Raw genomic sequence first — 57,671 nt, 5'->3', positions numbered from 1 at the left:
CGCGGTGGCCGTGTAGTTCACGGTGCGTCCGCCGATGCGCACGCTGTGCTTGGTGACGGACTTGCGTTCGGGCGGAATGGGTTGTTCGTCGGCGCTCTTGTCTTTGTCGCCCTGTTCGGACTTGGACGCGTCTTTGGGCGTGTCGGCGGCGTGCAAGGGCAGGGCGCCCAGCGCGAGAATCGTGGCGAGGGTGAGCGTGGCGATGGAAAGCTGGCGCATGTCAGTGAATTCCTTGGTGCCCTTTCATGGGTGCTGCAGGCATGTTGCTTCCTCAACGTCATCCCCGCGAAGGCGGGGATCCAGTGCCTTTGTGGCGGTGCAAAAGTCACTGGATGACCAGCCATTCGGCTGTTGTGAAGCGCTTCCCGCCTGCGCGGGAATGACGGTGAGGGGCGATGGAGGTCGACTCTTGGCATCAAGAGTGCGACGTAGTGTCGTAATAGCGCGCCAGATCGCCCTTGAGCTTTTGCAGCGCTTCCGTGTTCAGATAGATCATGTGCCCCGATGGGTAATACAGAAACTGCACGTTGCCGCGCAGCGACGGTTCGAGATTCATGTGCGACAGGTCGTATTCGGTGATGAAGAACGGCGTGGCGAAATCGTAGTAGCCATTGACCGATAGCACCTGCAGATGCGGGTTGGTGCGGATCGCGTGCGCGAGGTCACCTGCCACGTAAGCCGTTTGCAACGGCCGCTTGATGCCCGCTGCCTGATGCTTCCAATCCCAATCCTTGCCGATGTCGGCAAAGGTGGGGCGGTACTCCAGGTCGCTGTGGTAGTTGAGCTGGCCACTGATGTAGTCGTGGAACGCGGTAATGAAAGCGCCGCTGATGCCGGCATCGGAGGCATCGTAATCGGGCACTTCGCCGGCGGAGTCTTCATCCATGCCTTCAAAGCGGGCGTCGAAGCGGCCAATGGTGCGGCGTTCGCTGCGCAGCAATTCCTTGCGGAAACGCGCGGGATCCACGCGCAGGTTGGCCTGCTTGATGTAATCGGCAGACAGGCCGGTGTAACTGGCCAGCTGCCGCGCTACCTCATCGGCCTCGGCCGGCGGCACATTCTGTCCCTTCGCCAGTGCCGCCGCGTAAGGGCCGCGGGCGAATGCACGCACCTGCTGCAGATAGGCCGTAAGGTCGGCCGACTTGTTGGCGAGCTTGTTGTGATACCACGCCGCGGCGGCATAACTCGGCACGTAGCCGATGTACATCTCGTCGTAGCCCGGGGTACGCACGCCGTAGTTGAGGATCGACGACATCAGGATCACGCCGTTGAACGCCATGCCCTTGTCCTGCAGCGCATCTACCAACGCGCCCGAGCGCGTGGTGCCGTAGCTTTCGCCGAACAGGAACTTGGGCGAGTTCCAGCGATTGTTGATGGTCACGTAGCGCTGGATAGCGCGGCTGAACGCAGAGACGTCCTGATCCACGCCCCAGAAATCCTTGCCTTCGGCCTTGCCCACCGGGCGCGAGTACCCGGCGCCGACCGCGTCGATGAATACGAGATCGGTCTTGTCGAGCAGGCTGTCGTTGTTGGCCACCAGCTTGTACGGTGCCGGCGCGGTGGCAGTCGGGCTGTCGGTCTGGATGCGCACCGGGCCGAACGAACCCATGTGCAACCACATGCTGGAAGAACCCGGGCCACCGTTGTAGAGAAACGTGACCGGCCGCTTTTCCGGCTTGCCGTTGTCCACCGTGTACGCCACGTAGAACACGCTGGCCTGTGGCTGGCCCTTGTCGTCGCGAATGATCAGCGTGCCCGCGGTGGCGGTATAGGCGACGGAGTGGCCGCCGATGCTGACGCTGTGTTTGCTGCGTACCGCCGTTTCGCTGGTGGGCGCCTGGGCGTCTTCTTCCTTGCTCGTGGCCTTTTTGTCGGTGGGCGCATCCTTGGCCAGCGTGATGGAACAGGGCGACAACACGAGACTGCCAGCCAGCAGCAGGTACAGAAGACGACGCATGCAACTTCCCCGGGACATGATTGGATCGATGTAAGTCCGGAGTATGCGTATGCTTCGCGCAAGGCGACCGTGACAAAAGTACTAGACGGCCACGAAGGGTGGCGGAGGGTCTTGAGCGGCAAATGGACCTTCCCTGAGGCGCAGGCCATCCATTGATCCGGATGCTATCCACTGAGGCAGCATCGGGCGGCCATCGACCCATAACACAGCCGCTCGATGAGCGGCTGTGTTTTTTATGCGGCCTGATTCGCCAGGTTGCGAGTACTCAGGATGCCGGTGTGTTGAGGTAGTCGAGCGTGGCTTGCAGCATCGACTCCATGCCGATCTTCAGCGCGCCTTCGTCCATGAAGAACTTCGGCGAGTGGTTGGCGGGAGCCTTCAGCGCATCCTGTCCAGCGGGTGTGGCGCCTACGAAGAAGTAGACGCTGGGCACTTCTTTGGCGAAATACGCGAAGTCTTCCGAGGCCATCCACGGCTTGGCTTCGATCACATGATCGCCGCCGATGGCCGTGGCGATGCTGGTACGCACGCGGGCTTCCAGGGCAGGGTTGTTGACCAGCACGGGGTTGCTGTCGCCCACGGGGATTTCCGCATCCACTGTGGCGCCATTCGCAGCCGCGATGTGGTCCGCGATGCTCTTGAGGTTGTCGAACGCCTGCTGGCGCATGCCCGGATCAAAGGTGCGCAGAGTACCTTGCATTTCTACCTTGTCCGGCACGATGTTGTTGCGCGAGCCGCCTTCGATGATGCCAAAGCTGAGCACGGCCGGCAGGTCGCCAATATTGAGCTTGCGGCTGACGATGGTTTGCGCGGCGGTGATGATTTCCGCCGAAGTGACGATGGGATCCACGCCGCCCCACGGCATGGCGCCGTGCGTCTGGCGGCCGTGCACCACCAGCTTGAACCAGTCCGAGCCGGCCATGGTCGGGCCCGGCCGCAAGGCAACGGTGCCGACGTTGAGCGAGCTGACCACGTGCATGCCGAACATCGCATCCGGCTTGAAGTCGCGGAACACGCCTTCCTTCAGCATCAGCGACGCACCGCCTTGCTCGCCGGCTGGCGCGCCTTCCTCGGCGGGCTGGAAGACGAACATCACTTCACCAGGCAGATCGTTCTTCATGCCGGCCAGCGTAGTGGCCAGACCAAGCAGCATGGCGGTGTGTGCGTCGTGGCCGCAGGCGTGCATGACGCCGGTGGGTTTGCCGCGATATTCGCCCTTGGCTTTGGAGGCGAATGGCAGATCCAATTCTTCGGTCACCGGCAGCGCGTCCATGTCCGCGCGTATGGCTAATTTGGGACCGGGCTTGCCACCCTTGAGTATGCCGACCACGCCGGTATGGGCGATGCCGGTATGGACTTCCAGACCTAGCTTCTTCAACTGCGCGGCCACCAGCGCCGATGTGCGCGTTTCGCGGTTGCTCAATTCCGGATGCTGATGGATATCGCGGCGCCAGGCGGTGACCTGCGGAAGCTCGTTTTGCACGAGTTGCGTGGTGTCGGCGGCATGGGCCGTGCCGGCCATAACGGTGGCGGCGGCCAGGGCAAGTGAGGTCAGGCGCATGAGGTGTCTCCGCGAGTGGTGCCCCGATCCTATCAAGCCTTCCCTGTGGGAGCGCACTCAGTGCGCGACGGTGGTGCGGAAATGTCATTCAACCCAACGCACGGCTTGCCGCGACGGCATGCCGCGATGCGCGGCGAGCCACGCCAGCATGTCGGACGCTGGCAGCGGATGCGAGATATGGAAACCCTGTGCCTCGTCGCACGCCATGCCGAGCACGCTTTCGTAAAGCTGCGAGGTCTCCACGCCTTCCACCACCACGCGAAAGCCCATGCTTCGCGCGAGCTCGGCCACGGAGCGCACGATGGCTTCGTCGTGGCGGCTGGTACCCATGCCGCGTACGAAGGACTGATCGATCTTCAGGCTGGTCGCAGGCATCTGCCGCAGTGCGGCGAGGTTGCTGTAACCGGTGCCGAAATCATCGATGGCGATGCCGGCGCCGAGCTGCCGGATCGCGGTGAGATGCCGCCGAGTGGTGGCGCTGTGCTCCATCAGCGTGCTTTCGGTGAACTCCAGTTCCAGCGCATCCAGCCCTACTTTGTGTTGTTCGGCGACATCGCGCAGCCGCCCGACCAGATCGGCGGTGAGGTCGCTGCTGGAGACATTGACCGACAGCTTGATGTCATGACCGTCGCGCCGCCACATGGCCAGTTGTGCCACGCCATGCTCGAGTACCCACTGCGTTAGCAGTTGCATCAAGCCCGCGCGTTCGGCCAAGCCGATGAACTGGTTGGGCGATATCAGCCCCAGGGTGGGATGGTGCCACCGTGCCAACGCTTCCACGCCCACGCAACGGCCGCTGTCCAGATCCACGCGAGGCTGGTAATGCAGATCCAGCTCGGTGCGTTCGGTGAGCGCAGCGGCCAGTTCGGTTACCAGGAAAAATTCCTGCCGCTGATGTTCGTCCTGCAGGCGGTTGTATACCGCCCAGCCGCGCACGCTGTGTTGGGCGGCATACGAGGCATTCATCACCAGGCGCAACGGATCGCCGCCACGTAGTTCGCTCGCATTGATCTTCAGCAGACCCACGCCGGGCTGGATGGTCAGCGGAATGCCCAGGCAGTCAAACGGCTGGCGCAGTCGTGCGACGAGATCATCCAGCCGGCTGGTGTCGTCGAGTATGTGGTGGTCGGGCAGCACGGCGGCGAATCGCGTTGTGCCTATCTGATACAGGCGTGTCCTGGCCGGTATCCAGCCTTGCAGCCGCTGTGCCACGGCGCGCATCAGCTCGTCCGCATAGGCATGTCCCATCGCGCGGATGAAGGCGTTGAAGCGCTGCACCGGAGCGACGTCGATGGCCATCACCCACGCATGCGCGACGTCATTGTGCAGGTGACTGCGCAAGTCATCGAAAAACGCATAGCGATGCGGCAGCTGGGTAATCGGATCGGTGCGGCCCAGATAACTGCGCAACACGACGCCAGCGCCGATCAGGGAGGCGGCATCGCGCAGTGCCGTGTGCTCGTTCTCGCTCAAGCCATCGCGCGGTTGCAGATCCATCACGCATAGCGCGCCGATCTGCTGCCCGGTGAGCGTGTAAACCGGTTCGCTGGCGAAAAAACGGATGGGGCCTGGCGTGGCGGCGAGTTCAAGTGCGGCTTCGCGGAAGCGCTCGTCGAGCAGCGTGTCGGGCACGACACTCGGCATGGTGCTGCGTGCCGCTTCCAGATAGCGGGGGTGGAGCGCGCGCGGATCATGAACCGGCAAAGCGTTGCCGTCGGCAAACCAGTACGCGGTGCCACCCTGGAGGATCAGCGATACCAGCGGCACGCCGAGCGAACCGGTGACCAGGCGCACGACCGCGTCAAAACCGGGAACGGCGAATCCGTCCGCCGAACCATCGATAGATGGGGTGTGGTCGACGGCAGGGAGTGCTTCCTGATGCCCGGCCGCGCGCTGCCCCGGGTCGGATCCCGTGGTCGTACGCATCGCGATAGTCCCCTACGGAACCGCAGGTCCCGTTTCCTTCCCGCGAGACTACTGCGTCGGCGCAAGCGGCCGCAACGTGAAAAATGGAAGGCCAAAAGGGTACGTGGACAACGCAAGACCTTGCAGGCGAGATCGGCCGATCGGTTTACTTCTTGATGCTGAAATCGATCTCGATCGGATACGGCCTGGGCTGCTCCGGTGGTGCGGGCAACAGCCAGCTGGCGAACTGGCCGGCCATGCACTTGGCAACCGCCGTTTCGGGCTGCACTTCAATGCGGGCAAGACGTCCATCGGGCAGCACATCGGCCGCCAGCGTGAAGGGCGATTTGTCCGCCGGCGTGTTGCTGGCAAGGCACGACTTGTAGGCGTCGGTGGTCGCATTGCCGATGCGCTCCCACATCTGCTTCTGGTATCCCGGGCCCGCCGCCGCGCCTTCGGCCAGCTTGGCCTGGGTGATGCGCGTGTGGAAGTCGGCTCCGGCGCCGGGGCTTAGCTGCAGGGCAAGGGCGAGCAGGATGGGCATGGCGGTTCCACGGTGGAGGGTGGAATAACGTTAGCAGCTACAGGAGCAAACAGCGGGATGACGAGCAAAGGCGGGAGGCGGCGATCAGCCGTCACGGGTCATCCCACCCGTTACGACAAATGCTCGCTCGCCAGATACTCCTCGCTCTGCATCTCGATCAGTCGCGACTCCGTGCGCCCGAACTCCGCACGCAGGCGCTCGCCGTCATACAGCTCGGTGATCGGCGCAGCGGCAGAGAGAATCAGCTTGACGTGGCGGTCGTAGAACTCGTCCACCAGCAACACAAATCGGCGTGCGGCATCGTCGGTGTAGACGGTGAACTGTGGCACGTTGGAGACGATGATGGCGGGGCCGGCCTTGGCCAGCTCGATATAGTCCGCCACCGCACGCGGACCCTCGCACAATGCAGCGAATTCGAACCACAAGATGTTCTTGGCGCGCTTGCGCACCGGAATCGGTCGCTCATTGACGATGATGTCGCCACCATCCTGCACGCCACCTTCCGCCTGGCTGGTGAAAATGCGCAGCAGCGCGCGCTCCGCTTCGGGACCGGGGGGTGTCTGGTACACCGCCGCCTGGGTCAGCGCGCGCAGGCGCCAGTCGTGCGACGAGATCATCTGCACGACGCGGCAGTGCTTTTCGATCAGCGCAATGGCGGGCAGGAAGCGTGCACGCTGCAGGCCGTCCTTGTAGAGATTTACCGGCGCAGTATTGGAGGTGGTCACGAGTGCCACGCCGCGCTCGAACAGCGCCTGCAGCAACGTGCCGAGAATCATCGCGTCGCCGATGTCGTTGACCAGAAACTCGTCCAGGCACACCACGCGGCAGCGCGACGCAATGTTGGAGGCCACTTCCACCAGCGGATCCTGCCGCTCGCCCAGTGCGCGAAGCTGTTCGTGCACTTCGCCCATGAAGCGGTGGTAGTGGCGGCGCAGCGCCATGCCCTGCGGCAGGCTGGCCACGAACAGATCCATCAGAAAGGTCTTGCCGCGGCCCACGCTGCCCCACAGGTACAGACCCTGCACACCCTCGCGGGTGTCATTGCCGAGCAGCGATTTCAGACGTCCAAACAGGCCGCCGTTGCCATTGGACATCGAGGCAATCAGCGCCGCATGCATGCGGTCGAACTCGGGCAACAGCGCCTGCTGGGCCGGGTCGGCCTCCCAGCGGTGCGCGGCGACGCCTTCGTGGTAACGCGCGCTGGGCGCGAGCAAGGGGGTATCACTCATGGGTACGGCAAGCTCTGCTGCATCCCGCCGGGGGCGCGGGACATCGAACGGATGGGGGAGGGTAAAGCGACATCAATCCTGACGGAGCGGCGGGAGCCAGGGCTGCACTTCGTGCTTGATGGCGCCGCGCAGGTCCATCAGGCGGCGGTGAAAGAAGTGGCTGGTTTCCGGCATGCGCACCAGTACCGGCTTCTTGCGCATGCCATCGATCCAGCTGTAGACCGCTTGCGGGTCGACCACTTCGTCCTCCTCGCCCTGCACCACCAGCCACGGGATCGTGGGCAGCTCGAATCCTTCGAATGGCCAGCGGCCGGCCGGGGGCGCGATGCTGATCAGCGTGTCGGCATGCAGGCGAACGGCGTTACGAATGGAGACATAGCTGCCGAACGAGAAGCCGGCCAGCCACAGGGCATCGTCGGGACGCACGCGGCGCACCCAGGCGACGACGGCGGCCAGGTCGTCGCCTTCGCCGTTGCCATGGTCATAGGTGCCTTCCGACTCGCCGGTGCCGCGGAAGTTGAAGCGCACCGTATCCAGCCCCGACTCGCGCAACGCCCGCTCGACCATCGTGACCACTTTGTTGTGCATGGTGCCGCCCTGCAGCGGATGCGGGTGGCAGATGATGGCGGTACCGCGGCGGGCCTCTTCGGGCACGGCCACGTCGCTGACGGCCTCGAGCTTGCCGGCGGGCCCTTCCAGCGCGAAGCTGGCAGCCTGGGCCGGAAAATGATCGGGTTGGGTCGGGAGAAGGGCGGGGTTCATGCCTAAGATGATAACCGGCACGTGTGTCCGGCGTTTGGAAAGCAGGCTATGAACCACCTCGCACACACCTTTTTGGCAGGCGACGACGAGCTGCTGCGGTTGGGCGGCCTGATGGGCGACTTTGTGCATGGCCAGCCCGATCCGGCCTTGCCGGAGGGTGTTATCGCCGGCATCCGGCTGCATCGCGCCATTGACGTCTATACCGACAGCCACCCGGTGGTGGCGGCAGCGCGATCGCTGCTGCCCGCACCGTATCGCCGGTATGGCGGCATCCTGCTGGATATGTGGTTCGATCATCTGCTGGCGCGTGAATTCCCGCGCTGGAGCGAGCAGGGACTGGAGCCGTACTCCACGGGTGTGCGGGAGCTGTTGCGCCGCTACGAGCCGTTGCTGCCACCGGCACTGCTGCGGTTTCGTCACTACATGGACGCCCATGCCTTGCCGGGCGGCTACGCGAGACCGGAGGAGCTGGCGGCGGCGCTGGATGGCATCTCGCACCGGCTGCGCCGGGAGAATCCGGTGGGTGAGGCGATGCCGGTGCTGGTCGGGCTGGACGCCGAGCTCCGGGGGCGGTTTGAGGTGTTTTTCCCGCAGTTGCAGGGGTTTGCGCGGGAATGGATCGAAGCCCATGGCTCCCTCTCCCCTTCGGGGAGAGGGCTGGGGTGAGGGGCGGGTGCTCGCGGTAGCACTTATTCCCCTCACCGTCATCCCAGCGAAGGCTGGGATCCAGTGACTTTCGCTCTTGAACTGGCTCTTCCGCCAGCGTGCCGCCTACGCACCGCGATATCGGGATTGCCATCGCCTGCTATGAAGGACCCAAACAAAAACGCCGCCCAAGGGCGGCGTTTTCAGGACACAAGAAGGGACCAGCCTTACTTCGCCTGATCCACAATCCAATGCACGGCGTTCTTCACCTGTTCGTCGGTCAGCGCCGGGTTGCCGCCCTTGGCCGGCATCATGTTGCCGTCCGGGCCCTTGTAACCATCAATAGCGTGCTTCACCAGCGTATCGAGGCCCTGGGCAATGCGCGGACCCCAGTTGCCCTTGTCGCCCAGCTTCGGTGCGCCCGCCACGCCAGCGGTGTGGCAGCTGTGGCACAGGTTGTCGTAGATGGTCTTGCCGTCGGTGCTGCCGCCGTAGGCGACCTGCGAGGCAGCGGCCTTGGTGGCGGCTTCCTGCGCGGCCTGCATGGCTGCACGACCGGTGTCGCCGGCGTACACGGCGCCAGCCGGCGCGATGCGTTCAGCGACCTGTGCGGACGTTTGCGGATTCACTTCCTTCGGCTCGTGGTCGTAGATAAACCACGCGCCGCCGATCAGCAGCAGGGTCAACACGCACAGGCCGGCGATCAGCAAAGAGAAGCTGCGCATGAAGCTCTGGTCGGACTTCGTCAGGGAACCGCTCACTCAATGACTCCATATCTATGGACGGCCGCGGGGCCGGGTTGGCAAAGGTTCAGACAACAGTGCGCGAGTATAGACGAACGCCGGGATAAGTTTCAGTCGGTCAGAAGCGGCGTCCTGTCGCGCTTTGGACCGGTTGATTTCATGCAAATTACTTCATTTTGAAGCGATACGCTGGCAAAACCCTGCCATCGGTCATAGGGCACCCATGTCAACTGGCATTGTCTATTGCCGTTGAACTGACCCTATCCTTTCACTCGACGTACAAGTCAGGCGCAGGGCCTTCAATACCCGCGGGCGCCGGTGGGGTCGGGTGGCCTGCCGTCAATTCTGGGAGTTTTTCATGTCGCGTTTTTGGAAGATCGCGCTGATCGTTTTGGCCGTGATCGTGGTGGGAGCCGTGGGCTTCCGTCTGCTGCACAAGCCGGGTGCCGAGGATGGCGCGCAGGCGCAGCAGGGCGGTCAGGAAAAAGGAAAGGGCCAGGGGAAGGACGGGCAGGACAAGGACACGCCGGTGCCTGTCACCGTCGAGCCCGTGGTGAAGCAGGACGTGCCGGTCTACCTGACCGCACTCGGCACCGTGCAGGCGCTCAATACCGTCACCATCAATCCGCAGATCAGCGGACAGATGCTGAGCATCAATTTCAAGGAAGGCCAGGAAGTGAAGAAGGGCGACCTGCTGGCGCAGATCGACCCGCGCCCGTTCCAGGCCGCCTATGACCAGGCCGAAGCCAAGCAGCAGATGGACGAGGCCCAGCTCGCCACCGCGCAGAGCACGCTCAAGCGTAACGATGCGCTGGTGGCCAAGGGCTACGTGGCGCAGCTGGACATGGACACCTTCCGCAACAATGTGGCCAACCTCACCGCCAGCGTGGCAGCCGACCGGGCAGCGGTGCGTTCGGCCAAGGTCAACCTGGACTACACCCGCATCCTCTCGCCCATCGATGGCGTGGCCGGCATCCGCAATGTCGACCCGGGCAACGTGGTGACCACCACCTCGCAGATCGTCACGCTGACGCAGATCCATCCGATCTACGTCACCTTCAACCTGCCCGAGCAGAACCTGGACATGGTGCGCAAGGCGTCGGGCGGCGACGACCCGCTGGACGTGCTGGCGCTGGATCGTACCGATGCGCACACCATCGCCGACGACGGTCAGCTCAACGTGGTGGACAACCAGATCGACACCACCACCGGCACCTTCAAGCTGCGTTCGGTGTTTCAGAACACCAAGGGTGATCTGTGGCCGGGCCAGTTCGTGAACGTGCGCCTGAAGGTGCGTACGGTGAACGGCGGCCTGGTGATCCCGGCGCAGGCGGTGCAGCGCGGTCCGGACGGCGACTACGTTTACCTCGTGCAGCCGCAGGAACAGACGGTCAAGATGAATCCGGTCAAGGTGGCCGGTGAAGTGGGCGACAGCCACGTGATGATCGGTTCGGGCCTGGCGCTGAACGATCAGGTGGTGACTGAAGGTCAGTTCCGCCTGAAGCCCGGCAGCAAGGTCAAGGCACTGAAGCCCGGCGAAGTGCCGGCAGCGCCGACGGCTGCCGAAGTGGACCAGGCCAAGAAGCGGACACAGCAGGGCGGCGGCCGCCGCGGCGGCTGACGGTAGAGGGATGGGAGGCGAGGGTCGAGGGGCACGCATGCCCGCTCTCGCTTGCCGCCTCCCGCCCCTTTAGCAACGACACGGGGCGCCGCACGGATGGGCGCCCGTCACTAAACGCGACGGCATACCCATGGGCTTCTCCACACTCTTCATTCGCCGACCGATCGCCACCTCGCTGTTGATGGTGGCGGTGCTGCTGCTCGGCATTCTCGGCTATCGCCAGTTGCCGGTATCGGCGCTGCCCGAGATCGACGCGCCCAGCCTCGTGGTGACCACGCAGTATCCGGGCGCCAGCGCATCGACCATGGCTTCGCTGGTCACGACGCCGCTGGAGCGCAACTTCGGCCAGATCTCCGGCCTGACCATGATGACCTCCGACTCGTCGGCGGGTCTGTCCACCATCGTGTTGCAGTTCGCGATGGATCGCGACATCGATATCGCGGCTCAGGACGTGCAAGCGGCCATCAACCAGGCCCGCGGCACGCTGCCCAGCACGCTGCCGTATCCGCCGGTGTACAACCGCGTGAACCCGGCCGACGCGCCCATCCTCACGCTCAAGCTCACCTCCGACAGCCTGCCGCTGCGCGATGTGAACAACTACGCCGACTCGATCCTGGCGCAGAAGCTTTCGCAGGTGCAGGGCGTGGGCCTGGTGTCGATCGCCGGCAACGTGCGCCCCGCGGTGCGCGTGCAGGTCAATCCGTCGCAGCTGGCGAACCTCGGCCTCACCATGGAGGACGTGCGCAGCGCGCTCACCGAGGCCAACGTCAACGCGCCCAAGGGCACGCTCAACGGCGCCACCCAGTCCTACAGCATCGGCACCAACGACCAGCTCGCCAATGCCGCCGAGTACAAGAGCACCATCATCGCGTACAAAAACAACGCGCCGGTGCGCCTGTCCGACGTGGCCAACGTGATCGATGGCGTCGAGAACGATCAGCTCGCCGCGTGGGCCAATGGCAAGCCTGCCGTGCTGCTCGACATCCGTCGCCAGCCGGGCGCCAACATCGTGCAGACGGTGGAGCAGATCCGCAACATCCTGCCGCAGCTGCGCGCCGTGTTGCCGGCGGACGTCCACCTGGATGTGTTCGCCGACCGCACCATCACCATCCGTGCCTCGGTGGAGGACGTGCAATTCACGCTGATCCTCACCATCTGTCTGGTGGTGGCGGTGATCTTTGTGTTCCTGCGCCGCCTGTGGGCCACGATCATTCCGTCGGTCGCGGTGCCGCTCTCGCTGATGGGCACGTTCGGCGTGATGGCCTTCACCGGCATGTCGCTGGATAACCTGTCGCTGATGGCGCTGACGGTCGCCACCGGTTTCGTGGTGGACGATGCGATCGTGATGATCGAAAACATCGTGCGCTACATCGAGCAGGGCAAGGAGGGCAAGGAGGCGGCCGAAATCGGCGCGAAGGAAATCGGCTTCACCGTGCTGTCGCTGACCGTGTCGCTGATCGCGGTGTTCCTGCCGCTGCTGCTGATGCCCGGTGTTACCGGCCGTCTTTTCCACGAATTCGCCTGGGTGCTGACCATTGCGGTGGCCATCTCGATGCTGGTGTCGTTGACGCTGACGCCGATGATGTGCGCCTACCTGCTCAAGCCCGACGCGTTGCCGGAAGGCGACGACGCGCACGAGCGTCACGCCGCCGCGGGCAAGAAGACCTGGTGGGCCCGTCTGGTCAATGTGTACGAAAGTTCGCTCGACTGGGTGCTCGACCATCAGCGTTTCACCATGCTGGTCGCGGGCGCCACCATCGTGGTCACCATCTTCCTGTACATCGTCATTCCCAAGGGCCTGCTGCCTGAGCAGGACACCGGTCTCGTCACCGGCGTGGTGCAGGCCGACCAGAATGTTGCCTTCCCGCAGATGGAACAGCGCACCAAGGCGGTGGCCGAAGCGTTGCGTCGCGACAAGGCCGTGACGGGTGTGGCCGCCTTCATCGGCGCGGGCTCCATCAACCCCACGCTCAACCAGGGTCAGCTCAGCATCGTGCTGAAGGATCGCGGCGACCGCGATGGCCTCGACGAGGTACTGGCGCGTTTGCAGAAGGAAGCGGCCGATATTCCGGGCGTGGCGCTGTATCTCAAGCCGGTGCAGGACGTGACGCTGGATACCCGCGTCTCCGCCACCGAGTACCAGTACTCGATGTCCGATGTGAACTCCGCTGAGCTGTCCGGCTACGCCACCCAGATGACCCAGGCCCTGCGCGAGCGCAAGGAACTGGCCGATGTGGACAACAACCTTGCCGATCAGGGCACCTCGCTCAAGCTCACCATCGACCGCGAAAAAGCCAGCCGCCTTGGCGTGCCGGTGCAGACGATCGACGACACGCTGTACGACTCGTTCGGCCAGCGTCAGATCTCGACCATCTTCACCCAGCTCAACCAGTACCGCGTGGTGCTGGAGGTGGCGCCGCAGTTCCGCTCCAGCACCGCGCTGCTCAATCAGCTCACGGTGAAGAGCAATGGCAGCGGCGCGCTGACCGGCAGCAATGCCACCAGCTTTGGTCAGGTGGCGTCGAGCAACTCGTCCACCAGCACGGGGCTGGGTGTGGCCAACACGGGCGTGATCATCGGCGCGGGCGGCACCATTCCGCTGGCGTCGCTGGCGACGGCCGAAGTGACCAATGCGCCGCTGGTGGTGAGCCATCAGCAGCAGCTGCCGGCGGTGACCATCTCGTTCAATCTCGCGCCGGGCTATTCGTTGTCCGAGGCGGTGAAGGCCATCCACGAAGTGGAGCAACAGGTCAACTTCCCGCCGCAGGTGCGTGGTCAGTTCATCGGCAAGGCGGCGGAGTTCTCCACCTCGTTGACCAACGAAGTGTTGCTGCTGGTCGCGTCCATCGTGGTGATCTACATCGTGCTGGGCGTGCTGTACGAGAGCTATATCCACCCGCTGACCATCATCTCCACGCTGCCGCCGGCCGGTGTCGGTGCGTTGCTGGCGCTGATCATGTGCGGCATGAGCCTGTCGGTGGACGGCATCGTGGGTATCGTGCTGCTGATCGGTATCGTGAAAAAGAACGCGATCATGATGATCGACTTCGCCATCGAGGCGCAGCGCGAAGGCATGAAGCCGCGTGAAGCGATCCGCCGCGCCTGTCTGCTGCGCTTCCGCCCGATCATGATGACCACCGCGGCGGCCATGCTGGGTGCGTTGCCGCTGGCACTGGGCAACGGCATCGGCGCCGAGCTGCGTCGTCCGCTCGGTGTCTCCATCGTCGGCGGTCTGCTGCTGTCGCAGCTGGTGACGCTGTACACCACGCCCGTGATCTACCTCTACATGGAACGCTTCTCCGACTGGCTGCGCGAGCGGCGGGAGCAGCGCGAAATCGATCGCGCGCAGGCGCGCGGAGTGATGTGACAGGTTCCACGGCGGCCCGGCATGCGCCGGGGCGCCGGCAAGGCCATGAAAGGGGTGCGTCCGCGATGGCGCGCCCCTTTCGGCGTTTTCGAAGCCGGTGCCCTCGCGAAACACCCATTCCCCTCACTGTCATTCCCGCGGAAGGGGGAATGAAGGTGAGGCAAATCCGTGCACCGCACAGGTGCCCGCGGCTTCAACCAAACCTGCCGTCATGCGTTTAGCAGTCAATGTGCGGTATATACGGTTACTCGTGCGTGCGCCCTGACATGGTGTGCGGCTTCTCTGAACACCCCCACGCCTCGCGCGTTGTTCCTGGCTTCTTGACGGCATGAATATCTCCGGCCCTTTCATCCGCCGCCCGATCGGCACCTCTCTGCTGGCGATCGGCGTGTTTGTGGTCGGCATGATCTGCTACCTGCTGCTTGGCGTGGCCGCGCTGCCCAACATGCAGTTCCCGGTGATTTTCGTGCAGGCCCAGCAGGCGGGCGCCAGCGCCAGCACCATGGCCTCCACCGTGGCCGCGCCGCTGGAGCGTCATCTGGGCCAGGTGCCGGGCATCGACACTTTGCGGTCTTCCAGCTCGCTGGGCAGCACGCAGGTGTTCATGATGTTTCAGGCTGGCCGCAATCTTGATTCGGCGGCCCGCGACGTGCAGGCGGCCATCAACGCGGCGCAGTCGGATCTGCCCAGCGGCCTCAATGCGCCGCCGAGCTACCAGAAGGCCAACCCCAACGACGACCCGATCATCGCGTTCGCGTTGACCTCGGATACCCAATCCGCCCGCGATCTCTACGACGTGGCCGACTCGTTGCTGGCGCAGCGCCTTCGTCAGCTCGATGGCGTATCGGAAGTGGACATCCTCGGCGCGGCGACGCCGGCAATTCGCGTCGACGTGAATCTTCGCCTGCTCAATGCGCTGGGTCTGTCGCCCGACCAGCTGCGCAATGCGCTGACCGCCGCCAACGTCACCTCGCCCGTGGGGTTCCTGTCCAACGGGCAGACCACCATGTCGGTTACAGCGAATGATTCGCTGCATTCGGCGGCCGACTTCGCCAGCCTGGTGATCGCATCGCACAAAGGTGTTCCGGTGCGGCTGTCCGATGTGGCGAAGGTGTACGACGGTCAGCAGGACGCGTATCAGGCGGCGTGGTTTCAGGGCAAGCCGGCGATCCTGATGTACGTGTATCGCCAGTCCAATGCCAACATCATCGGCACCGTGGATCGTGTGAAGGACGCCGTGCCGCTGTTGCGCAGCTATCTGCAGCCGGGCACCACGCTGACGCCGTATTTCGACGGCACGCCGACCATTCGCGCATCGCTGCATGAAGTGCAGGCCACACTGCTGATCAGCCTGGCCATGGTGATGCTCACCATGGCGCTGTTCCTGCGTCGCCTCGCGCCTACGCTGATCGCCACCGCCGCGGTGCCGCTGTCGCTGGCTGGCGCGGCGACGGTGATGTACATCCTCGGCTTCACGCTCAACAACCTCACGCTGCTGGCGCTGGTGATTGCGATTGGTTTCGTGGTGGACGACGCGATCGTGGTGATCGAGAACATCGTGCGCCACATCGATCAGGGCATGACGCGCATGCAGGCGGCGCTGGCCGGTGCCAGGGAGATCGGCTTCACCATCGTCTCGATCACCGCCTCGCTGGTGGCAGTGTTTATCCCGTTGTTGTTCATGAGCGGCATCACCGGTCTGTTCTTCAAGGAATTCACCATCACGCTGGTGGCGGCGATCATCGTCTCTTCCATCGTGTCGTTGACGCTCACGACATCGCTGTGCGGCCAGTTCCTGAGCGGCCATGACGAAGACAAGCCGACCACGCGCATCGGTATCGCGCTGGAAGCTTTCCAGACCGGCATGCAGAACGTGTATTCCAAAGCGCTGAAGTTCTCCATCAAGCATGCGTTGGCCTTCTCGCTGACGCCGCTGGCGCTTATCGTGGCGACCGTTTTCCTGTTCGGCGTGGTCAAGACGGGCCTGTTCCCGCCGCAGGACACGGGCCTGATTCGCGGCCGCGCGACCTCGGGCGCCACGGTGTCGTTCCAGGACGCGGTGGCGCGGCAGCAGCGGCTGATCGATATGTTGCTCAAGGATCACGATGTCGCGCGCGTCGGCTCGCGCCTGGGCACCAGCCGCCAGGGCTCGTCCGGTACGTTCGACATCGAACTCAAGACGCATGCGCAAGGCCGCAAGGACGACACCTTTGCCGTGCTGGCGCGCCTGAGTGCCAAGGCGGCGCGCTATCCCGATCTCAATGTGCGTCTGCGGCCCATCCAGGATCTGCCCAGCTTCGGTGGCGGTGGCACCAGTCAGGGCGCCCAGTACCAGGTATCGCTGCAAGGTGATTCGCCGGAAGAGCTCGCGACCTGGTTACCCAAGCTCGTGGCCGAGCTGAAGAAAAATCCCAAGCTCAAAGATGTTGGCAGCGATATCGATGACGCCGGCCTGCAGCAGAACATCGTGATCGATCGCGACAAGGCCGCTCGCCTTGGCGTGGGCATCGGCACCATCGACGGTGCCTTGTACAACGCGTTCGGTCAGCGCCAGATCAGCACGATCTACTCCGACCTCAATCAGTACAAAGTGGTGGTCAACGCGCTGCCCAATCAGGTCGCCACGCCTGCGGCTATCGATGCCATCTATGTCTCGAGCAGCCATGGCGCCATGGTGCCGCTCACTGCGTTTGCACGTCAGGAGCCAGGTCTGGCGCCGACGCAGATTACGCACGAAAACCAGTACACCACGATGAGCATGAGCTTCAATCTCGCGCCGGGCGTGAGCATGGGCGAAGCCTTGCAGATCATCCAGCAGACCGGCTCGCAGATGCGCCTGCCCGGCGACATCCGCATCAACATCGGTGGCGATTTCCGCCGCTTCCAGCAGTCGCAGAGCGGCATGTTGTGGCTGTTGCTCGGCGCGGTGGTCACGGTCTACATCGTGCTCGGCATGCTGTACGAAAGCCTGATTCATCCGGTGACCATTCTTTCCACCTTGCCAGCTGCGGGTGTGGGTGCACTGATGGCGCTGTGGATGACAGGTACCGAGCTGTCGGTGATCGCGCAGATCGCGCTGGTGTTGCTGATCGGCATCGTGAAAAAGAACGCGATCATGATGATCGATTTCGCGCTGGTGTCGCGCCGCGAGCGCGGGCTGAGTGCACCAGAGGCTGCCTATGAGGCGAGCATGGTGCGCTTCCGCCCGATCATGATGACCACGATGGTGGCGATTCTTGCCGCCGTGCCGATCGCCGTCGGCCTGGGCGAGGGTTCGGATCTGCGCCGGCCGCTGGGTATCGCGCTGATTGGTGGCTTGATCATCTCGCAAAGCCTGACGCTGCTCAGCACGCCGGCGCTGTACGTGATCTTCTCCTGCCTGGCCGACCGCTTTGCCGCATGGCGCGGACGTCGTCGTCAGCCGCAGGCCCTGCCGGTGGGTGAGCGCGCCTGACCGGCGGGTCATTCGATCCCTGTAAGAGCGCACTCTGTGCGCGACGGTGACACGGCAACGTCAGCGCTTCGCTGGCTTGTCGCCCACAGGGTGGGCCCCCCACAAAAAAAGTCCCGCCGAACCATACCCTTGCGCATAGTCCGCGCCCGCGCTTTCGCCGCCCGCCCGAAATCGTGACAATGAGGGGCTTTCGTCCGCCCGTTTCGCCCCCATGTCGATCGGCTCCGGACGATTCGTGCGTCCGCGCATGGCGCTGCCTGCGGGCGCGCCTGTCCATTTGGTAAAGCCGTAGCCAGTGAGGTCATAGCAGACAATGTCGAACACGCCGAAGATCATTTACACGCTCACGGACGAAGCGCCGTACCTCGCCACGCACTCGCTGCTGCCGATCGTCAAAGCCTTCACCGCCACCGCCGGTATCGCCGTCGAGACGCGTGACATTTCGCTGGCGGGCCGCATCATCGCCCAGTTCCCGGACATCCTGCCGGACAGCCAGAAGATCGCCGACGACCTCACCGAGCTCGGCCAGCTGGCGACCACGCCCGATGCCAACATCATCAAGCTCCCCAACATCAGCGCCTCGATGCCGCAGCTCAAAAGCGCGATCAAGGAACTGCAGTCGCAGGGCTACGCGCTGCCGGATTACCCGGAAGACCCGAAGGATGTCAGCGAGTGGAACATCAAGGCGCGCTATGACAAGACGAAGGGCAGCGCAGTGAATCCGGTGCTGCGCGAAGGCAACTCCGACCGCCGCGCACCGCTCTCGGTGAAGAACTACGCGCGCAAGCACCCGCACAAGATGGGCGCGTGGTCGAAGGATTCGAAGACCCACGTGTCGCATATGGACGGCGGCGACTTCTACGGCAGCGAGAAGTCCACCGTGGTGTCCAAGGCCGGCAACGTGAAGATCGAGTGGTTCGGCAAGGACGGCAGCCACGCCGTGCTCAAGGAAAAGACTGCGCTGAAGGATGGCGAGATCATCGACGCCGCCGTGATGAGCAAGAAGGCGCTGGCCAGCTTCATCGACGCGCAGATCGAGGACGCGAAGAAACAGGGCGTGCTGTTCTCCGTGCATCTGAAGGCCACCATGATGAAGGTGTCCGACCCCATCATGTTCGGCCAGGTGGTCAACGAGTTTTACAAGGACGTGCTGACCAAGCACGCCGATACGCTCAAGAGCGTCGGCTTCGAACCGAACAACGGTATCGGCGACCTGTACGCGCGCCTCGGTCAGCTGCCGCAGGCCAAGCAGGATGAAATCCTCGCCGACATCAACGCCGAATACGCCAAGCGCCCGGCGCTGGCCATGGTCAACTCCGACAAGGGCATCACCAACCTGCACGTGCCGAGCGATGTCATCATCGACGCCTCGATGCCGGCGATGATCCGCGACTCCGGCAAGATGTGGAACACCGAAGGCAAGCTGCAGGACACCAAGGCGGTGATTCCGGATCGCAGTTACGCCGGTGTCTATCAGGCCGTGATCGAAGACTGCAAGGCGCACGGCGCGTTCGATCCGGCCACCATGGGTAGCGTGCCGAACGTGGGCCTGATGGCGCAGGCCGCCGAGGAATACGGCTCGCACGACAAGACCTTCAAGATCGCCGGCGACGGCGTGGTGAAGGTCACCGACGAAGCCGGCAACGTGCTGCTCGAGCAGCCGGTGGAAGCGGGCGACATCTGGCGCATGTGCCAGACCAAGGACGCGCCGATCCAGGATTGGGTGAAGCTGGCGGTGACGCGTGCGCGCCTGAGCAACACGCCGGCCGTGTTCTGGCTCGATTCGAACCGTGCGCATGACCGCCAGGTGATTGCCAAGGTTGAGCGTTACCTCAAGGATCACGATCTCAGTGGCCTGGACATCCGTATCCTGTCGCCGGTCGAAGCCACCACGTTCTCGCTGGAGCGCATCCGCAAGGGCCAGGACACCATTTCGGTGACCGGCAACGTGCTGCGCGACTACCTCACCGACCTGTTCCCCATCATGGAGCTGGGCACCAGCGCCAAGATGCTTTCGGTGGTGCCGCTGATGGCCGGTGGTGGTCTGTTCGAAACGGGTGCGGGCGGTTCGGCACCCAAGCACGTGCAGCAGTTCCTGGAAGAGGACTATCTGCGCTGGGATTCGCTGGGCGAATTCCTTGCCATTGCCGCATCGCTGGAACATCTCGCCAACCGTTACGACAGCGCCGATGCGCGCGTGCTGGCCAAGACGCTGGACGAAGCCAACGGCAAGATCCTCGACAACAACAAGTCGCCGGCCCGCAAAGTGGGTGAGCTCGACAACCGCGGTAGCCACTTCTATCTGGCCATGTACTGGGCACAGGCGCTGGCGGCGCAGAATGACGACGCCAAGCTCAAGGCCCGGTTCGCTCCGCTGGCGAAGGTGCTGACCGAGAACGAAGCCCAGATCGTTGGTGAGTTGAACGGTGCGCAGGGTAAGGCCGTGGATATCCAGGGTTACTACCACGCGAACGTCGAGTTGATCACCAAGGCCATGCGCCCGAGCAAGACGTTCAACGACGCGCTGGCGTCGCTGGGCTGATCGCCGGTTTAACGATGGATCGAAAGAAGGCCGCGCAAGCGGCCTTCTTTCATTCCCGCGCTCCCACAGAAAAGCATCCGCAAACACCTTGCGCTAGGCTGCGATGCATGAGCGCCTTGTCAGACAACGACGTGCCACCGACCGGCCGTGCCGGTGAGGTCTTCCTCGCTTTCCTTTCGCTAGGTCTTCGCTCATTCGGAGGCCCTATCGCTCATCTGGGCTACTTCCGCCGCGCCTTTGTCGAAGAACGTCGCTGGCTCGACGATGCCCGCTTCTCGCAACTGCTGGCGCTATGTCAGTTCCTTCCAGGGCCTGCGAGCAGTCAACTCGGTTTTGCCATCGGTCTGATGCGGGCGGGTTGGCGTGGCGCGCTGGCCGCCTTTATCGGTTTCACGTTGCCTTCCGCGTTACTGATGCTCGGCTTCGCATGGTGGGCACCTTACCTGCATGGCGCATCGGGGCAGGCGTTGCTGCACGGCCTGAAGCTGGTGGCAGTCGTGGTGGTCGCGCAGGGCGTGTGGGGCATGTGGCGTTCGCTGGCGCCCGACCTGCCGCGCCGCGCGCTGGCTATCGGCGCCGCCGCGGTTTTGCTGTGGCAGTCGCAAGCATGGATGCAGTTGCTGGTCATCGTGCTCGCTGCGGCGTTATCCCCCTGGGTGTGTCGCAGCGTGGCGGCGCATCCCGAGCAGGCGCCTTCGCCCGGCTATGGCCGCAGAACCGCCATGGTGCTGCTGTCGTGCTACGCCGTGCTCCTGATGCTTGCGCTGTCGCCCGATGTGCGAGGTGGCCTGCTGGCGCAAACGGCGGCAGCGTTCTATCGCGCGGGTGCGCTCGTTTTCGGCGGCGGTCATGTCGTGTTGCCGTGGTTGCGGCAAGCGCTGGTGACGCCCGGCTGGGTGGACGAGAACAGCTTCCTCGCGGGCTACGGCGCAGCACAGGCGTTGCCGGGGCCGATGTTCTCGCTCGCGGCGTATCTCGGCAGCCAGATGCACGGTGGACAGGGCGGCGGCGCTGGCGCGTTGGTGGCGCTGATCGCGATCTTCTTGCCCGGTTTTCTGTTGCTGAGCGGCGTGTTGCCATTCTGGCAGCGCCTTTCGACCAGTGCGCATGCGGTACGCATGGTGGCTGGCATCAATGCCGCCGTTGTCGGCTTGCTCGCCGCCGCGTTCTACAATCCGGTGTGGAAAGGCAGCATGCACGATGCGGCGGATGTGCTTATCGCCGCCTGCGGCTTCGTCATGCTGGCGGTGGCACGTCAGCCGGCGTGGGTCGCCGTGCTCTGGTGCGTAGCGGCTACGCTCACCGGCGCGTGGCTGGCTCACTGAACACACGATGCTGCGGAAGGAACTGCGCCGCCGCAGGTACGGTCATAACGCAGATCCCTCAAGGAACATGATGCGATGAAACGGATTCCCGCCAGACCACGGCAGCAGTATCTGCCCTTGCTCTTCGCCGCGAGCCTGCTCGCTCTGGCGGTGGCTGCGCCCTTGTCCGCGCAGAACGCGCCTGCATCCGCAGCCACGCCGCCGTCGCAGGTCACCAATCTCGAAGCGGTATCGGTCAGTGGGGTGCAGCCCGGCCCCGGACTGTGGAGGGTGAGCAAAGGCGATCATGTGATGTGGGTGCTGGGCACGCTGTCGCCGCTGCCGGATCGCATTCAGTGGAAAACCGATGAGGTGGAGCAGGCCATCGCCGAATCGCAGGAAGTGCTGGGCCCGCCCTCCGTGTCGCTCAAACCCAAGACCAACTTCTTCGGCAAGCTGTTCCTGCTGCCGTCGCTGGTCGGCGCGCGCAAGAATCCCGATGGACAGACGCTGCAACAGATGGTGCCCGCGCCCGACTATGCGCGTTGGCTGGTACTCAAGAAACAATACCTGGGCAACGATCGCGGCATTGAGGATTGGCGTCCCATCTTCGCGGCGGTGGAGTTGTACGACAAGGCGATCAAGCGCCACGGTCTGACGGCGTCAGGTGGTGTGAAAGATACAGTGCGCGATCTCGCCACCAAGCACAAAGTGAAGTTCATCACCGCGCGCTACACCATGCTGGTGGATGAGCCGCGCAATGCAGTAAAGACCTTCAAGACCTCGCCGATGGACGACCGCGAGTGTTTCGGCCGCACGCTCGACACGGTGGAGCGCGATATGGGCCGCATCACCGAGCGCGCCAATGCATGGGCGACCGGTGACATCGACATGCTGCGCAGCCTGCCGATGAACGATCAGCGCGAGGCCTGCATATCCGCCATTACCGAAGCGGGTTTCGCCAAACAGCTGGGCTTCAATGATGTGAAGCAGAAGGCAGAGGCCATCTGGATCGACGCAGCCGTGCAGGCGCTGAGCACCAACGCGCAGACCTTTGCCATGTTGCCGATGGAGGATGTGCTGTCGCCGCGCGGGTTGATCGCTCGTCTGAAAGCCAGGGGCTATCAGGTAGAGGCGCCGGATGGCAGCGACGCGGAAGGCATGGCGCCGGCGCAGTAAGCATCTATCGGGCGACCTGTTCAACGCGTCATCCCAGCCAAAGCCGGAATGACGAGTTGAATGACCGAGGCAACTTAAGCGCTGGCCTGATCCAACGCAGCGATATCCGCCTTGCTCAACTGCAACGTCACCGCACTGAACAGCTCCTGGAGCTGAGACACGCTGGTGGCGCTGGCAATGGGGGCCGTCACGCTGGGGCGCGCCATCAGCCATGCCAGGGCGACCTGCGACGGCGTGGCGTTGTATTCGGCAGCTACCTTATCCAGTGCCGCCAGCACGCCGAGCCCGTGCGCATTGAGGTACTTCTGCACCGAGCCGCCACGCGCGGCGCTCTTGGCGAGGTCCGCTGCGCTACGGTACTTGCCGCTGAGGAAGCCGCTGGCGAGCGCGTAGTAATTGATCACGCCGATATTCTCGGAGATCACCAGTGGCTCGAGCTCCTTCTCGTAGAGCTTGCGGTTGATCAGGTTGTATTCCGGCTGCAGTGTTTCGTAGCGTGGCAAGCCAAGCTTGGCGGACACGGCCAGTGCTTCGCCGAAACGATCTGCGCCGTAATTCGACGCACCAATCACACGTACCTTGCCTTGCTCGATCAGCTTGCCGAACGCCTCCAGCGTTTCGTGCAGCGGCACGGTGGCGTCATCCTCATGCGCCTGATACAGGTCGATGACATCCGTCTGCAGGCGCTTGAGCGAGCCTTCTACCGCCTGATTGATGTTCATCGGCGACAGTCCCGGATGCTCGGTCCACTTGGCCACCTTGGTGGCGATGACAACCTTGTCGCGCTTGCCGCTGCGCTTGAGCCACTTGCCGATGATGGTTTCCGATTCGCCGCCGCGATTGCCCGGCACCCACGCCGAATACACGTCCGCCGTGTCGATCAGGTTGAAGCCGGCGTCAACGAAGGCGTCGAGCAGTTCGAACGAGCGCTGCTCATTGGCACTCCAGCCGAACACGTTGCCACCGAAGGCGAGCGGAGCCACCGAAAGCGAGGACCGGCCGAGGGGACGCAGATTCATTGGGGACTCCGTAGGCGATGTGGGGAGGGTGAAGGGATGCTCTGATCCATTCAACGATGGCGGCATGACGCCCAGCGAGCCCGCAGGGCGTGGAGCGTGGCGCAGCCCAGGCTGGCTGCCTGGGCAAGCCGCGCACCGCGTCCTGTGGGCTCGCTGGGCATCACCCGGAGGGCCACTCCTGCTTGCCCGCCGGTTGGCGCCGCACCGTCTCGACAGGCAACCAGCCTGCCTTCGCCGGCGCAACACCAACCGGCGGGCAAGCAGGAGCGGTGACGCCATCGTTGAATGGATCAGAGCATCCCTTGGTGCATACTCAACGGCCCGAGTATACGCGCGGCGTCTGTGATGCCGGGGCGAGCGCGTGGCGATGCGAACACCGGAGGAAGTCGGATGAAGCGCAAGACCGCAGTGGCACTGCAGTGCGTGGCTTTGACGGGCGCGATAGCGATGGGCTTGTCTGCATGGACGAGTACAGCATCGGCGCAGCCGCCCGCAGCGACACCATGGAGCGATACGGCGTTGTCGCCGGATGCGCGTGCGAAGTTACTGGTGGCGCAGTTGACGCAGGATGAAAAATTCCAGCTGATACGCAGCTACTACGCGGGCCCGGATCGCCCCGCCGACAAACCGTTTCCGAAAGGAGCCATCGCTTCCGCAGGCTATGTGCCACCGATTCCGCGGCTTGGTATTCCTGCGCTGGAGGAGAGCGATGCGGGCCTTGGTGTCGCGAGCTCCGACCGTATGCGTCCGGGCGACGACGCCACACCACTCCCGGCCGGGCCGGTCACCGCGGCCAGCTGGGATCCGCAGATCGCCTATCGTGGCGGCGCCATGATCGGTAGCGAAGCGCACAGCAAGGGGTTCAATGTGCTGTTGGCGGGTGGCATCAATCTGATGCGCGAACCCCGCAACGGCCGCAACTTTGAATATGCGGGAGAGGATCCGCTGCTGGCCGGCGCTATCGTCGGCGAAACCATTCGCGGCGTTCAAAGCCAGCACGTGATCTCCACCATCAAGCACTTTGCATTGAACGACCAGGAGACCGGGCGCAACACCATCAACGCGCAAATCGGCGAACAGGCGATGCGCGAGTCCGATCTGCTGGCCTTTGAACTGGCGATCGAGCGCGGCAAGCCTGGCTCGGTGATGTGTTCGTACAACAAGGTCAACGGCGACTGGGCGTGCGAGAACGACTACCTGATGAATCAGGTGCTCAAGCGCGACTGGAAGTATCCCGGCTTCGTGATGTCCGACTGGGGTGGCGCGCACAGCGCGGCCAAGGCCGTGAACGCGGGGTTGGATCAGGAATCGGCGGGCGAAATCTTCGATCAACAAGTGTTCTTCGATGCGCCGTTGCGCGATGCGCTGGCCAAGGGCGAAGTAACACAGGCGCGCGTGGACGACATGGTGCAGCGCATTTTGCGCAGCATGTTCGCTACAGGTGTGTTTGAGCACCCCGCGAAGAAAGCGCCGATTGACGGCAAGGCCAACCTCGCGGTGTCGCGCGAAACGCTGGAAGCGGGCGCTGTGCTGTTGCGCAACGAGCACGATCTGCTGCCGTTGGATGCCGCCACGCTCACGTCGGTCGCGGTAATCGGTGCGCATGCCGACAAGGGCGTGCTGGCAGGCGGCGGCTCATCATTGGTGACTGCCAAAGGCGGCAACGCCGTGCCGGGGCTCGAACCCACTAAGTGGCCCGGCCCCGTGATGTATCACCCCTATGCGCCGCTCAAGGCCCTTCGTGCAATGGCGCCGAAAGCGAACGTGCAGTTTGCCGAAGGCAGCGACGTGGCGGCCGCTGCCGCGCTGGCAGCGAAGTCGCAGGTGGCCGTGGTGTTTGTGCAGAAATGGGCCACCGAATCGCTTGATGCGCCGGATATCTCCCTGCCCGACGGACAGGATGCACTTGTGTCGGCCGTCGCCAAGGCCAACCCGCGAACCATCGTGGTGCTGGAGAACGGCGGTCCGGTGGCCATGCCGTGGCTCGATCAGGTGGGCGCCGTGTTGGAGACCTGGTATCCGGGCGGCGATGGTGGGGTGGCTATCGCCAACCTGCTGTCGGGCAAGGTCAATCCATCGGGCCGTCTGCCGCTGAGCTGGCCACGCGATCTGTCCCAGTTGCCGCGTCCGGAGCTTCCGGCTGCAGTTGGCGGCACGCCACCGGCCTCGGTCGACTACGCCATCGAAGGCGCGGATATCGGCTATCGCTGGTTTCAGTCGCGCGATATCAAGCCGTTGTTCCCGTTTGGCTACGGTCTTTCGTACACCCGTTTTGAACACGGTCCGCTGAAGGTGTCGTCGCGCGACGGACAGTTGATCGCCACCGTGGACGTGCGCAACACCGGCTCGCATGCGGGAGCCGAAGTGGCGCAGGTCTACGTGCAGCCGCCTGGTGCCAAAGCGAAACGCCTGGCGGGCTTCACCAAGGTATTCCTGCAGGCGGGCGAACATCGCGAGCTGGCCATTCCGCTCGAACGTCGCCTGCTGGCGGACTTCGACGTTGCCACCCACGGCTGGATGGTGCGCGGTGGCGACTATGGCGTGGCGGAAGGCAACTCGTCCGAAGACCTCGGCACGCCCGTCACACTGAAGCTACCCGCCGGTCATCTGTAAACGAAGCGGCGCCGTCACTCGGGCGGCGCCGCTGCACTACCGCGGGGACATGGGTTAACCGCAGCCGCCCTGGGCGAGCGCTGCCGGCGCGATGGGGATCTTCCTGGCGGCTCCGTCCGCTTTCGGCACGCGCTGGCGCTTGCCGGTGGGGCGGGGTGCGACCTGCGGCGTGTTCGCCAGACGGCGTGCCAGTTCAGGGTCGGTGATATGGCCGTGCATGAACAACAGGTTCGTGAAGAGCGAGCTCATGACATCCTCCCGTCGTGCCATCGTTTGAGTAGGCGTTCAAGATAGACGCCTTGCAGATGGCGAAAAAGCGATATATTCGCAAGCCAGCCTTGAAGGAAATTCAAATGGCACGTGTCTCGCTGGATCTACTCCAACAGTTCGTGCAGGTCGCCCGGCTGGGCAATCTTTCGCGTGCCGCCGAACAGGCCAACCTCACCGTCAGCGCGCTCAGCCACCAGGTGCGGCAGCTGGAACAGCGCCTCGAGTGCAAGTTGTTCGAACGTGGTCCGCGTGGCGTGCAGCTCACCGCCCAGGGGCGCCGCCTGATGGAGGCAGTGGGGCACCATGTCGAGGGCATCGATCGCGGCATGGCAGGCTTTCGCTGCCGCCGCGAGGACGCGTTGACCCTAAGCGCCATACCGGGCGTGATGTCCACGTGGCTGGTGCCGCGGCTGGCGCGTCTGGTGGCGGCCCATCCCGAGCTGGAACTCAACCTGCAGTCCAGCGTGGAGCTGGTGAATTTCGAGCGCGACCCGGTCGACGCGGCAGTGCGTTACGGCCGTGGCCCATGGCCCGGTCTGGTGACTGAGCGTTTGTTCGGCGAATGGATCGCTCCGGTGGCGTCGCCCGCCTTGCTGGAACGCATGGGTGATGCGGATCCAGCAGATCTCAGCCAGTGGCCTTTGCTGGGTGATCCTGGCGATCGCTGGGGCGACTGGTTCGCCGCCACCGGTGGCAAGCCGCCGCGCCGCTATGTAGCGCAGTTCGACAACACCGATGCGTTGCAGCGCGGCGCACTCGAAGGCATGGGCGTGGCGCTCGGGCGCATGGTGATGGCGCGGCCGATGATCGAAGCAGGCTTGCTCAAGGTATTGGGCGAACGCTATCAACAGATTCCCGAGGCGTACTTCCTGGTGTATCCGGAGCATGCGAAGGATCACGCCGGACTGCGCACCTTTCGCGAGTGGCTGCTGTGCGAGGCCGGCAAATATGCGGAAGCCATGTCCTACGCCACCGGCAACAACGGCCACGCTGCTGCGTAGTAGCAACGGCTCTTGCCTGTAGAAGCGCACTTGTGCGCGACTGCGGCGTGGCATCGTCACCGCTTCATCGCCTTGTCGCCCACAGGGTGGGCTCCCACAAAATAGAGTGTCGGCGTCATCGCAAAATCAGTTTCACTGAAAGCGAGATCGCGTCATCATTCCTCCTTTGCACCACCGTACGTCACAAGGAGAGATCACCATGAAGTCACGCGCCGCCGTCGCCTGGGAAGCAGGCAAACCCCTCTCGATCGAACAGGTCGACGTGGCTGGCCCCAAGGCAGGTGAAGTGCTGGTGCGCATCGTGGCCACGGGCGTGTGCCACACCGATGCATTCACGCTCTCCGGCGCTGATCCCGAAGGACAGTTTCCGGTGATCCTCGGTCATGAGGGTGGTGGCATCGTCGAAGAAGTCGGCGCAGGTGTCACCTCGCTCAAGCCGGGCGACCATGTCATTCCCCTGTACACGCCGGAATGCGGCGAGTGCAAGTTCTGCCTCTCGGGCAAGACCAATCTCTGCCAGAAGATTCGCGCCACGCAGGGCCGGGGCGTGATGCCCGATGGCACGTCGCGCTTCTCGCTCAACGGCAAGCCGCTGCTCCATTACATGGGCACCAGCACCTTCAGCGAATACACCGTGCTGCCGGAAATCTCGCTGGCCAAGATCAATAAGGCCGCGCCGCTGGAAAAGGTGTGCCTGCTCGGCTGCGGTATCACCACCGGTATCGGTGCCGTGCTCAACACCGCGAAAGTGGAGCCGGGCGCAAGCGTTGCGGTGTTTGGTCTCGGCGGCATCGGCCTGTCGGTGGTGCAGGGTGCGGTGATGGCGAAGGCCGGACGCATCGTGGTCATCGATACCAATCCCGACAAGTTCGAGATGGCGCGCGCGCTCGGCGCCACCGACTGCATCAACCCGAAGGATTACCCGGACACGCCGGTCCAGCAGGTGATCGTCGACCTCACCGATGGTGGCGTGGATTACTCGTTCGAGTGCATCGGCAACGTCCATGTGATGCGCTCGGCGCTGGAGTGCTGCCACAAGGGCTGGGGCGAGTCGATCATCATCGGCGTGGCTGGCGCGGGGCAGGAGATCAGCACGCGCCCGTTCCAGCTCGTCACTGGCCGCGTGTGGCGCGGCTCGGCGTTCGGTGGCGTCAAGGGCCGCTCGCAGCTTCCTGGCTATGTCGATCGCTATATGGCCGGCGAGATCAAGATCGACGAGATGATCACCAAGGTATTGCCGCTGGAGCGCATCAACGAGGCGTTCGACCTGATGCACGAGGGCAAGGTCATCCGCTCGGTGATTCACTACTGAGCGCGGCGGGCTGCCTTTCGCCATGAAAGGCAGCCTCAAGCCAGCCGTGGTTTCCTGAGGGCTGACAAGGGATCACCCTTGTCTATCCACCATTTGTATACGTAGTGGCCGGCAAGCTGGGGCCATTATGCTGTGCCTGTTGTCTCGCGTTTTTGCCAGGGGTCGTCGATGAAGAGCCGTTTGATTGTGGGGCTGGCAGCCGTGCTGCTGGCGTCGTGCAGTGGCAGTAACACGCCCGCCAATGCGCAGCCGCAGGATCAGCCCACCAGCGCGCTGGTGCCGCCCACCAGTGCCAGCGACTTCACTGCGTCCCAGCTGGACCAGGTGCTGGCCGGCGACTGGCGTTCGCCACAGAACAAGGCACGCGACGTCTACCGCCACCCCAAGGCCACGCTGCAGTTCTTTGGCGTCCGGCCGGATCTCACGGTGATTGAAATCACGCCGGGCACGGGTTGGTACAGCGAGATTCTTGCGCCGCTGCTGCACGACAACGGTCATTACATCGCCGCCGTGGCCAAGCCTGCCCGCGAGGGCGAGGCCAGCCGCAACCTGACCAGCCTGAAAGAGAAGTTCGCCGCTGATGCCGCTCACTACGGCAAGGCACAGATTCTGGAATTCGATCCGAAAGCACCGGTATTGAGTGCGCCCGGTTCGGCGGATCTGGTGCTCACCTTCCGCAACGTGCACAACTGGGTAGAAGCCGATACGGCCCCTGCCATGTTCAAGGCGTTCTACGCGGCACTGCGTCCGGGTGGCGTACTGGGTGTGGTCGATCATCGTGCGGCAGACAATGCCAATCTCGAGGCGATCAAGAGCAGTGGCTATCTGCCCACCAGCTACGTGGAGAAGCTGGCGACCGATGCCGGTTTCAAGCTCGAAGGTGAGAGCGAGATCAACGCCAACCCGAAGGACACCAAGGACTATCCCAAGGGCGTGTGGACCTTGCCGCCGACGTTGACGCTGGGCGACCAGGATCGCGAGAAGTATCTCGCCATCGGCGAGTCGGATCGCATGACGCTGCGCTTCGTAAAGCCTGCGTCGCCGGCAACCTCTTCCGCTCAATAAGCCATAGCCACGACGCGTCATCGATGCGTCGTGGCGACGCCTGCATGCTAGTTGCGCTCAATAAACCTTATGGCGTGCTGTGCCAGTTCAGCGACGCGGATGGCCGCCGCACGCTGGCGGAGTTCGTCAGGCAAAAAGACGTCTATCCGGCGGGAAGGCTCGATCACGACAGTGAGGGCCTGTTGCTGCTCACGGATGACGGGCGTCTGGCACACAAGCTCACCGATCCGCGCCACAAGCAGCCTAAAACCTATCTGGTGCAGGTCGATGGCCAGATCACCGACGACGCCATCGCCGCCTTGCGTCGAGGCGTGACGCTCAACGATGGGCCAACCCTGCCTGCGGGCGCAGAGCACGCCAGCGAGCCGGCATGGTTGTGGCCGCGCGATCCACCCGTGCGTGTTCGCAAGCTCATCCCCACGAGCTGGTTACGCATCACCTTGCGCGAGGGACGTAACCGGCAAGTGCGGCGCATGACGGCGGCCGTGGGCTTTCCTACGTTGCGCCTGATTCGCGAGCGCATCGGCCCGTACGCGCTGGATCAACTCGCCCCCGGAGAAACCCGGATCGTAGGCTGATGCGTACATCTAAATAGTCGGATTCCTTTGCGTTTTCGGCGCACACGCGCGGACGACCTTCGTTAAGGTGACCAGACACATGGAGGGCAGTCAGGTGGTCTGCCTTGACGCGTGTGGAAATGGGTCGTCAATCGAGGGAGTAAGTCATGAACACATTAAGGATCGCCGCACTGGCCGGTCTCATTGCCGTGGCATCCGGCTGCGTGTCCGAGGGCACGTACAAGAAGGAAGTGGCCCAGGCCAACCAGTATGCGTCGGAAGACGCTCAGCTCACTGCGTTGAACAAGCAGTTATCCGCCAGGTTGAGCACTGACGAAGCAACCATCAAGCAGCTGAAGGGCGAACTCCGGGTCACCATGGTCGATCAGGTGCTGTTCTCCGAAGGCGGCCACCTGCTCAATGCCAAGGGCAAGTCGACGCTGGATAAGGTTGCCCCCTCGCTAGCCTCGTTGAGCAAGCAGCGCATCGCGGTCGAGGCTTTTACCGATAACGTGCCGATCGGTGAGGCGCTGAAAGCGCGTTTCCCCACCAATGTCGATCTGTCGTCCGCTCGCGCCGATGAAGTGGTCAGCTATCTCGCGAAGCAGGGCGTTTCCGATCGCCTGATGTCTGCGCAAGGCTTTGGTGAGCGTCACCCGGTGGCGAGTAATGACACGCCTGAGGGCCGGGCCCAGAATCGGCGCGTGGAGATCGTCATTACCAACGCGCCATTGAAGTAAGTCGGCATCCCTTGCATAAGAACAAAGGCCCCGCTCAAGCGGGGCCTTTGCTTTCAATCAGAAGGCAATCCGAAGAAAGCCCGCGCTGCCGCCGTGCTGTGCATGGCTGTCTCCTGCGGGGATTCGCCTCGGTCCCGGGCGATCTCCTCGCAGATGTGCCGCAGATACATCGGCTCGTTGCGCCGGTGCGACGGCTGTGGGCGCACGGTTCGCGGCAGCAAGTACGGCGCATCCGTTTCGATCATCAGGCGGTTGGCGGGAATCTCCTTCACGAGCTCACGCAAGTGCGTTCCACGTCGCTCATCGCAGATCCAGCCGGTGATGCCGATATGGCAGTCCAGCGCCAGGTAATCGCGCAGCGCGTCGCCCGTATCGGTAAAGCAGTGCACTACCGCGCCCGGAATCTTGTCCCGATAGCGGCGCAACAAGGCGATGAAGTCGTGATGCGCATCGCGCTGATGGAGGAATAGCGGCTTCTGCACGTCCACCGCGATCTGCAATTGCCGCTCGAACACAGCGAGCTGCACATCGCGCGGCGAGTAATTGCGGTTGTAGTCGAGGCCGGTTTCGCCCACTGCCCTCACTTCCGGATGCGCCGCCAGCTCGCGCAGCAGCGCATCGGTGGCGTCGTCGTAATCGATCGCGTGATGCGGATGCACGCCCGCCGTGGCGTAGAGCACGCCCGGGTGTGCCTGAGCCAACGCCAGTGCATGCGTGCTGCCATCGCGTGAGGCGCCGGTGACCACCAGCTGCTCGACGCCATGCCCCTTCGCCCTCGCCAGCACCTCATCGAAGTCATGGCGGAACGATTCATGGGTGAGGTTGGCGCCAATGTCGATCAGTTGCATGGGGAGGGCGGCAGCGAGTCAAAGGGGGCATTCTCTCAGGAGCGCAGAGAACCGAAAACATCGGGAGGGTAGTTTCGCAAGATATCGCGGGCTAAGGCCCGGGCCCGATGCGCTGGAACGTCAGCCGCGGCCCGGCCGGTGCAGCAAGCGAACGGTCATGGGGCCTGACTACCCTCGATACTTGTTGAACGCATCGTTGGACACGCGGTCGATACCTGTGAGGCAGGGTGAGATACCGTGCTCGCGCGTCAACCGGCGGGTGTGTTAACAATGCGTCCTTGGTGCCGTTGGGGGCGGTATCTGCGAAACAGGACGTAACACTGGAGCGGGGTGAACGCATGTCGGCAGTCGCAAAGCCGGCGGCCAACGAGGAGGGAGCGGCGTCAGATAGCCGCGAGGCGGCGGTTTGCACGCTGCTGGTCTCCCGTGGCCGGCTGAAAGACACGGATCTGGCGCGTGCGCGCCGGCTGCATGAAGAATCGCCCGACGGCACGCTCACCGGGCTGATGGCGCGCCTGGGTCTGGTGTCCGAGCGCGATCTCGCGGAGGCCTGGTCGGAACTGCTCCATACACCGTTGCTGGCCGCCCGCGAGGCGCCCGAGCTGCCGCCGGCCGAGCTGGATGTCTCCGTGCGCTTCCTCAAGCAGCAGCACGTGGTGCCGGTGCGCGTGGGTGAGGACGGGCTGGGGTTGGTCGTGTCCGATCCGGCCGATTCGTATCCGCTGCAAGCCATGCAACTGGCCGCTGGCCGGCCGGTGGCGATGCGCATCGGGTTGCGTTCGGAGATCGACGATCTGATTGAGCGCTACTACGGCTCCGGCCGTTCCGCGATGGGCACCATCGTGGAGAACCTCGACGGTAGCGCCGCGGTGGAAGACGACGTGGAGCACCTGCGCGACCTCGCCTCCGAGGCGCCGGTGATCCGCCTGGTGAACCTGATCTTGCAGCGCGCGGTAGAACAGCGCGCGTCTGACGTGCATATCGAACCGTTCGAGAACCGCCTCAAAGTGCGCTACCGCATCGACGGTGTGCTGCACGAGGTGGAAGCGCCGCCTTCGAGCTCCACCGCCGCGGTGATTTCGCGCGTCAAGATCATGGCCAAGCTCAATATCGCCGAGCGCCGCTTGCCGCAGGACGGTCGCATCCAACTGCGCGTGCAGGGCAAGGAGCTGGATCTGCGCGTGTCTACCGTGCCTACCAGCTTCGGCGAGTCGGTGGTGATGCGTATTCTCGACCGCGAGTCGGTCGTGTTCGACTTTTCATCGCTGGGTTTTACCGATCACTTCCAGCAACGTTTCATCGATGTGCTGGAGCGCCCGCACGGCATTCTGCTGGTCACCGGCCCTACCGGCTCGGGCAAGACCACCACGCTCTACACCGCGTTGTCAAAGATCAACACGCCCGACGTGAAGATCATTACGGTCGAAGACCCGGTCGAATATCAGATCGAAGGTATCAACCAGATTCAGGTGAAACCGCAGATCGGGCTGGATTTCGCCGGTGCCCTGCGCTCCATCGTGCGTCAGGATCCGGACGTGATCATGATCGGCGAAATGCGCGATCTGGAAACCTGCCGCATCGCCATCCAGTCGGCGCTCACGGGCCACCTGGTGCTTTCTACGCTGCATACCAACAGCGCGGCCGGCGGAATAACGCGCCTGCTCGACATGGGTGTGGAGGATTACCTGCTCGGCTCCACCGTCAACGGCATTCTGGCGCAGCGCCTGGTGCGCCGGCTCGATCCGGAGACGGCGATTCCGTATGAAGCGCTGCCTGAGGTGGTGGAGCAGTTTGAGCTGCACAAGTACACCAACGAACGGCCGATTCGCTTGTGGAAGCCCGGCACCAGCGCCGCCAATCCCAGTGGTTATCGCGGACGCCGCGCCATCATGGAATTCCTGGTGATGAGCGATCCGCTGCGCCGCCTCGTGATGCAGCGCGCGGATGCCGGCGAGATCGAACGACTGGCGCGTGCCGAAGGCATGCGCACGATGTATGAGGATGGCATCGCCAAGGCGGTGGCAGGCATCACCACCATTGAGGAGGTGTTGCGTGTTACGCAAGAGGGTTAACGCTGCCATGACTTCCTCTCCCCTTTGGGGAGAGGGTTGGGGTGAGGGGCGGGTGCTCGCGATAGCATCCGTTTACCCTCACCGTCATTCCGGCGAAAGCCGGAATCCAGCGCCGTTATGCCGAGGCACTGCCGTGAGGTGGTCGCCTCTGGATTCCGGCCTGCGCCGGAATGACGAGCGTGAAACGCCGAAGCGTATTCGTGCGATTACGCATTGCGGCCATGCGCTGCGGGCTTCGTCATGACCCAATTCCGCTACCGCGCCGTCGCCGCCACCGGCGAGGTACTGCAAGGCCAGATGGAAGCCGCCAGTGTGGAAGAGGTGGTGAGCCGCCTGCAGGACCAGGGCCACACCCCGCTCGACGCACGCGCCGCCGACGCCGATGCGGGCGGCAGCGGGCTGGCGGCACTGTTCAAGCGAGGCCCGTTCACCGGCGATCAGCTGGCGCAGTTCACGCATCAGCTGGCCACGCTGTTGGGTGCGGGCCAGCCGCTGGATCGTGCGCTGGGCATTCTGATGGATCTGCCGGAAGGCGAGCGCGCGAAACAGTTGATCGAACGCGTGCGCGACCGCGTGCGTGGCGGCACGCCGCTGTCGCAGGCGCTGGACGATGAACACGGCGTGTTCCCCAAGCTCTACATCAGCCTCGTCCGCGCGGGCGAGGCGGGCGGTTCGCTGGAAGATACGCTGCGCCGCCTCGCCGACTATCTGGAACGCTCGCAACAGCTGCGTGGCAGCATCATCAACGCGCTGATCTATCCGGCGTTCCTGATGGTGGGTGTGCTCGGTTCGTTGCTGCTGTTGCTGGCTTACGTGGTGCCGCAGTTTGTCCCGATCTTTCAGGACATGCAGGTACCGATTCCGCTGATCACGCAAATCGTGCTGGCGGTGGGCGGCACGCTGCAGGCCTGGTGGTGGGCGCTGCTCATCTTGCTGGTGTTGGGCGTGCTGATCGCTCGCGCGAGGCTGCGCGATCCGGCCATCTTGCTGGCCTGGCACGCGCGGTTGCTCACTATGCGCGTGGTGGGTCCGCTGCTGCTGAAGATCCAGACGGCGCGTATCGCACGCACGCTGGGCACCTTGTTGAAGAACGGCGTGCCGCTGCTCTCTGCGCTGGGCATCGCGCGTCAGGTCACTGCCAATCGCGCGCTGGACCAGGCGCTGGAGCAGGCCGCCGAGCAGGTGAAAGGCGGTACGGGCTTGAGTTTCGCGCTGGCGCAATCGCAACGTTTTCCACGGCTGGCCCTGCAGATGGTGCAGGTGGGCGAAGAAGCCGGCCAGCTCGACACCATGTTGCTGAAGGTGGCCGACACCTTCGAGCTGGAAAGCCGCCGCGCCATCGATCGCCTGCTGGCGGCGCTGGTGCCGGCGCTGACCATCGTGATGACCGTACTGGTGGCGATCATCATGGCCGCGATCCTGCTGCCGCTGCTCAGCCTCACCAGCAACATCCAATGAGTCGCGTTGTCCGATGACGTGTCTCCCCCGATTGACGACCACGAGGTATTCGCCCATGCAACAACGGACTATCCGCCGCCTAAGCCTCACGCGCGGCTTCACGCTACTGGAAATGCTGGCGGTGATCGTGTTGATCGGCATCATCGGTGCGGTGGTGGTGACCCAGGTCGGCAAGAATGTCGACAAGGGCAAATACGGTGCCGGCAAGGCGCAGCTCACCACGCTGAGCCAGAAGATCGAGAACTACGCGCTGGATAACGGCACCCCGCCGCAACAGCTGCAGGATCTGCTGGTGAAGCCCGCCAGCGCACGCAACTGGCAGGGCCCCTATGCGAAAGAGTCGGAGCTGCACGATCCGTGGGGCCATGATTTTGGCTACAAGTATCCCGGTGATCACGGCAACTTCGATCTGATCTTCTACGGCCAGGACGGCAAGCCCGGCGGCGACGGTTACAACGCCGACGTAGGCAACTGGCAGTAACCGCGATGCCGGCGAAGCCACCACGCGCACCCATCACGTCGCTCTCGCCTCTGGCAAGGGCGCAGCGCTGTGCGCAAGGTGGCTTCACCTTGCTGGAAATGCTCGCGGTGATTCTGTTGATCGGCATTGCCGCGGCTGCCGTGGCGGTGTCGGTGACGCAGGGTCTCGCAAGCGCGCGCGTGAGTGCGGCGAGCGGTGAACTGGCCGCGGCGCTGCGTGCCACGCGTACTCAGGCCATCGTGCACGGCAACGAGCACACTTTCGACGTGGATATCCGCGGCAACACCTATCGCGCGGATGAAGGCAAGCCGGTGCGGCTGCCTTCTGGCATGCGCATTGGTATCACCAGCGCGAAGGAAGATCAGGTCAACGCCACCACCGGCCGCATCCGCTTCTTTCCGGACGGCAGCTCCACCGGTGGCCATATCACGCTGCAGCGCGAGCGCCGCCAGTGGCAGGTGAATGTGGCGTGGCTGACGGGTGCCGTCAGCGTCGCCGACGTGAGTGCCAAGCTATGAAGCACGCGCGCGGCTTCAGTCTGCTGGAAGTGATTGCGGCGACGTTGCTGCTGGCGATCGCATTTGTCGCGCTGATGCAGGTGGCGGGCAGCTCGGTGGCGTTGACGCGCAACGCGGACGATCACAGTCAGGCGGCCCTGTGGGCACGCAACCTGCTCGATACCGTCGATATCACCGCACCGCTGCAACCGGGCACGCGCGAAGGCCGGTTTGACGAACACTACCGTTGGCGTCTCGTGGTAACGCCCTGGCATGCGGGTCCGGCCGATGCAAACGCGCCCATGCAGATCATGAAGCTCGATCTGGATGTGTTCTGGGGCACGCGTTCGCGCGAACGCTCCGCGCATTTCAGCACGCTGCGCATGCTTGGGCCGGTGAAGACCGCATGACGCCGGTGCGCGCCCGCAACGCCGAAATCCGCGCCACCTGTCGTGCGGCGTTGCGGTCACGCGGCTTTACCTTGCTCGAAGTGCTTGGCGCGCTGGCGTTGTTCGCCTTGTTGCTGCTTGGCATCTACGCCGGCGTGCGCACGGCCACCCACGCGGTGCGCTCGGGCGAGGCTTCGATCGAACGCCTCGACGAGGTGCGCTCGGCCCAGCAGTTTCTGCGCCGCGAGCTGGCGCAGGCACGCGCCGTGCCGCTGGCTCGCAATGACAAAGGTGATCCATTGTTCTTCAAGGGCAATGCCAACGAACTTCTGTTCGTGGCGCCGTTGCCCGGTTACCTGGGCCGGCTGGGGCCACAACTGCAGCGATTGAAGCTGGTGCCCAACGGCAAGGGCGGCACGCGGCTGGAGGCAAGCTTTGCGCTCATGCCACCAGACGGTAGCGAACCGCATGCTCTGGGCGAGCCCGAAGTGCTGGTGGACGGCATTCGCAGCGGCAGCTTCAGCTATCGCACCGCCGACACACCGCAGATGCCGGGCGAATGGCGCGATCAGTGGAACGACAGCCGCGCCATGCCGCGCATCGTGCGCATCGCCCTGCAGCTGGATGGCACCACGTTCTGGCCAGGGCTCGACGCACCGCTGCGGGTGGATGCCTCCGCCACGCAGGGTCAGGCCGACCTGCTGCAAGGCCTGCAGCGGCGGAGTCCGCAATGACGTACGCCCTCCACCAGCGTCAGCGTGGCGTGGCCTTGCTGGTCGTGTTGTGGGCCTGCACGCTGCTGGCCATCCTGCTTGGCGGTTACGCCGTGCTGGCACGCACCGAGGGGTTGCAGGCGCGTTTCCAGTTCGCCCAGACGCAAGCCCATTACGCCGCCGAAGCGGGCCTGATGCGCGCCATCTATGCCCTGCAGGATCCGCAAGCGCCGCAACGCTGGACGCCCGACGGACGCGTGTATCCGTTTGAGTTCGATGGCGCCAAGGTCAGCATCAGCGTCGTCAGTGAAGTCGGCAAAGTGGATCTCAACGCCGCGTCGCCCGACGTACTGCAGAACCTGTTTCGCGCAGCTGGCATGGCCGACAACGCGGCGCAGGCGCTGGTGCGCAACATCGTGGACTGGCGCAGTTTCGCTTACACGCCGCCGGGCAGCGTGCCCAACATGACCTATGCGCAGGCGGGCCGCGACTACGGTCCCCGGCATGGCCCGTTTGGCAGCGTCGAGGAATTGCAGATGGTGCTGGGCATGGACCCGGCGGTGTATCGCAAGGTGGCCTCGCAGGTCACGCTGTGGTCCGGCCGGCAGAGCCCCGATCCCGCCACGGCGCCGCCGTTGGCATTGCAGGCCATTCCCGGCATGACGGCGCAGCAGGCTCAGGCCATCCTGGCCGCCCGTTTGGCAGCGCCGCCGGCGGCGGCCCTAGCCGGTATGCAGGGAGTAACGCATAGTATTCGCGCGGAGGCCACGCTGGCCGACGGCACACGCGCCGTCGTGCGCGCCACGGTACGGCTGCAGGGCAATCGCCCGGGCGCGTTGCCGTACGCGGTACTGCGTTGGCAGGAGGGTGACGGGGAATGACTACGGCTAGTACGGCTACGCAGCCACTGCGACTGCAGCTCGACCGCGCACGCCGCGCATGGCGCGCTTCGCCGCTGCCGCGTTTTCTGGCGTGGTGGGGACATGAGTTGTCCGCGCTGCTGCCCGCGCGCTGGCGCGCGCAGTTCGCCACCGGGCTGGCCTGGCATCTGCTGCAGCACGAGGGCGACGACTGGGTGGTGCGCAAGGCCGGTGAGCCGCACGTGCTGTCCCGCTGGCATACCCAGCTCGATGCCGCTGGCCAGCAAGTGGCACTGGGCGACGCCGTGCGTGGCGTCGATACCGAGGACTTGCGTCTGGCGCTGTGTTTGAGCACGACCGATGTGCTGCGCCCACGCCTGAGTCTGCCGCTGGCGGCGCGCGACAACCTGCGCCAGATCGGCGCGTTCGAGATGGATCGCCAGACCCCGTTCCGCGTCGAACAGGTGCGCTACGACGTGCGCGAAACGCGCGCCTCCGCGCCGGTGGGGCGTTTTGCGGCGGAGCTGGTGGTCGTGCCGCGCGCCACGCTTGATCCGCTGCTGGCCAAACTGGCCGCATCGGGTCTGCAGGTGGATGCGGTGGACGTGCTGGCAGGCAATGACCGTCTCGGCGCCAATCTGTTGCCCGCGGAACTGACGCCGCGCCGGCAGCATCCGCGGCAGCGTCTGAATCTCGCGCTGGCCGCTGCCGCGTTGGTGCTGTTGTTGCTGACGCTGCTGGAGTTCGTGCATAACCGCGAAAGCGCGTTGGAACAGATGCGCAACGACGTCGAAGGCATGCGTGCCGAGGCGCAACAGGTGTCCACGCTGCGGCAGCAATTGCAGGATAACGCGGGCGCAGCCGGCTTTCTGGCCCAACGCAAAGCGCATACCGTATCGGCGTTGGCGGTGTTGCAGGACATCAGCCAGCGCCTGCCGACCAATGCGTGGCTGGAACGCTTGAGCATCGACAACGCCGGGCAGGTCGGCTTCCAGGGGCAGAGCCCGCAGGCCGCGCGTCTGGTGGATGCGTTCAAGGGTTCCACCGTCATCACGGATGCCAATTTCCAGGGCACCATCCAGGCCGACCCGTCGACCGGCAAGGAACGTTTCTACATGGTGGCGCAGCTGCGCAAGCCCGTCGAAGCCAAGCCCAAGCCGGCGCCGGCCACGGCCGGAGGCGCGCCATGAAGCTGGATGCCATGAAGCCGCGCGAAAGCCGCATTGCCGCCATGCTGTTGCTGGCGGTAGTGCTGGTGATCGCGTACTTCGCGTTGCTGCACTGGTGGTTTGTGTCGCCGCTGTTGAGCATTCACAACGAGATGGACGATCTGCGTGACACTCATGCGCGCTACGCCGCCGCCATCGCCGAGAAGCCGCAACTGCAGCAGCGCATCGCGGCAATGGGTGCGGGGCAGGCGGCCAGTCATGCGTTTCTGCCCGAGGATGATCCGAACGCCGCGGCCGCCGGCCTGATGCAGCGCGTGGTGGATGCCGTGGGCGCGCATCTGCAGGGCGGCGCCTGCGACGTGACGCAGAAGATGCCGGTGACCAATCCACCGGCGGCGCCGGATGAGCCCTACCGCAAGGTAGCGGTGAGCATCAGCCTGCGCTGCGACGTGCAGCCGCTGGCAGAAACGCTGCACGATCTGGAGCAGGGCACACCGTATCTGTTCGTAGATGATCTGAGCATCTATCGCAACCCGGTCGCTGCCATGCAGCAGGCGAGTGCGCCGTTGGAAGTGCAGTTCACCTTGTCCGGCTACGTGCATCAGCCACGTGCTGCCACGGGCGACCAGACGCAGGGAGGTGCGCCGTGAATGCCGCCGCCCAGCGTCGTCTGACCCCTGTATTGGCGGGTGTGGCCGCAGCGATGGGCCTCTTGCTGTTGGTGCTGCTCGCCGGTGTGGGGCGTGGCGTCCACTGGGGGCCGCCGCGCGCTGCCGCGCCGTTGCCGCAGACGCATGATCAGGGCCTGCCGCCCCCCGTGCCGCTGGCCCAGTTCTCGAGTGTGTGGACGCAGCCGTTGTTCAACCCCGATCGCAAGCCCGGGCTGCGCGCGGCCAGTGGCGGAGGCGCCAGCCTCGGCGACATGCAGCTCACCGGCATCATCCTCACGCCGTCATTGCACATGGCCTTGTTGCGCGACAAGAGCGGCGACCACGAAGTACGTGTACGCCAGGGCGACATGCTGCCAGATGGCAGCTGGCGCCTTGCCGAACTCAAGCCGCGCGCGGCCGTGTTCGAGTCGGCGTCGGGCCGCACGGAACTGGAACTGCCGGCCGGTGCGCCGATCGACATGCCCAAGAGCGCCAACGCGCCGGGCGTGCCGCCGGGGCCGGTACCTGCGCCCGCGGGCGGCATGGTGGTCAACCAGATGCCTGTGCAGAACACACCGGCGCCTACTGCCGTCAATCCGGGCGGACCTGTGCCAGTCTCCAACGAGGCACAGAACGACCGCATCCGGCAGTTGCGAGAAGCCATTCAGAAGCGTCGCGCCCAGCAGCAGGTAGCGAATCCCGAAGGAGCTCATTGATTTATGCCCATCCAGCGCACCTCGCGGATCCACCGCATCGGCACGCTCAGCCTCGCCTTATGGCTGGCCGGCTGCCAAACGCTGCCCCAGCCCAGTGACAATGCAGAACTTCAGCGCGAGGCCCTCGCCGGCACCGAGAAGCCTGCACCTGCGCCCGCACCGGTCCATCAAGGTGGCAACACGGGTCAGGAACCCGCCGCCGTGCAACCGCAAATCAGCAAGGGCAGCGGCCAGTTTGTACGGCCCGTCGGCGTAGCCGAGCCACGTAAAGCCGCCTCGGGCGAAGGCGCCGTCACCTTCAACTTTGAAAACCAGCCTGTGCAGGCGGTGGTGAAGGCGATCCTCGGCGATCTGCTCAAGCAGAACTACACCATCGTGCCGGGCGTGCAGGGCAACATTTCGTTCTCCACCTCCGAGCCGGTGGACAGCAGCCAGGCGCTGCCCATTTTGGAAACGCTGCTTTCGTGGACCGGCAATGCGCTGGTGCAGCGCGATGGTCGCTACACCGTGATGCCCGCGAAGGACGCGGTGGCTGGCAACCTCGTGCCCAGCCTGGGTGCGGTAGCACCACAAGCGGGCTTGCAGGCGCGCATGTTCTCGCTGCGTTACATCTCGGCCAACGAGATGCAGAAGTTGATCAAGCCGTTTGCCCGGCCGGACTCCGTGTTGCTGGTCGATTCGTCGCGCAACGTGATCGTGATGTCGGGCACGCCGCAAGAGTTGGCCAATTACCAGCGCAGCGTGCAGACCTTCGACGTGGATTGGCTGCGGGGCATGTCAGTGGGTGTCTTCAGCCTGCAGCACGCGGGCGTCACCGAGTTGATGCCACAGCTCGACCAGATGTTCGGCCCCAAGGGCGACACGCCGTTGGCAGGCATGCTTCGCTTCATTCCTATTGAACGCACCAACGCGCTGGTGGTGATCAGCACGCAGCCCAACTACCTGCAAGAAGTCGGTAGCTGGATCACGCGGATCGACCGCGGCGGCGGCAATGAGCCGGAGCTGTTCGTGTATGACGTGCGCAACATCAAGGCCTCGGATCTGGCGCAATACCTCGCGCAGATCTACACCAACACGTCGGGCAACGGCGGCAATGCCGGCAAGGTCGGACCGGGCCTCAACAGCAACACCCTTGTTTCGACCGAGAATGCCAATGGGTCGGGCAGCGGCATGGGCAGCACCGCGGGTAGTTTCGGTAGCAGCACCACGGGCGGCATCGGCAGTGGTAACACCGGTATTGGCGGCAGCGGCGGCAGTGGCGGGCTCAACAACGGCACTGGCCTGAGCAACGGCGGCACGGGCCAGCAGGGTGGCATCGGTACCTCCAGTTTTGGTGGCGGTGCATTCGGTAACGGCAACACCAACAACGGTACGCAGCCGGGCCAGCAATACACCTCCGAAGATGGCAGCATCCGCATCAGCTCGGTGGACACGAACAACCAATTGCTGGTGCGTGCGCGCCCCTCGCAGTGGGCGGAGATCGAATCGGCCATCAAGCGCCTCGACAACACGCCGCTACAGGTGCAGATCGAAACGCGCATTCTCGAAGTGAATCTCACCGGTGAATTCCAGTTCGGCGTGCAGTGGTATCTGCAAGGCCTCTCGGGCGGCACCAACAACGGCAACGGCACCTTTACGCCGGGCGACAAGAACGATCACCTGCAAGGCGCGCTGGGCCAGGGCGGCAACCAGTACAACCCCGGTACCGCCTCGTCGCCGGGCGACGCGCTGTTCTATTCGTTCGTCAACAAGAACCTGCAGGTGGCGCTGCGCGCGATGGAAATCAGCGGCAACACCAAGACGCTGTCCGCGCCGTCGATGGTGGTGATGAACAACCAGATGGCGCAGATCCAGGTGGGCGACCAGATCCCGATCAACCAGACCAGCGTGAATCCGGGCGTGGGCACGGCCGTCTACAACTCGGTGAACTACCTCAACACCGGCGTGATTCTCAGCGTGCAACCGCGCGTGAATCCGGGTGGTCTGGTGTACATGAACATCGGCCAGCAGGTGAGCCAGGTGGACACCACGGTGGCGTCGGTGAACGGCAATCCGACCATCAGCCAGCGTCAGCTGGCGACGCAAGTGGCGGTGCAGAGTGGCCAGACGGTGTTGCTGGGCGGCCTGATCCAGCAGCAGGAAGGCGCGACCAATACCGGTATTCCGGGGCTCAACAGCATCCCGGTGATCGGCCGGTTGTTTGGTACCACCAGCCGCAATCGCAATCGCACGGAGCTGATTGTGCTGATTACGCCGCGCGTGATTGGCAGCAGTGATGAGGCCAAGCAGGTGACCGACGAGTATCAGCGGAAGTTTGAGTCGTTGGCGCCGTTGCGGGCTGCGAATAGTCCGACGCAGCCGTAACGCGTGCACTTGTCTCCCTCTCCCTCTCGGGGAGAGGGTTGGGGTGAGGGGCCAATCTAGCCTTGTCGCTTCATAAGAATCGTTATCCCTGCGAAGGCAGGGATCCAGTGACTTTGCTCTTGGCTCTGAACGTGGCGTTCCCGCCAGCGTGCCGCCTACGCGGCGGGCGTTTCGACCTCCTGCCGGAGGCCGAGTCACTTTTCTTTTGCTGGCCCAAAAGAAAAGTAACCCAAAGAAAATGGCCTGAAAGGGCTCGTAGCGTCGTGTTTAATACCAGCCTTGGCGCTTGGGGTAATCGGAACCTATCGATCCATCCGACACGCGGTACGGCTACACCGCAACGCGCCACAGCGGAGAGGGCTTAAGGCGGGACGTCGCTTTGCTTCCTCTGGTCGGGTGTGCTGGTTGTCTTGCGAGGCACCCCACTTCTCCCTCTCCCCTTCGGGGAGAGGGCTGGGGTGAGGGGCGGGTGCTCGCCACAACCCTGCCTATAACATCATTCCCACGTTGGCCGGAATGATCAGCGGATTGCCCCGGTATCATCTGCACGATGACCACCCCGCTGTCCTTCCCCATCACGCCGCTGCTCCCCGAGATCTGCGCTTCGCTCGCCGCGCATCCTCGCCTTGTGCTGGAAGCGCCGCCCGGCGCCGGTAAAACCACCCAGGTCCCGTTGGCGCTGCTCGATCAACCGTGGCTTGCCGGCGCGAAGATCCTGATGCTGGAACCACGCCGTATCGCGGCACGGGCCGCCGCGCAGTTCATGTCACGGCAGCTGGGTGAGGAGCTGGGCCAGACGGTGGGTTATCGCATTCGCTTCGAATCGAAAATCAGCGCGGCCACGCGCATCGAAGTGGTCACCGAAGGCATCCTGACGCGACTGATTCAGGACGATCCGGAGCTCGCCAGCATTGGCGCGATCCTGTTCGACGAATTCCACGAGCGGCATCTTGCAGGCGATCTCGGTGCGGCACTGGCGCTGGACGTGCAGGGGACGCTCCGTCCGGAACTGCGCATCGTGGTGATGTCCGCAACGCTGGACGGCGAGCGCATTGCGCAATGGCTGGACGCGCCGCGCATAAGCAGTCCTGGCCGCAGTTTCCCGGTGCGGGTGGAATATCCCGCAGCGCGCGTGCAAGAAACAACAGAACATCATCTCGCCCGCGTGGCGCGGCAGGCGTTGCAGGAGAACGCCGGCGATGTACTGGCCTTCCTGCCGGGGCGCCGCGAAATTGCGCGCACGCAGGCGATACTCGAGTCCGCGCTCGACGACGACGTGGAAATCGTTGCGCTGCATGGCGAGCTGTCACTGGCGGAGCAGCAGGCCGCGTTGAGTCCGGCGGAACCCGGTATGAGGCGCGTGGTGCTCGCTACCAATGTCGCCGAATCCAGTGTGACCTTGCCGGGCATTCGCGCGGTGGTGGACAGTGGCCTTGCACGTGAACCGCGATTCGATCCCAACTCCGGTTTCACCCGGCTGGAAACGGTGACCATCTCGCAAGCCTCGGCGGATCAGCGTGCAGGCCGCGCGGGCCGCGTTGCTGAGGGCACGGCGTATCGACTCTGGCCGCAGAGCAAGCGGCTCGATGCAGCGCGCACGGCAGAGATCGCGCAAGCGGAGCTTTCCGGCCTCGCGCTGGAACATGCCGCGTGGGGTGTTACGGCCAGTAGCGACAACGGCCTGCCGTGGCTGGATGCGCCGCCCGCGGGCGCGTTGGCGCAGGGCCGCGAATTGCTGACGCAGCTGGGAGCACTGGCGGCGGATGGACGCATCACGCCACTGGGCCGCGAGATGTTGGAACTCGGTGCCACGCCGCGTCTCGGCGCCGCCGCGTTGCGTGCTGCACCGGAGTTGCGTGCGCTTATCGCCGATTTGCTGGCCTTGATGGAAGCACGCTCGCCGCTGCGTGGCGAGCATGCGCGCACCGACGACTTCCGTGCCCGCGTAAGCGCGCTACACGCGTGGCGCGATCGCCACACGGCGGGTGCGCGTGGAGGCGCGGATGCGGGCGCGCTGGCCGCCATCGAACAAGCAAGCAAAGGCTGGCGGCGTCGTCTCGACGTGCGGTCAGCGGCGAGCGGTGTGCCAGACAGCCATGCGGTTGGCGATCTTTTATTGCATGCGTTCCCGGATCGCGTCGCGCGGCGCGACGACAACAATCCGATGCGCTACACGCTCGCCAACGGCCGTGGCGCGCGGTTGCACGACAACACCGCGCTGCACGGCGAGCCATGGCTGGTAGCACTCGATCTGCGTTTTGAAGCGCGCGATAGCCTGATCCTTGCCGCGGCGCCGCTCGACCATCGCGTGCTTGAGCGCGATTACCCCGCTCAGTTCAGGCGCGAACGCGTTCTGCGCTGGAACGACGATCGCAATGCCGTGGAGGCATTCGAGGAACAACGCTACGCTGCCATCGTGCTCGATCGCCGCAGCGTGCCGGTGACCCCTGAAGATGCCTTGCCCGCGTTGCTTTCCGCGATTCGCGCCAAAGGCATCGATACGTTGCCCTGGAGCGACAACGCGCGCCGCCTGCGCGCACGCATGCAGGCGCTGCGTGCATGGATGCCGGAGCTTGGATTGCCTGATGTCGCCGACCGTGCGTTGCTCGACACGCTCGAGGAATGGCTTGGACCCTACCTCAATGGCAAGCGCCGGTTCGATGCACTGAGCGCGGAAGAACTCTCGCAGGCGCTGGTCTCGATGTTCGATTACGAACAGCGTCGCCAGCTCGACGCGCAGGTGCCTGAGGCGCTGACCGTGCCCAGCGGCATGAGTCGCCGCCTGGAATACGCGGAAGGCGAGCCGCCCGTGCTTGCGGTGAAACTGCAGGAGTTGTTCGGCCTGGCCGATACACCGCGCGTCGCGAATGGCCGCATTCCGGTGACCCTGCATCTGCTTTCGCCCGCAGGCCGCCCCATTCAGGTCACCCAGGACCTCAAGGGATTCTGGGAGCGCACCTATCCTGAAGTGAAGAAAGAGCTCAAGGGCCGCTATCCGCGTCACCCGTGGCCGGACGATCCGTGGACCGCGGCGCCAACGCATCGCGCCAAGCCTCGAGGCACCTGATCACCGTTTGCCCGGGCCCCGCCGACATGGCACCCTCGTGACCTCGCGCCTCCACGGGAGTCCCCATGTCTCGCACGTTGTTTGCCCTCGCGCTCACTGCCAGTCTTTCTGCCGCGGCCATCGCGGCCGTGCCCGCCGCCGAACAGCCGGGTCTCGCGCAGATTCGTGAAACCGATCTGCGCGCCGATATTGGCTTTCTGGCTTCCGATGCGCTGCAAGGACGCCTCTCGCTGCAACCGGGCGACGATGCGGCGGTGCAGTGGATCGCGTCGGAATTTGCCAAGGCGGGGCTGAAGCCTGCCGCCACCGATGCAGACGGGCACCCGAGCTATCTGCAGGCCGTGCCGCTGATCGAATACCGGCCCGATGCGAAGGCTACGCGCCTCACGCTCAAGCGCCAGGGCAAGGACATCGAGTGGAAAGATCCAGACGTCGGCGGTTCGTTTCCTACCGATCAGGATGTGTCCGGCCCCGTGGTGTTCGCCGGCTACGGCATCACCGCGCCCGAACTTGGTTATGACGATTACGCCGGGCTCGATGTAAGGGGCAAGGTCGTGGTGGTGTTTGACCATGAGCCCCAGGAAAAGAACCCCAGCTCGATCTTCAACGGCACCAGCAATACCCGCTATGCCACCGGCTACGTGAAGGTGCTCAACGCGCAGGAACATGGCGCGGCCGCCGTGCTGATCGCGCCCGAGCCTTCGCACAACCATCCTTCAGCGCAGGAAGTGCGCGCGCGCATCGGCCACCACGTTGAGCACGCAGCCAATCCCATCCCGTCGCAGGCGTTGGCAGATAACCCGCTGCATATTCCGAGCATGGTGATCTCGGCCGACGTGTCGAGCCAGCTGCTGGCGACCAGTGGCAGCACGCCGGCTGCGCTGCAGAACGGCATCGATGGCGATCTCAAGCCGCGCTCGATGGCGTTGCCCGATACGGCCATCAGCTTGCATCTGCACAACAGCTCGCGACGCGAAGCGACCACCTGGAACGTGGTGGGTCTGGTGGAAGGAAGCGACCCCAAGCTTGCTCCGGAAACCATCATCATCAGCGGTCACCACGATCACGATGGCATGAGCGATGGAAAGATCTGGCACGGCGCCGACGACAACGCCTCGGGTACCGTGGGCGTGGTGACGCTGGCGCGAGCGTTCGCCGCCAATCCGGCCAAGCCGAAGCGTTCGATCCTGTTTGCCGTGTTTGCCGCCGAGGAACGCGGCTTGCTCGGCGCGTACTATCTGGCCGGGCATCCGCTGCGTCCGCTCGATACCACGCGCGCCATGATCAATTTCGACATGATTGGCCGCGACGAAAAGCCGAGCCCGCAGACCGAGGGTCTGATCGAGGTGCCGGCCGATACCAGTAACCGCCTGAATCTGATCGGCGCCGCTTATAGCCCCGATTACCTGCACACGGTGACCAAACAGAATGAGCAGGTGGGCCTGGTGCTCGATGACCGTTTCGATCACGAGTACGCGCTCAATGTGTTCTTCCGCTCGGATCAGTTCCCCTTCGTGCTGCACAATGTGCCCGCTTTCTGGTGGTTTACCGGCTTCCATCCGGATTACCACCACCCAAGCGATACCGCCGAGAAGATCAACTATCCCAAGATGGCCAGGATTCTCAAGCTTGCCTACCTGAGCGCGTGGCAATTCGCGGACGAGGCGAAGACGCCGCGTTTCGTGTCGCATCCGGGTAGCCAGAAAGCGGATTGAAATGACGCGCCGGCGGGTCTTTACCAGATAGCGCCAGCCCACCCAGGCATCACTTGCCTTGCACGGAGACTTTAATGAAACGCCTGTTTACCTTCGTCATCGCAGGAGCTCTGCTCACAGGAAGTGCCATCGCCCTGGCGGGCCCGCAAGACGATCACGACCAGGACCACGGTCACGGTCATGGTCACGACAAGCACGGCTATGACGACGACCAGGGTGACGATCACCACGGTCACAACCCCAAGGACGAGGGGCGCCACGACAACGGCAAGCACAAGGGATGGGACAAGCATGTCTATCGCCGCGGCGACCGGATGCCCGATGAGTACTACACGAGTACGTACTACGTGACCGACTACGAGCGTTATCACCTGCGCCGGCCCGATCCGGGTTATCGCTGGGTGCGCAGCGACGGCGGCCAGATCGTACTCACCGCCATCGCCTCCGGCCTGGTGGTCGATATCGCGATCAATCCTTGATCGCATCGGATCGGCTCACCGCCAGGGTGAGCCGATCGGAAGTTCGCGGCGTCACCTTGACGCGCGCATGAAGCGATCAACCCTTCGCCGCGGGTGTTTGCGCCTTTGCAATTTGCAGGCAGCTGTTGCGGTAGTCGCGCAGGTTGTCGCGCACGGGATCCAGCTCCATCCAGAAGCCATAGCGCACGGCACCGCCTTTGTCGGCTAGCCACGCGCCCATTGAGCGCGCGGACAGCAGCTGATCCAGCTGCGTCAGCGGGATGGGCTGGGAGAACACCACGGACTGCGCGACTGCCGCGATGCCCATGTGTTCCCGCTCAGTGGCAGGCTGATGGTTGAGCTCGAAGTACGACTGCGTGGCGCGCGCCACGATCTGGCGGGATCGCTCGGCACCGATGGTGTAGTACGCCGTGACCGTGATCCCGTCGGGGCGGCACAACAGGGTGAGGCGATGCTCGCCGTCGCGCGCCATCTGCGTGAGCGAAAGCGAAGCGACTCCGTTCATCGGGCGATTGACCGCCGTGGGAGGAATGCGGCCGTTGTTGGCGAGGTTGTAGCCGAGTACCTGATCGTTGGTGAGCCACGCGACGTCATTGCCTGGCGCGTTGCTGAACACCAGGGGGTTCACGCCCATGTCTTTGAGATAGTCGGCCAGCTTGCCAGTGTTCGGTGAGGCACCGTCAATGGCTTGCACGCCCATGCGATCGTTGCCGGTGGGGGCCCATCGATAGAGTCCGCCGGCGAAAGCAAAGGCGCAGGCATTCACGCAGCTCGACGCTTTCGGAACGACCGGAGAGCGTGCCGTACGCCGGGGCGAGCCCAGATGCGTGGTCATGGCGCCGGATCGAAACAGTCTGCCCAACGCCAGGCCCGCGTCGATGTCGCCGCCCGGCGAATTCAGGTAGATATCGCTGCCTTCCGGAATCTTGTGCGACTTGATCAATGCCTCGACGCGCTGCGGCGCATTGGCGTCGATGGGGCCGTACAGATAAATCTGCGGCACTTTGGCGACGGCCAGCGTCATGCGGTCATCGTTGACCTGGATGGCCAGCTGATCGGCGTTCTGCGTCTGCGTGGCACTCTGCGATGCGCGTGTGCCAGACGTTTGCGCATGCACCGAAAGCGCGGCTGCCGCGCAAGTCACCAGCAACGCACACCACATCACATAGCGCGAGCGCGTGCGGCGCGGGGAAGGGGCTGAAGCGTTCAGGGCTCGCACACGACAGACTCTGGCAAGGTAGGTCGGCCAGTTTGAGCGATCTGTGATGTTGTGCAAGTGAAGCTTGCTGAATGAGCGCAAGAATCTGCATGCACTGAGATCGGCGGCATGGCGTAGGCACACCCGCCGCCGCGACGCTGGCACGTACTGTCTTCGCTGAACAAACCATCGTTCTTGCGATGCTTGCGCAGGCCTTGAGGCAGTGACGGGGGCGCGTCCGGTCGTCCGGCTCGATGTCCGCCGCTTTGTCCGCGGACGCTGTCGTCGGGCAATGAGGCAGCCGTAAGTCATTGACGCAGCGTGATCTGATGGAGCGTCCGGAGGCTGGCACGCGAGTTGCTCTAGACACCAACAAAGGTGCCGCCCCTGCAGGAGTTCAAGGGCCGGCACCACTTCATACCTTCACGGCGTCTGCGGACTCCGGTGGGTGGCCAAACCGATACAGGAGAGTTCCTTTGACCACGCTGCGCACTTCCGCTCTTTTCATGCTGGCACTGGCTGTTGGCGTTACCGCACCTCGAGCATTTGCTGACACGGCACCTCAGGCCGCGCCGGCACCGGACAAGTCGCAGCTGATGTCGCGCGATGAAGTGACCCGCATCCTCGCAAGCAATCGCAAGATCACTACCTCGCAAGGCATCGAAGAGACCATCAAGGTGCGCATCAATGGCATCGATCAGTGGCTGTCGATTCGCGGCAAGGATCGCCGTAATCCGATCCTGCTGTTCCTGCATGGCGGCCCGGCCGCGCCGGCGATGCCGGAGGCCTACACCTTCCAGACGCCGTGGGAGGATTACTTCACCGTCGTGCAATGGGATCAGCGCGGTGCCGGTAAAACCTACCTCGCCAATTCGGAAAAGGCGATGGCGCCGGGCATGACGGTGCAGGGCATGACCGACGATGCAGCGCAGGTGGTGCAGTATCTGCGCGAGCATTACAACAAGCAGAAAATTTTTATCCTCGGCCATTCCTGGGGCACCGTGCTCGGCGTGAACCTGGCACAGCAGCATCCCGATTGGTTCTACGCGTACATTTCCGTGGGTCAGGTGGTGAACGGCCGCCGCAACGAAGAAGTGGGCTACAACTTCGCGCTGACTCAGGCCAGGGCCGAAGGCAACGCCAAAGCGGTGGCCGAGCTGGAAGCGATGGGTCCGTATCCGGGCAACAAGTTGACTCTGGATCGTCTTGGCGTGCGCAGCAAATGGGAGATGTACTACGGCGGTCTGGCCTGGGGCCGCAAGGACTACCAGTTCGACGTCGATGCCGAAGAACTGTCACCCGACTACAGCAAGCAGGATCTCGCCGCGATCGACAAGGGGAGCCTGTTCACGCTGAATCATCTGATGGATCCGTTGCTGGCCGTGAACTTCGATCACACCACGCACTTCAACTGCCCCATCATTGTCTTTGTGGGCGCGCACGACTACACCACGGCGCACGAGCTCACTGAAAAGTGGTTCGACGATATCCAGGCGCCGTCCAAGCACTTCGTCTCGTTTGCCGATTCGGCGCACATGGTGATGCAGGAACAGCCAGGCCGCTTCCTCGCCCACCTGGTGAGCGATGCCTTGCCGCTGGCGCAGAAGGCGGGTGATGTGGCACCCGTGGAAGTTGAGCGCAGTAAGTAAGCCCCATTAGTGACCGGCAGCGCTTCGCGCTCAGCGGAGCCTGCCGGAAGCGACCAGTGCAGCCAGAGGTTCGGGTAGTACGATCGATACCGGAACTTCCGGAGCGGGCTGTGCATCTTTGAGTGTCGCCTGCATGGGTATGACACCTGCCCACACGGGAACATGCGATTCGTCCGCATCCGAAGGATCGCCCGTTCTTGCCTTCACCGTCGCCTCTTCGATATCCATCCACAGCACCGATGTCGCGCGGAGTTCTTTCTCCGTCACCGGACGTAGTGTGTCCCAGCGTTTCGGGAAAAGACCCTCCATAAACAGGCGTAGGGCTTCTTCACGCGCCTCGAGTGACTCCATCACGTGCGCAGTACCAAACAGCATGGCCGATCGGTAATTGACGGCGTGGTTCAACGCGGATCGCGCCAATACATAGCCATCGACCAGACTGCAGGTAACGCAGGCGCGCGCTCCCTCGACCTGCCGCAGGAAGCGGCTACCCACCGAGCCATGCCAATAAAGGCGCTCGCCTTGCCGCCAATGCATGGTTGGGGTGACAAACGGTTCGCCATCGATGACATAGCCGACATGACAGAGTGGGCTGGCGTCCACCACGGCATAGACATCGGCACGCTGGTAACTGCCCAGATGGGGTTCGCGCCTGATGCGGGTTCGATCTGTTTTCGGAAAGCTGTCGGATTCCATGGGCTGTTCGGACATGGCTGCTCTTGAATAGGTGGCGGAGGGCGCAGCTGCTTCACGACTGCATCGTTGCCGAGTGGTATAGGGCACTTCGCATCCCCATTCAGTCAGCTATTCCTTTCTGGTTCCTTCCGAGGGAGATCGGCGTGGCGAACGCGAAAGGCGATGGCGCTTTCACGCCGATTTAGCAGCCCACCGTCGGAACAGCACACACTGGCGCCCCGCATCAGCGCGTGTAGACTTCATGGACCACCAGCGTCACCCGTCATGCGATTAGGCTTCAGCTTCGTGCATGACGGACAGCAGAGCGTTTCCTCCTTCAAGACGAGGTACCTCCATGTGGATGCGATGTGTGTTGTTCCTTGGCTTGCTCGGCCTGGCGATACCGTCGCTGGCGCAGACGGTGCCCGAAGACACCGCGGGTGCCGCGATCAAGGCCGATACGCCGGGGAAGACATCGGCAGGTACCCAGTATGTCGTCCCCACCGAATGGTCCGCGCATATCAGCGGCAATAAGGTGACGCTCGATCCACCCGAGGCGGGTTCGCATGTGGTGCTGATCGACATCAAGGGCGCCGAGGTGGATGACGCGGTGGCCGCTGCCTGGAAAGTCTATGCACCGCCCAAGACCTGGCCATTGCTGCTGGCGACGGATAGTGCGCCGCGTGATGGCTGGGATCAGATTCGCGTCTACGACTACGACACCACGGCCAATGAAAAGCGCCATGTGGTCGCCGTTGCCTATCGTCATGGCAAGCAAGCCACCGTGCTCATCATCGACATGGCCAGTGCGGTGGCCGAGATGCGCCTCTCGCAAACGCGAGCCATCATGGATCGCTTGTTGCCCGTGGGCTACAAGCGCGAAAGTTTCGCGGGCAAGAAGGCCCATCCGCTGGATGCGGGTCGCATCGAAACGCTGAGATCCTTTATCGACAACGCGCGCCAGGCCTATGACGTCCCCGGCGTGGCGATTGGCTTGATCGATCATGACAAGGTGGTGTTTGCCGGTGGGCTCGGCGCGCGTGAAATCGGCAAGCCGGAGCCGGTCGATGCCGACACCTTGTTCATGATCGCCTCCAACACCAAGGCGCTCACCACCTTGATGCTGGCGCGGTTGGTGGACGAGAAAAAGTTCGGCTGGAATACGCCGGTGGCCGATGTGATGCCGTCGTTCAAGCTGGGCAATGCCGCGACCACCAGACAGGTGCTGATTCGCCATCTGATCTGCGCGTGCACCGGCATGCCGCGTCAGGACATGGAGTGGTTGCTCAACAGCCGCGATGCCACGCCGGAGAGCGTGCTGGCAGCCATGTCCGGCATGCAGCCCACCAGCAAGTTCGGCGAGCTGTTCCAGTACTCCAACCTGATGGCGGCGGTCGCCGGATATATCGGCGGGCATGTCCTGTACCCGGACAGGGAACTGGGCCCGGCTTACGACCTGGCGATGCAGAAACAGGTGTTTGACCCGCTAGGCATGCACCTGACCACGTTTGATTTCGATCGCGCGCTGCTGGCCGATCATGCCGCGCCACATGGAGTGAATGTGGACGGCCAAACGGCATTGGCCAGCATGGGCATCAACGACACCATACGTGCGGCAAGGCCTGCGGGTGGCGCGTGGAGCGCGGTGAGCGACATGCTTCGTTACGTGCAGATGGAGCTGAGCAACGGACTGCTGCCGGACGGCAAACGCTATCTCTCGAAACAGGCACTGCTGGAGCGCCGCAAACCCAATGTCGCGCTTGGCGCCGCGGCGACGTATGGCATGGGCCTGATCGTCGATCGCACGTGGGGCGTGCCGGTGGTACATCACGGCGGCGACCTTTCCGGGTTTCACTCGGACATGATCTGGCTACCGGAGCAGGGCGTAGGTGCGGTGATTCTCACCAATGCCGATGCGGGGGTGTTCATTCGGGGGCCGTTCCAGCGCCGTCTGTTGGAAGTGCTGTTTGATGGCAAGCCCATCGCGCAGAGCCAGATAGATGCGGGCGTCAAACGGTACAAGGCGGAGCTGGCTGCCGAACGCAAACGGCTTACCGTTCCGGCCGATGCCGCCGAGGTGGCCAAGCTTGCCGAAAACTATCGCAACCCGGCTGTCGGCAGCATCCAGGTGGAGCGCCACGGCACCGCTACCACCTTCAACTTCGGCGCGTGGCATAGCGAAGTGGCGTCGCGCAAGAACGACGACGGCTCCGTCTCCTTCATGACCATCTCGCCCGGTGACGATGGTCTGGAGTTTGTGGTCTCCGGTTCGCCGGACAGCCGCAAACTGGTGTTACGCGACGAGCAGCACGAATACGTCTATGACGAGGTGAAGTAACTCATGAAGAAGATGCGTAGCGTGGCTGCCAATCTTTTGCGCGGTGTCGCGTTGTTGTGCGCCCCTGTAGCCATGGCGGCGGCACCGTTGACAGTGACCAAGGTGCAGGTGGAGGCGCCGATGTTGCGGGCGTATCAGTGCGAGGGCGGCAAATCGTTGCAGGTGACCTATTGGAACAGCCGCGACGGTCAGAGCTTTGCGCTGGTGCCGGTGGACGGCAAGGCGATGTTGTTCGTCAACACCATGGCCGCCTCCGGCGTGAAGTACATGGCGGATCGTTACACGTGGTGGACCAAGGGCGATCACGGCGACCTGTACGACATGACGGCCGGGCCGGATGCAAAACTGGTCGTGGCGGGGTGCTCGGCTGTCGCCAAGTAATTTGAAGCGCAACGCACGAAGCAGGGCCCTTTTGAAAGCCCTTGTTTCACGTCTTGATGTGCCCGTATAAATCCCTCACCGTCATCCCAGCGAAAGCTGGGATCCAGTGCCTTTAAGCGCCACAAGAAACCGAAAGTCACTGGATGACCAGCCTTCGGCTGTTGTGAAGCGCTTCCAGCTTTCGCTGGGATGACGGTGACGCATTGATGAGAGCGCGTTGAGCATTTGAGCGGGCTCTAAGAGTCCGTCTTCATAGTCCGACGATGTCACAAGAGGAGCAGCCCCGTGCGCGAGCAATACCCCGAGATCGAACCGTTTCGCACCCACCGGCTCAAAGTGGACGACCTCCACGAGCTGTACATCGAGGAATGCGGCAATCCGCATGGCCTCCCGGTGGTGTTCCTGCACGGCGGACCGGGTGCGGGGTTGTCTGCGTTCCACCGGCGCTTCTTTGATCCCGCGCGATACCACATCGTGTTGTTCGATCAGCGTGGTGCGGGCAAGTCGACGCCGCATGCGGAGCTGAAAGACAACACCACGTGGCATCTCGTGGCGGATATTGAAGCGATCCGCGAGCATCTGGAGATCGAGCGCTGGGCCGTGTTCGGCGGTTCGTGGGGTTCGACGCTGGCGCTGGCCTACGCACAGGCGCATCCGGAGCGCGTACTGGGGCTGGTGCTGCGCGGCATCTTCCTGGGGCGGCCGCCGGAACTGCGTTGGTTCAACGAGCTCGACGGTGGCGCCTCGCAGATCTTTCCCGAGCGCTGGGCGCGTTATCTCGCTCACATCCCGGTAGAAGAACAGGACGATCTGGTCGAAGCGTACTGGCGGCGCCTGGACAGCGATGACCAGGCGGTGCGTCTTGCCGCCGCCATGGCGTGGGGCAACTGGGAAGGTGGCAGCACCACCTTGCTGCACGACCCGGACGAGCCGGGCAACTTCGAAAATCCCCACGTGGCCATCAGCGTGGCGCGGGCGGAAGCGCATTATTTCCGCCACAAGATTTTTCTGGAGCCGAACCAGCTATTGCGGGACATCGACCGCGTTCGCGCCATCCCGGCTGCCATCGTGCATGGCCGCTACGACATCATCTGCCCGGTAAAGAGCGCGTGCGATCTGGCGGCGGCGTGGCCGGAGGCGAAGCTGCACATTGTGCTGGCTGGCCATAGCGCCGCCGACCCGGCGATCGTCGACGCGCTGGTACAGGCGACCGACGCGCTTGCCGATCGCTACTGTTGATGAGCTGACGTCATAACTCGGTCGGGTGTTGGCTCAGAGCTCCAAGAAGCCAAAACCTTGCTCGTCATTCCCGCGAAAGCGGGAATCCAGCGCCTCTGCTCTTTGGAGTTAAAAGTCGCTGGATTCCCGCTTTCGCGGGAATGACGAACTTCAGAGGCCGCTGAGTTGGCAACGTACTTCTAGCCTTCGAGCGTGAAGCCGATCTTCAACGTCACCTGCCAGTAAGCCACCTTGCCGTTTTCGACATGCCCGCGTGTCTCGATCACGTGGAACCAGCGGATGTCGCGAATGGTTTTCGAGGCGCGCTCGATGGCGGCCCTGATCGCATCATCGCTGCTTACTTTCGAGGAACCGGTAAGTTCCACCGACTTGTAGACGTGCTCGGACATGGGCGTGACCTCTGGATGGGCTGGCAGAGCGTGTGTCGTCACCCGCCTCGCCGGGCCGGGGACCTCCACGCACTCCATACCTGTGCTCGCCAACGGGATGTGAAGGTTGGCGACGCGCGAGGCCAGATCGGACGCAAAGAAAGAGCCCGGCTCACGCCGGGCTCTGTTCAACCGCGCTTACGTTAGCGGTTTGCCTTACTGGCCATCATCGTCTTCGTAACGCACCGGTTGCGGGGCGCCATACACGACGGTGCGAGTGACCACAGGGGCGCTCTCGTAGTAGACGGTGGTCGGCTGACGATAGACCACGGTCGGCGGCGGCGGCGGCGGCGCGTAATACACGGGCGCCGGTGGCGGAGCCATGGCGTTCTCGACGAGGCCTGCCACGGCACCCACCACAAGGGCGCCGGCGATCCAGCGGCCGCCGCTCCAGTGGCCTTCGCGGTGCCCGCCATCGCGGCGCCAGTCCTCATGGCGCCAGCCATCATGGTCGCGATAGTCGCGGTCATGATCCCAGCCATGACGGTAGCCGTCATGATCCCAACCATCGTGGTCGTGCGCCGACGCCGCCATGGGCGCCGCCACCAGAGCAGCTACTGCAAAACCCATCAACATGCGACTAACTACTGCGCGCTTGGTCATGACACACCTCCGTGAACGTGGGCGTGATGCTGTGATTCCGGCGCTTAATGCGGACTGAAATTTTTTCGGCCGGATCGCATGGCAAATACCTGGCGTTCAGCGCTTTCGAAGTGTTACTAAGCAAGCTGTAAGGAACCTTGAAAACAAGGGGTTTTACTGGTCACTTCTGCTTGCGCCGGACTGACGTTTTCGACGTGTCCCAGAGCAGTGACGTGCTCTGCGTCACAAGATGGCCGAGGATGCCGCCGAGGCTTCGCAGGTCCTGGCTGTTGTGGCGCGCCACGCGATGCAG

The 57,671-nt window shown here is 63.8% G+C and carries 48 protein-coding genes (2 of these 48 only partly in view); 31 read left to right on the top strand and 17 right to left on the bottom strand.

What is annotated here, in order from left to right:
* The 7 genes from OQE56_RS14645 to OQE56_RS14615 form a co-directional block, all read right to left on the bottom strand.
* Positions 1-219, bottom strand: the beginning of a protein-coding gene (locus OQE56_RS14645; protein WP_267225377.1) for a S10 family peptidase. 1,335 nt of this gene lie to the left of the window's left edge; only the first 219 of its 1,554 coding nucleotides appear in the window; it begins with the start codon at positions 217-219; its stop codon lies beyond the left edge, outside the window.
* Between the two features lie 196 nt (positions 220-415).
* On the bottom strand, positions 416-1,957 hold the full coding sequence (locus tag OQE56_RS14640) for a S10 family peptidase (RefSeq protein WP_267225376.1): 1,542 nt from the start codon (positions 1,955-1,957) through the stop codon (positions 416-418).
* Between the two features lie 265 nt (positions 1,958-2,222).
* On the bottom strand, positions 2,223-3,518 hold the full coding sequence (locus OQE56_RS14635; protein ID WP_425601633.1) for an amidohydrolase: 1,296 nt from the start codon (positions 3,516-3,518) through the stop codon (positions 2,223-2,225).
* Between the two features lie 84 nt (positions 3,519-3,602).
* Positions 3,603-5,444 (bottom strand): sensor domain-containing phosphodiesterase, encoded by a 1,842-nt coding sequence (locus tag OQE56_RS14630; protein ID WP_267225375.1) that lies wholly within the window; start codon positions 5,442-5,444, stop codon positions 3,603-3,605.
* Between the two features lie 145 nt (positions 5,445-5,589).
* Positions 5,590-5,967, bottom strand: coding sequence for a peptidase C13 (locus OQE56_RS14625; protein ID WP_267225374.1), 378 nt, complete (start codon positions 5,965-5,967; stop codon positions 5,590-5,592).
* Between the two features lie 110 nt (positions 5,968-6,077).
* A complete protein-coding gene (gene zapE / locus OQE56_RS14620; protein WP_267225373.1) occupies positions 6,078-7,196 on the bottom strand; it encodes a cell division protein ZapE in 1,119 nt (372 codons plus the stop codon).
* Positions 7,197-7,268: 72 nt separating this feature from the next.
* Entirely contained in the window at positions 7,269-7,958 is a 690-nt protein-coding gene (locus OQE56_RS14615; protein ID WP_267225372.1) for an alpha/beta hydrolase, read from the bottom strand.
* Positions 7,959-8,006: 48 nt separating this feature from the next.
* Here OQE56_RS14615 and OQE56_RS14610 point away from each other — a divergent pair, with 48 nt between their 5' ends.
* Positions 8,007-8,624 (top strand): acyl carrier protein phosphodiesterase, encoded by a 618-nt coding sequence (locus tag OQE56_RS14610; RefSeq protein WP_267225371.1) that lies wholly within the window; start codon positions 8,007-8,009, stop codon positions 8,622-8,624.
* Positions 8,625-8,830: 206 nt separating this feature from the next.
* On the opposite strand, the gene OQE56_RS14605 is transcribed toward OQE56_RS14610, so the two are convergent.
* Complete coding sequence (locus tag OQE56_RS14605) at positions 8,831-9,352, bottom strand: c-type cytochrome (protein ID WP_425601636.1); 522 nt, start codon at positions 9,350-9,352, stop codon at positions 8,831-8,833.
* Positions 9,353-9,704: 352 nt separating this feature from the next.
* On the opposite strand from OQE56_RS14605, the gene OQE56_RS14600 reads away from it, so the two are divergent.
* From OQE56_RS14600 to OQE56_RS14590, 3 genes are all read left to right on the top strand, one after another.
* Positions 9,705-10,967: an efflux RND transporter periplasmic adaptor subunit gene (locus tag OQE56_RS14600; protein WP_267225370.1), complete on the top strand. Its 1,263-nt coding sequence runs from the start codon at positions 9,705-9,707 to the stop codon at positions 10,965-10,967.
* Positions 10,968-11,097: 130 nt separating this feature from the next.
* A complete protein-coding gene (locus OQE56_RS14595) occupies positions 11,098-14,334 on the top strand; it encodes an efflux RND transporter permease subunit (RefSeq protein WP_267225369.1) in 3,237 nt (1,078 codons plus the stop codon).
* Between the two features lie 328 nt (positions 14,335-14,662).
* Positions 14,663-17,788, top strand: a complete 3,126-nt coding sequence (locus tag OQE56_RS14590) for an efflux RND transporter permease subunit (protein WP_267225368.1) — start codon at positions 14,663-14,665, stop codon at positions 17,786-17,788.
* A 60-nt stretch (positions 17,789-17,848) separates the two neighbouring features.
* On the opposite strand, the gene OQE56_RS14585 is transcribed toward OQE56_RS14590, so the two are convergent.
* Entirely contained in the window at positions 17,849-18,124 is a 276-nt protein-coding gene (locus OQE56_RS14585) for a hypothetical protein (RefSeq protein ID WP_267225367.1), read from the bottom strand.
* On the opposite strand from OQE56_RS14585, the gene OQE56_RS14580 reads away from it, so the two are divergent.
* From OQE56_RS14580 to OQE56_RS14570, 3 genes are all read left to right on the top strand, one after another.
* Complete coding sequence (locus OQE56_RS14580; protein WP_267225366.1) at positions 18,102-20,330, top strand: NADP-dependent isocitrate dehydrogenase; 2,229 nt, start codon at positions 18,102-18,104, stop codon at positions 20,328-20,330. The two genes, OQE56_RS14585 and OQE56_RS14580, sit on opposite strands and share 23 nt — an antisense overlap.
* Before the next feature lie 107 nt (positions 20,331-20,437).
* On the top strand, positions 20,438-21,655 hold the full coding sequence (chrA, locus tag OQE56_RS14575) for a chromate efflux transporter (RefSeq protein ID WP_267225365.1): 1,218 nt from the start codon (positions 20,438-20,440) through the stop codon (positions 21,653-21,655).
* Between the two features lie 75 nt (positions 21,656-21,730).
* On the top strand, positions 21,731-22,813 hold the full coding sequence (locus OQE56_RS14570; RefSeq protein WP_267225364.1) for a TraB/GumN family protein: 1,083 nt from the start codon (positions 21,731-21,733) through the stop codon (positions 22,811-22,813).
* Between the two features lie 74 nt (positions 22,814-22,887).
* On the opposite strand, the gene OQE56_RS14565 is transcribed toward OQE56_RS14570, so the two are convergent.
* Positions 22,888-23,832, bottom strand: coding sequence for an aldo/keto reductase (locus OQE56_RS14565; RefSeq protein ID WP_267225363.1), 945 nt, complete (start codon positions 23,830-23,832; stop codon positions 22,888-22,890).
* A 390-nt stretch (positions 23,833-24,222) separates the two neighbouring features.
* Between OQE56_RS14565 and OQE56_RS14560 the strand changes: the two genes are divergently transcribed.
* The gene (locus tag OQE56_RS14560) at positions 24,223-26,445 is read left to right on the top strand and encodes a beta-glucosidase (RefSeq protein WP_425601632.1); all 2,223 of its coding nucleotides are present in this window, start codon (positions 24,223-24,225) and stop codon (positions 26,443-26,445) included.
* Positions 26,446-26,499: 54 nt separating this feature from the next.
* Here the strand turns inward: OQE56_RS14560 and OQE56_RS14555 are convergent, their stop codons facing one another.
* Positions 26,500-26,694: a hypothetical protein gene (locus OQE56_RS14555; RefSeq protein WP_267225362.1), complete on the bottom strand. Its 195-nt coding sequence runs from the start codon at positions 26,692-26,694 to the stop codon at positions 26,500-26,502.
* A gap of 104 nt (positions 26,695-26,798) precedes the next feature.
* On the opposite strand from OQE56_RS14555, the gene OQE56_RS14550 reads away from it, so the two are divergent.
* The 5 genes from OQE56_RS14550 to OQE56_RS14530 all read left to right on the top strand — a co-directional run bounded on the left by OQE56_RS14550 (position 26,799) and on the right by OQE56_RS14530 (position 31,390).
* Complete coding sequence (locus tag OQE56_RS14550; RefSeq protein WP_267225361.1) at positions 26,799-27,716, top strand: LysR substrate-binding domain-containing protein; 918 nt, start codon at positions 26,799-26,801, stop codon at positions 27,714-27,716.
* Between the two features lie 199 nt (positions 27,717-27,915).
* Positions 27,916-29,028: an S-(hydroxymethyl)glutathione dehydrogenase/class III alcohol dehydrogenase gene (locus tag OQE56_RS14545; RefSeq protein ID WP_267225360.1), complete on the top strand. Its 1,113-nt coding sequence runs from the start codon at positions 27,916-27,918 to the stop codon at positions 29,026-29,028.
* Positions 29,029-29,196: 168 nt separating this feature from the next.
* The gene (locus OQE56_RS14540; protein WP_267225359.1) at positions 29,197-30,093 is read left to right on the top strand and encodes a class I SAM-dependent methyltransferase; all 897 of its coding nucleotides are present in this window, start codon (positions 29,197-29,199) and stop codon (positions 30,091-30,093) included.
* A gap of 44 nt (positions 30,094-30,137) precedes the next feature.
* Entirely contained in the window at positions 30,138-30,671 is a 534-nt protein-coding gene (locus OQE56_RS14535) for a pseudouridine synthase (RefSeq protein WP_267225547.1), read from the top strand.
* 146 nt (positions 30,672-30,817) lie between these two features.
* Positions 30,818-31,390 carry an OmpA/MotB family protein gene (locus OQE56_RS14530; protein ID WP_267225358.1) on the top strand — a complete coding sequence of 191 codons (573 nt, stop codon included), beginning with the start codon at positions 30,818-30,820 and terminating at the stop codon, positions 31,388-31,390.
* Between the two features lie 53 nt (positions 31,391-31,443).
* Here the strand turns inward: OQE56_RS14530 and OQE56_RS14525 are convergent, their stop codons facing one another.
* Complete coding sequence (locus OQE56_RS14525; protein WP_267225357.1) at positions 31,444-32,238, bottom strand: TatD family hydrolase; 795 nt, start codon at positions 32,236-32,238, stop codon at positions 31,444-31,446.
* Positions 32,239-32,576: 338 nt separating this feature from the next.
* Here OQE56_RS14525 and gspE point away from each other — a divergent pair, with 338 nt between their 5' ends.
* From gspE to OQE56_RS14455, 14 genes are all read left to right on the top strand, one after another.
* A complete protein-coding gene (gene gspE, locus OQE56_RS14520; protein ID WP_267225356.1) occupies positions 32,577-34,310 on the top strand; it encodes a type II secretion system ATPase GspE in 1,734 nt (577 codons plus the stop codon).
* Between the two features lie 240 nt (positions 34,311-34,550).
* Positions 34,551-35,768 carry a type II secretion system inner membrane protein GspF gene (gspF, locus tag OQE56_RS14515; protein ID WP_267225355.1) on the top strand — a complete coding sequence of 406 codons (1,218 nt, stop codon included), beginning with the start codon at positions 34,551-34,553 and terminating at the stop codon, positions 35,766-35,768.
* 55 nt (positions 35,769-35,823) lie between these two features.
* Positions 35,824-36,249: a type II secretion system major pseudopilin GspG gene (gene gspG, locus OQE56_RS14510; protein WP_267225354.1), complete on the top strand. Its 426-nt coding sequence runs from the start codon at positions 35,824-35,826 to the stop codon at positions 36,247-36,249.
* Between the two features lie 5 nt (positions 36,250-36,254).
* Complete coding sequence (locus OQE56_RS14505) at positions 36,255-36,767, top strand: GspH/FimT family pseudopilin (RefSeq protein WP_267225353.1); 513 nt, start codon at positions 36,255-36,257, stop codon at positions 36,765-36,767.
* Positions 36,764-37,156: a type IV pilus modification PilV family protein gene (locus tag OQE56_RS14500; protein WP_267225352.1), complete on the top strand. Its 393-nt coding sequence runs from the start codon at positions 36,764-36,766 to the stop codon at positions 37,154-37,156. The genes OQE56_RS14505 and OQE56_RS14500 overlap by 4 nt, the downstream gene beginning before the upstream one ends.
* A complete protein-coding gene (locus OQE56_RS14495) occupies positions 37,153-37,869 on the top strand; it encodes a prepilin-type N-terminal cleavage/methylation domain-containing protein (RefSeq protein ID WP_267225351.1) in 717 nt (238 codons plus the stop codon). The genes OQE56_RS14500 and OQE56_RS14495 overlap by 4 nt, the downstream gene beginning before the upstream one ends.
* Positions 37,866-38,729, top strand: a complete 864-nt coding sequence (locus OQE56_RS14490) for a type II secretion system minor pseudopilin (RefSeq protein ID WP_267225350.1) — start codon at positions 37,866-37,868, stop codon at positions 38,727-38,729. The genes OQE56_RS14495 and OQE56_RS14490 overlap by 4 nt, the downstream gene beginning before the upstream one ends.
* A complete protein-coding gene (locus OQE56_RS14485) occupies positions 38,726-39,898 on the top strand; it encodes a PilN domain-containing protein (RefSeq protein ID WP_267225349.1) in 1,173 nt (390 codons plus the stop codon). The genes OQE56_RS14490 and OQE56_RS14485 overlap by 4 nt, the downstream gene beginning before the upstream one ends.
* On the top strand, positions 39,895-40,527 hold the full coding sequence (gspM, locus tag OQE56_RS14480; protein WP_267225348.1) for a type II secretion system protein GspM: 633 nt from the start codon (positions 39,895-39,897) through the stop codon (positions 40,525-40,527). Before OQE56_RS14485 ends, gspM begins: the two co-directional genes overlap by 4 nt.
* Positions 40,524-41,243: a general secretion pathway protein GspN gene (locus tag OQE56_RS14475; RefSeq protein WP_267225347.1), complete on the top strand. Its 720-nt coding sequence runs from the start codon at positions 40,524-40,526 to the stop codon at positions 41,241-41,243. Before gspM ends, OQE56_RS14475 begins: the two co-directional genes overlap by 4 nt.
* Before the next feature lie 3 nt (positions 41,244-41,246).
* Positions 41,247-43,607: a type II secretion system secretin GspD gene (gene gspD / locus OQE56_RS14470; RefSeq protein ID WP_267225346.1), complete on the top strand. Its 2,361-nt coding sequence runs from the start codon at positions 41,247-41,249 to the stop codon at positions 43,605-43,607.
* 550 nt (positions 43,608-44,157) lie between these two features.
* Positions 44,158-46,674 carry an ATP-dependent helicase HrpB gene (gene hrpB / locus OQE56_RS14465; protein WP_267225345.1) on the top strand — a complete coding sequence of 839 codons (2,517 nt, stop codon included), beginning with the start codon at positions 44,158-44,160 and terminating at the stop codon, positions 46,672-46,674.
* Between the two features lie 65 nt (positions 46,675-46,739).
* Entirely contained in the window at positions 46,740-48,389 is a 1,650-nt protein-coding gene (locus OQE56_RS14460) for a M20/M25/M40 family metallo-hydrolase (protein ID WP_267225344.1), read from the top strand.
* Between the two features lie 74 nt (positions 48,390-48,463).
* Positions 48,464-48,868 (top strand): RcnB family protein, encoded by a 405-nt coding sequence (locus OQE56_RS14455; protein WP_267225343.1) that lies wholly within the window; start codon positions 48,464-48,466, stop codon positions 48,866-48,868.
* A 76-nt stretch (positions 48,869-48,944) separates the two neighbouring features.
* On the opposite strand, the gene OQE56_RS14450 is transcribed toward OQE56_RS14455, so the two are convergent.
* Positions 48,945-50,087: a hypothetical protein gene (locus OQE56_RS14450; protein WP_267225342.1), complete on the bottom strand. Its 1,143-nt coding sequence runs from the start codon at positions 50,085-50,087 to the stop codon at positions 48,945-48,947.
* 455 nt (positions 50,088-50,542) lie between these two features.
* On the opposite strand from OQE56_RS14450, the gene OQE56_RS14445 reads away from it, so the two are divergent.
* Positions 50,543-51,715: an alpha/beta fold hydrolase gene (locus OQE56_RS14445; protein ID WP_267225341.1), complete on the top strand. Its 1,173-nt coding sequence runs from the start codon at positions 50,543-50,545 to the stop codon at positions 51,713-51,715.
* A 30-nt stretch (positions 51,716-51,745) separates the two neighbouring features.
* Here the strand turns inward: OQE56_RS14445 and OQE56_RS14440 are convergent, their stop codons facing one another.
* Entirely contained in the window at positions 51,746-52,426 is a 681-nt protein-coding gene (locus OQE56_RS14440; RefSeq protein ID WP_267225340.1) for a pyridoxamine 5'-phosphate oxidase family protein, read from the bottom strand.
* Between the two features lie 319 nt (positions 52,427-52,745).
* Here OQE56_RS14440 and OQE56_RS14435 point away from each other — a divergent pair, with 319 nt between their 5' ends.
* From OQE56_RS14435 to pip, 3 genes are all read left to right on the top strand, one after another.
* Complete coding sequence (locus OQE56_RS14435) at positions 52,746-54,728, top strand: serine hydrolase domain-containing protein (RefSeq protein ID WP_267225339.1); 1,983 nt, start codon at positions 52,746-52,748, stop codon at positions 54,726-54,728.
* Between the two features lie 3 nt (positions 54,729-54,731).
* Positions 54,732-55,109 (top strand): MliC family protein, encoded by a 378-nt coding sequence (locus tag OQE56_RS14430; protein WP_267225338.1) that lies wholly within the window; start codon positions 54,732-54,734, stop codon positions 55,107-55,109.
* Between the two features lie 285 nt (positions 55,110-55,394).
* Positions 55,395-56,348, top strand: a complete 954-nt coding sequence (pip, locus tag OQE56_RS14425; RefSeq protein WP_267225337.1) for a prolyl aminopeptidase — start codon at positions 55,395-55,397, stop codon at positions 56,346-56,348.
* Positions 56,349-56,527: 179 nt separating this feature from the next.
* Here pip and OQE56_RS14420 read toward each other — a convergent pair whose 3' ends face one another.
* The 3 genes from OQE56_RS14420 to OQE56_RS14410 form a co-directional block, all read right to left on the bottom strand.
* Positions 56,528-56,737: a dodecin gene (locus tag OQE56_RS14420; protein ID WP_267225336.1), complete on the bottom strand. Its 210-nt coding sequence runs from the start codon at positions 56,735-56,737 to the stop codon at positions 56,528-56,530.
* 195 nt (positions 56,738-56,932) lie between these two features.
* Positions 56,933-57,379, bottom strand: coding sequence for a hypothetical protein (locus OQE56_RS14415; RefSeq protein ID WP_267225335.1), 447 nt, complete (start codon positions 57,377-57,379; stop codon positions 56,933-56,935).
* A gap of 160 nt (positions 57,380-57,539) precedes the next feature.
* Positions 57,540-57,671, bottom strand: partial view of a ribonuclease H-like domain-containing protein gene (locus OQE56_RS14410; protein WP_267225334.1) — the final stretch only. It continues 753 nt past the right edge of the window; only the last 132 of its 885 coding nucleotides appear in the window; the start codon falls outside the window, past its right edge; it ends in the stop codon at positions 57,540-57,542.

The sequence above is a fragment of the Dyella silvae genome, assembly GCF_026421305.1.
In the GTDB taxonomy this organism is placed as follows: Bacteria; Pseudomonadota; Gammaproteobacteria; order Xanthomonadales; family Rhodanobacteraceae; genus Dyella; species Dyella silvae.
The sequence above is the reverse complement of the archived record's forward strand: the minus strand, read 5'-3'. Positions and strand labels throughout refer to the sequence as shown.

Coding starts and splice junctions, on each gene's coding strand:
- OQE56_RS14580 (WP_267225366.1), top strand. CDS start 18,102: ATGTCGAACACGCCGAAGATCATTTACACGCTCACGGACGAAGCGCCG.
- OQE56_RS14560 (WP_425601632.1), top strand. CDS start 24,223: ATGAAGCGCAAGACCGCAGTGGCACTGCAGTGCGTGGCTTTGACGGGC.
- OQE56_RS14460 (WP_267225344.1), top strand. CDS start 46,740: ATGTCTCGCACGTTGTTTGCCCTCGCGCTCACTGCCAGTCTTTCTGCC.
- OQE56_RS14635 (WP_425601633.1), bottom strand. CDS start 3,518: ATGCGCCTGACCTCACTTGCCCTGGCCGCCGCCACCGTTATGGCCGGC.
- OQE56_RS14535 (WP_267225547.1), top strand. CDS start 30,138: ATGCTAGTTGCGCTCAATAAACCTTATGGCGTGCTGTGCCAGTTCAGC.
- OQE56_RS14555 (WP_267225362.1), bottom strand. CDS start 26,694: ATGAGCTCGCTCTTCACGAACCTGTTGTTCATGCACGGCCATATCACC.
- OQE56_RS14585 (WP_267225367.1), bottom strand. CDS start 18,124: ATGATCTTCGGCGTGTTCGACATTGTCTGCTATGACCTCACTGGCTAC.
- gspF (WP_267225355.1), top strand. CDS start 34,551: ATGACCCAATTCCGCTACCGCGCCGTCGCCGCCACCGGCGAGGTACTG.
- OQE56_RS14525 (WP_267225357.1), bottom strand. CDS start 32,238: ATGCAACTGATCGACATTGGCGCCAACCTCACCCATGAATCGTTCCGC.
- OQE56_RS14630 (WP_267225375.1), bottom strand. CDS start 5,444: ATGCGTACGACCACGGGATCCGACCCGGGGCAGCGCGCGGCCGGGCAT.
- OQE56_RS14530 (WP_267225358.1), top strand. CDS start 30,818: ATGAACACATTAAGGATCGCCGCACTGGCCGGTCTCATTGCCGTGGCA.
- OQE56_RS14615 (WP_267225372.1), bottom strand. CDS start 7,958: ATGAACCCCGCCCTTCTCCCGACCCAACCCGATCATTTTCCGGCCCAG.
- OQE56_RS14540 (WP_267225359.1), top strand. CDS start 29,197: ATGAAGAGCCGTTTGATTGTGGGGCTGGCAGCCGTGCTGCTGGCGTCG.
- OQE56_RS14490 (WP_267225350.1), top strand. CDS start 37,866: ATGACGTACGCCCTCCACCAGCGTCAGCGTGGCGTGGCCTTGCTGGTC.
- zapE (WP_267225373.1), bottom strand. CDS start 7,196: ATGAGTGATACCCCCTTGCTCGCGCCCAGCGCGCGTTACCACGAAGGC.
- OQE56_RS14485 (WP_267225349.1), top strand. CDS start 38,726: ATGACTACGGCTAGTACGGCTACGCAGCCACTGCGACTGCAGCTCGAC.
- OQE56_RS14435 (WP_267225339.1), top strand. CDS start 52,746: ATGTGGATGCGATGTGTGTTGTTCCTTGGCTTGCTCGGCCTGGCGATA.
- OQE56_RS14570 (WP_267225364.1), top strand. CDS start 21,731: ATGAAACGGATTCCCGCCAGACCACGGCAGCAGTATCTGCCCTTGCTC.
- OQE56_RS14440 (WP_267225340.1), bottom strand. CDS start 52,426: ATGTCCGAACAGCCCATGGAATCCGACAGCTTTCCGAAAACAGATCGA.
- OQE56_RS14505 (WP_267225353.1), top strand. CDS start 36,255: ATGCCGGCGAAGCCACCACGCGCACCCATCACGTCGCTCTCGCCTCTG.
- OQE56_RS14545 (WP_267225360.1), top strand. CDS start 27,916: ATGAAGTCACGCGCCGCCGTCGCCTGGGAAGCAGGCAAACCCCTCTCG.
- OQE56_RS14550 (WP_267225361.1), top strand. CDS start 26,799: ATGGCACGTGTCTCGCTGGATCTACTCCAACAGTTCGTGCAGGTCGCC.
- OQE56_RS14600 (WP_267225370.1), top strand. CDS start 9,705: ATGTCGCGTTTTTGGAAGATCGCGCTGATCGTTTTGGCCGTGATCGTG.
- OQE56_RS14625 (WP_267225374.1), bottom strand. CDS start 5,967: ATGCCCATCCTGCTCGCCCTTGCCCTGCAGCTAAGCCCCGGCGCCGGA.
- gspM (WP_267225348.1), top strand. CDS start 39,895: ATGAAGCTGGATGCCATGAAGCCGCGCGAAAGCCGCATTGCCGCCATG.
- OQE56_RS14415 (WP_267225335.1), bottom strand. CDS start 57,379: ATGACCAAGCGCGCAGTAGTTAGTCGCATGTTGATGGGTTTTGCAGTA.
- OQE56_RS14420 (WP_267225336.1), bottom strand. CDS start 56,737: ATGTCCGAGCACGTCTACAAGTCGGTGGAACTTACCGGTTCCTCGAAA.
- OQE56_RS14500 (WP_267225352.1), top strand. CDS start 36,764: ATGAAGCACGCGCGCGGCTTCAGTCTGCTGGAAGTGATTGCGGCGACG.
- gspG (WP_267225354.1), top strand. CDS start 35,824: ATGCAACAACGGACTATCCGCCGCCTAAGCCTCACGCGCGGCTTCACG.
- OQE56_RS14495 (WP_267225351.1), top strand. CDS start 37,153: ATGACGCCGGTGCGCGCCCGCAACGCCGAAATCCGCGCCACCTGTCGT.
- OQE56_RS14430 (WP_267225338.1), top strand. CDS start 54,732: ATGAAGAAGATGCGTAGCGTGGCTGCCAATCTTTTGCGCGGTGTCGCG.
- OQE56_RS14640 (WP_267225376.1), bottom strand. CDS start 1,957: ATGCGTCGTCTTCTGTACCTGCTGCTGGCTGGCAGTCTCGTGTTGTCG.
- OQE56_RS14610 (WP_267225371.1), top strand. CDS start 8,007: ATGAACCACCTCGCACACACCTTTTTGGCAGGCGACGACGAGCTGCTG.
- gspD (WP_267225346.1), top strand. CDS start 41,247: ATGCCCATCCAGCGCACCTCGCGGATCCACCGCATCGGCACGCTCAGC.
- hrpB (WP_267225345.1), top strand. CDS start 44,158: ATGACCACCCCGCTGTCCTTCCCCATCACGCCGCTGCTCCCCGAGATC.
- OQE56_RS14595 (WP_267225369.1), top strand. CDS start 11,098: ATGGGCTTCTCCACACTCTTCATTCGCCGACCGATCGCCACCTCGCTG.
- OQE56_RS14565 (WP_267225363.1), bottom strand. CDS start 23,832: ATGAATCTGCGTCCCCTCGGCCGGTCCTCGCTTTCGGTGGCTCCGCTC.
- OQE56_RS14590 (WP_267225368.1), top strand. CDS start 14,663: ATGAATATCTCCGGCCCTTTCATCCGCCGCCCGATCGGCACCTCTCTG.
- gspE (WP_267225356.1), top strand. CDS start 32,577: ATGTCGGCAGTCGCAAAGCCGGCGGCCAACGAGGAGGGAGCGGCGTCA.
- OQE56_RS14455 (WP_267225343.1), top strand. CDS start 48,464: ATGAAACGCCTGTTTACCTTCGTCATCGCAGGAGCTCTGCTCACAGGA.
- chrA (WP_267225365.1), top strand. CDS start 20,438: ATGAGCGCCTTGTCAGACAACGACGTGCCACCGACCGGCCGTGCCGGT.